Consider the following 57671-nt stretch of genomic DNA (forward strand, 5'->3'; position numbering starts at 1 on the left):
CGCAAGTTGCTTTCCTTCCCGCGCATCCGCTCGACGGTGATGGATTTTGCCGCCAGCACCCTGCTGCGCGATGCCGGCTTCGAGCAGTTCGATTGCATCGCCGGCGGCGAGACGGCCGGTATTCCCTTCGCCGCCCTGCTCGCCGACCGCCTCGGCCTGCCGATGATCTATGTCCGCAAGCAGCCGAAGGGCCATGGCCGCAATGCCCAGATCGAAGGCAATATGCCGGAAGGCTCGCGCGTGCTCGTCATCGAAGACCTGACGACGGCAGGCGGCAGCATGTTCAAGTTCATCGATGCGGTCCGCGCCGCCGGCGGCATCGTCGATCACGGCATCGCGCTGTTCTTCTACGATATCTTCGGCCAACAGCGCTTTACCGACGGCAAGGTCCGGCTGCATCATATCGCCACCTGGCGTAACGTGCTTGCGGTCGCCAAGGCGCAGAAACTGTTCGACGACAAGACGCTTGCAGAGGTCGAGGCCTTCCTCGATGCGCCGCTCGCCTGGTCGGGACGCAATGGCGGCGTCAGTGAGCTTTCGCTCTAATCAGTTGACAAAAGCTCACTTAATCGGTTGAAGAACATATCACTGCTGTTGGGAGGAATTCGATGATTTTGTGCTGCGGCGAAGCCTTGATCGACATGCTGCCAAGGGACACGACCTTAGGCGAAAAGGGCTTTGCGCCCTATGCCGGCGGCGCGATCTTCAACACTGCCATCGCGCTCGGCCGCCTCGGCATTCCCACCGCCTTCTTCACCGGCATTGCCGATGACATGATGGGCGAAATCCTGCTTGCGACGCTGAAGGCCGCCAATGTCGATTACAGCCCCTGCGCCATCACCCCGCGCCCCTCGACGATCGCCTTCGTCAAACTCGTCAACGGCCAGGCGACCTATGCCTTCTACGACGAAGGCACGGCCGGCCGCATGATCACCGAGGCCGACCTGCCTGCCCTCGGCGACGATTGCGAAGCGCTGCATTTCGGTGCGATCAGCCTGATCCCGAGCCCCTGCGGCGAAACCTATGAGGCGCTGCTCGACCGTGAAGCCGAAAAGCGCGTGATCTCGCTCGATCCCAACATCCGCCCCGGCTTCATTAAGGACAAGCCGGCGCATATGGCCCGCATCAAGCGCATGGCGGCCAAAGCCGACATCGTCAAATTCTCCGACGAAGACCTCGACTGGTTCGGCCTTGATGGCGACCACGACGCGCTCGCCGCCCACTGGCTTGCCCACGGCGCCAAGCTCGTCGTCATCACCAAGGGCGCCGAAGGCGCTTCCGGCTATACCAAAGAGCGCAAGGTGACGGTGCCGAGCGAGCGCGTCGCAGTCGTCGACACGGTCGGCGCCGGCGACACTTTCGATGCCGGCGTGCTGGCCTCGCTGAAGCGGGATGGCCTGCTGACCAAGGCGCAGGTCGCCTCGCTCGACGAACAGGCGGTGTGCAACGCCCTGACGCTCGGCGCCAAAGCCGCCGCCGTCACCGTCTCCCGCGCCGGCGCCAATCCGCCTTGGGCGCATGAGATTGGGCTGTAGGAAGGCGGCACCTCGGAGACGGTCTTGTGATTCCCCAGACACGGCGCCTTTTACAATTTTTCGCGCCGTATTGCGGCGACACGGAAACCATCCAACGATTGTTGGAAATGGTTGACGACAGAGGGTCGTGGTCGCGGGCTCACAATCTCTTCCAGCACATACGCCACAAGACTTTGCGAGCAGAGAAAACGTCCGACCATACTGCAAAGGCTCAGTATCTCTTCGAAGAAGTATGTGCGAAGTCTCTTTACAACCTGTCGAGAGGCCCTGCCCCGTTTGATGTGGACGCACCATTTTGGATAGTTCCAAACGCCCTGTCTCTCGCAAGGCAACTAAATCTCGATCCGGTCGAGGTCGTGGATATCCTGGCGAAAGCTTAAGCCAGCGTCGGCCCTCATCCGGCTGCCGCCACCTTCTCCCCGCTTGCGGGGCGAAGGGACATGCCGCGACGTCTCGGTTCCCTCTTCTCCCCAGCGGGGAGAAGGTGCCCGAGGGCGGATGAGGGGGCCGGCGAAGCCGGTCTTTTCCAAGATACGTCAGCGGATAGATCGCGTGAGGATTGTGCCGTGCGGCCCCCTCATCCGCCTGCCGGCACCTTCTCCCCGAGGGGAGAAGGGGGACCCACGCTACGGCCGAAGATCGGGAACAGCCACCAGATCCCGCAGGAAGTTCTCGCACCACAGCGAGACGTCGTGCGAGAGCAGATGTTCCATCATCATGCTCCAACGGTCGCGGCGCTCCTCAAGCGGCATGGCGAGCCCCCGGGCAATCGCATTGGCGGTGCCTTCGACATCATAAGGATTAACCAGCAGCGCCCCCTTCAGCTCGCGTGCGGCGCCGGCAAAGCGTGACAGCACCAAGACCCCAGGGCGATCCGGATCCTGGGCGGCGACATATTCCTTGGCGACCAAGTTCATGCCGTCGCGCAGCGGCGTGACCAGCCCGATCGTCGCCAGCCGGAAAAGCCCGGCGAGCACGTTGCGGCTGATCGATCGGTTGACGTAGCGGATCGGCACCCAGTCGACCGTTCCGATGGCACCGTTGACGCGGCCGGCCTGTTCGGCGACCAACTTCTGCATCTGCTCGTATTCGGGCACTTCCGATCGCGATTTCGGCGTGACCTGCAGAAAGGTCACCTTGTTCTGGTATGCCGGATTGACGGTGATGAAGCGCTCGAAGGCTTCCAGCCGCTGAATGATGCCCTTCGAATAATCGAGACGATCGACGCCGATGATCATGTCGCGACCTTCGATGCTGCGCCGGGTCTTCTGGACCATCACGTTGTTTGCGGCTCTTTCGGCGAATTCGGCAAAGGCTGCGGTCTCGATGCCGATCGGATAGGCGCCGGCCTTGAATATCCGCCCATGCGAATCGAACAACCCGTTGCCGAGGTCGTCGCCGATGCCCTCCCGTCTGAGATAGCCGGCGAAATTCTGCAGATCATAGTCCGTCTGGAAGCCGACGAGATCGTAATGCGAGAGCCCACGCATGATCTCCTCGTGCACCGGCATGGTGACGAGAATGTCGGCAGGCGGCCAGGGAATGTGCAGAAAGAAGCCGATCCGGTTCTTCAGCCCCATCTGGCGCAGTTCGGCGGCCAGCGGAATGAGGTGATAATCGTGAACCCAGATAATATCATCCGGCTCGATCAACGGCGCCAGCCGGTGCGCAAAGAAGCGGTTGACGCGGAAGTAGCCGGCCATTTCCTTGCGGCCATATTCGGCGAGATCCAGGCGGTAGTGGCAGATCGGCCAGAGAACGCGGTTTGCAAAGCCGCGATAATATTCCTCGACGTCGGTGTCGGTGAGGTCGGTCAGGGCATAGGTGATATTGCCCTTCTGCTGCAGCGACAGCGCGCCCGGTTCCCTGTCGCCGCTTGATTCTCCCGACCATCCCATCCAGATGCCGCCACGCTCCTGCAGGGCTGCCTGCAGCGCGACGGCGAGGCCGCCGGCAGCGGCGCCACCATCTTTGCTCGGCACAGGAACGCGATTGGAAACAACGATAAGACGGCTCATAAGCTTCTTTCAGTTGAGGTGGGACATGAAACGCGAGGTGATGGGCGTCCTGGAGAACTTCCTGAATGTGACGGGGCGATGCTGGGCAAGCACTGATATCGAACGAGCCATCCGGACGAGGGGCCGCCGTATCTGCCGGCGGAAACAATGGAACGGAGCGCCGTCCCGGGCTTGATAGGCCATGTCGTCGGAAGTACCAATTGCACAGAATTTGCTTGAATCTAGGACGATTCCGGCGGAATGGAAGAATTCTTTCTACAATTTTCCATTAGAAGAACGTTTCATCCGGTTGCGCACGACGAGCCCGTCGCGCGGCAGGCCCGCCCCCGACCGCGTCGATGTCAGTTTTGCAATGATGATATTGGCGCCAATGGCGGCGTCGGCAGCTCAATGGGCGCGCCAATCGCAGTCTGTCGGCGGCCCTCTCAGGCCGCCGGAGGACGGGCAGAGACACTTGCCCGGCCGCACGGGTTAAGGTGATGCGCTGCCCTCGAGCGCCTATTTCGCGAGTTTCGCCAGCGCCGCGACCAGCCCTTGCGTCGAGGAATCATGGCCAGCAGCACTCTGCTTGCCTTCAACAACAGGAAGCAGGCCGGTTGCCAGTTCTTTGCCGAGTTCGACGCCCCATTGGTCGAAGGAGTTGATGCGGAACAGTACGCCTTCGACGAAGACGCGGTGTTCGTAAAGCGCGATCAGGCGGCCAAGCGCGTAAGGCGTGAGCTTGTCGTAGACGAAGGTGATCGACGGGCGGTTGCCCTGGAAGACGCGATGCGGGGCGATGAAATCGGCCTTCTTGTCGTCCATGCCCTTGTCGGTCAGCTGCTTCTTGGCTTCCGAGAAGGTGCGGCCCTTCATCAGCGCTTCCGACTGGGCGAGAACGTTGGAGATCAGCAGCTGGTGCTGATGGCGCAGCTCCGGCTCGAAGGCATTGGCGGCGATCATGAACTCCGCCGGGATGATGCTCGTGCCCTGGTGGATCAGTTGGTAGAAGGCGTGCTGGCCGTTGGTGCCGGGCTCGCCCCAGACGACGGGGCCGGAGTTGCCCTCGACCGGCGTGCCGTCGATGGTGACGCCCTTGCCGTTCGATTCCATATCGAGCTGCTGCAGATAGGCCGGGAAGCGCGACAGGCGCTGGTCGTAGGGCAGGATGGCACGGGTGGGGTAACCCAGCACATTGCGGTGGTAGAAGCCGATCAGGCCGAGCAGGACAGGCAGGTTCTCGGTAATCGGCGCCTTACGGAAGTGATTGTCGACGGCATGGGCGCCGTCGAGGAATTTGCCGAAATTGTCCGGGCCGACAGCGATCATCAGCGGCAAGCCGATCGCCGACCAGATCGAGTAGCGGCCGCCGACCCAATCCCAGAAGCCGAAGACGCGGGCGCTGTCGATGCCGAAGGCGGCAACCTTGTCGAGCGCCGTCGAGACGGCGGCGAAATGATGCTGGACGGCCGCTTCGCCGAGCGCCTTGGCGATGAATTTGCGCGCCGTCTGCGCATTGGTCATCGTCTCGACGGTCGTGAAGGTCTTCGAGGCGACGATGAACAGCGTCGTCTCCGGCTGCACCAGCTTTAGGATATCGGCGATATGGGCGCCGTCGATATTGGAGACGAAATGGGCGCGCGGGCCGTCATGGAAGGGCGCAAGCGCCAGCGTCGCCATCACAGGGCCGAGATCTGAGCCGCCGATGCCGATATTGACGACATCGGTGATCGCCTTGCCGGTGGCGCCCTTCAGCGTGCCGGAGCGGATGTCGTCGGCAAACCTGCCCATGGCGGCAAGCACGGCGTTGACGTCGGGCATGACGTCCTTCCCGTCGACCAGCACCGGCGTGTTGGAACGGTTACGCAGCGCCGTGTGCAGGACGGCGCGGTCCTCGGTGAAATTGATCGCCTTGCCGGAGAACATTTCCTCGCGCTTCTTTTCGACGCCGCCTTCTTCGGCGAGCTTGACCAAGAGCTTGAGGATGTCGTCATTCACCGCCGTCTTGGAAAAATCCATCAGCAGGTCATCGAGCGACACGGAAAAGCGCGAAAAGCGCTGCGGATCGGCTGCGAAGGCGGCACGGATGTCGGTTGCCTTGGTGGCATCAGCGGTGCTTTTCAGCTGTTCGACGATGGCGTTCATGGAAGGCTCCTTTGGAGGCGGAAAGGTTGCGGAAACTATTCGCTTTATCGGGGGCAAATCAAGTTCAGCCATGGTTCGAAATATGAAAAAAGCCACCCGCGGCAAGCGGATGGCCCTCATTTTCATAAAGCTGTCAAATTCAGCCGCGCAGGTCCTTGCGCAGGATCTTACCAACAGGCGATTTCGGCAGCTCGGTGCGGAACTCGATGAAACGCGGGCGCTTGTAATTGGTGAGGTTGGCGATGCAATGGGCCTTCACCTCGGCCTCCGTCAGGTTCGGATCCTTCCTGACCACGAAGAGCTTGACCGCTTCGCCCGAATGCCCGTCCGGCACGCCGATGGCAGCCGCCTCGAGGATGCCGGCATGCATGGCGGCGACCTCCTCGATCTCGTTCGGGTAGACGTTGAAACCGGAGACCAGGATCATGTCCTTCTTGCGGTCGACGATCTTGGTATAACCGCGTGCGTCCATGAAACCCATGTCGCCCGAGCGGAAATAGCCGTCATCGGTCATCACCCGCGCCGTTTCCTCCGGCTTCTGCCAGTAGCCGGCCATCACCTGCGGCCCGCGGATGCAGATCTCGCCGACATCGCCCAATGGCAGCGACTTGCCTTGCTCGTCGCGGATATCGAGGTCGGTGGAGGGCATCGGCAGGCCGATCGAGCCGGTGAATTCGGCCGAATCGAAGCGGTTGGCGGTGGCAACGGGCGAGGTTTCAGAAAGGCCGTAGCCCTCCGTCACCGCCGTGCCGGTCATCTTTAGCCAGCGTTCGGCGACCGGGCGCTGCACGGCCATGCCGCCGCCGAGCGACATGATCAGCGAGGAGAAATCGAGCTTGGCGAAATCGGCATTGTTCATCAGCGCATTGAACAGCGTGTTGAGGCCGGGGAAGATATGCACATCGGACTTGCCGAATTCCTTGACGAGGCCGGGAATGTCGCGCGGATTGGCGATCAGGATGTTGCGGGCGCCGAGCGACATGCCCATCAGCGAATTCACCGTCAGCGCGAAGATATGGTAGAGCGGCAGGGCGCAGAGGAAATTCAAGACCTCCGGCTGTTTCTTGCGCTCGAAGGCCGTTCGCAGCCAGAGCGACAGCTGCAGTTTGTTGGCAAGCAGGTTTGCATGCGTCAGCACCGCGCCCTTGGCAACGCCCGTCGTGCCGCCGGTATATTGCAGGAAAGCGATGTCGCTGCCGGCAAGCGTCACCGGCTGCAGCGTCTTTTTCGCCCCTTCGCGCAGCACCTGGGCGAAGCTCTTGTGCTGAGGGATCGACCAGGAGGGAACGAGTTTCTTCACCCGGCGCACGGCGAAATTGACGATCAGCCCCTTGGCCCCCAGCATTTCGCCGAGCGAGGTGACGACGACGTGGCGGAGATCGGTCTTGTTCAGAACCTGCTCCACCGTGCGGGCGAAATTCTCCAGCACGAAGATCGCCTTGGCGCCGGAATCGCGCAGCTGATGTTCGAGTTCGCGCGGCGTATAGAGCGGGTTGACGTTGACGACGACGAGGCCGGCCCGGAGGATGGCGTAGGTGGCGACCGGGTTCTGCAGGACGTTCGGCATCATCACCGCGACGCGGTCGCCCTTCTCGAGACCGGTGCTCTGCAGCCAGGCGGCGACCTTCCGTGTCTGGCTCTCCAGCTCGCGGTAGCTCATCGCTTTGCCCATGCTGGAAAAGGCGGTGCGGTCGGTATAACGGGCGCAGGATTTTTCGAGCAGTTCCGCCAGTGAGGCATGTTCCAGCGGCGGAAGCTCGGCCGGAACCATCTCCGGATAGGCGGCAAGCCAGGGCTTCTCAGGCTTGGCTCCGTTCGGATGGACGGAAATGCTGTTCATCTTGTCCTCTCTCCCTTGCGGCCGCCGCGCCGGCATCGGGCCGGGAATCGACTGAAGGATCCTCCATCTTCCAGTCCGGCAGCTTATGCCATTGCCTGAACGGTTCAAGCCGAATGAAGCTACAATAACCTTGACGTAAACGTCAATATTCACTGCTCGCGCAATCGTGCCGGAGGTTGGGAACTTTGAGTCCGCCATGGCGTTGATCTTGCATCCCCAATCCGAGGAACACCCAAAGGAGATCGACAATGTTGAATCAGGATACCGATGCCAATCGCCGCGACCCGAATGCGAAGGAGACGCATTCGATGATCGCCAGCGACCGCGTCGAAGGCACCCGCGTATATGGGGCCGACGGCAAACATATCGGCTCGATCGAACGCCTGATCATCGGCAAGCGCGACGGTCGTGTCGCCTATGCCGTGCTGAGCTTCGGCGGCTTCCTCGGCATCGGTCACGACCACTATCCGCTGCCTTGGGAAAAGCTGAACTACGACACCCAGCTGGACGGCTACCGCATCGACCTGACCAAGGAACAGATCGAAGGCGCCCCGAGCTATTCGGACGATGACGACACCTGGTACAACGACAATGGCCGCCGGGTTTATGATTACTACGGCGTGCCGCCCTACTGGATGTAACGTCGTCCGATAGGTGGAACTGGAAGGGCCCCGTGCGATGCGGGGCCTTTTTGGTATGTGGTAGACGCACCTTACAAAGGTTGCGAGGAATTGGGAGATCACGGCATGTCCTCTTCTCCCCTCGGGGAGAAGGTGCCGGCAGGCGGATGAGCGACTATCTGGGTTGTCAAGTTGCACATTCGAATTCTCTTCGCGCATCTCGTGCTTTTGCATTGAGAATGACCAGGAGCTTTCGGGCGAGAGCAATACGGACGACCATCTTCGGCTTGCCTGCGCTCTGCAACCTTTGCCTGAAGGCAGCCAGATGCGGATCGTGTCTGGCCGCGACGGCGGCGACCAGGAACAGGATGCCGCGCGGTCCGGAGCGTCCGCCGCGCACCGGCCGGGGACCGCTGCGTTTGCCGCTGTCGTTGGCAATCGGCGCCAGGCCGGCCAGCTTGACGATCGCCTTGTTGGAGATCCGGCCGATTTCGGGCAATTCGCCCATCAGCCGGGCAACGGTGCGGTCGGCCACACCCTTGACCGAGCGAAAGGCCCGATTGAGGCAGGCCCAGAGCGGATCGTCATCGATCATTGAGGCAATCTCGCCTTCCAGCCTGCTGCCCTGGCGCATCAAAAGCGCAATCACCTCGTCGAGGCTTTCCACGATCGCCCCATCGCCGGCCGCACTGCGGCGCTGCTTTTGAACGATCAGGTCTCGCGTGACTTGGGACAGCCGCGTCATCAGCGCCGACAGGCGCAACTGCGCGGCTTTCGGCGGCGACAGGGCAGACAGCCGCTTGGTCTCGGCGTAATGGGCGATCATCGCCGCGTCGATGCGGTCGGTCTTTTCCAGAAAGCCCATGGCCTCGGCAAAGCGGCGCACATGGCGCGGATTGGCAAGCGCGCAGGCGATCCCAAACTCCCACAACAGCAGGAAGGCCTGCCGCTCGTAACCGCCCGACGCCTCCATGACGACGAGTTCGACATTCTCGGCCCGGCAGAGCCCAGCAAGCGCGCCGATGCCGGCCGCATCGTTGCCGAAACGCTTAAACGTCCCGGATGGGCGGATATGCGCATCCAGCCAGTCTTTCGAAACATCCACTCCACATATAACTCTGTTCACGGTAACCTGCCTTGTGCGTGCGGTTGAAGCCAAGCGACTATTCGGTCGTACGTGACGATGACGAAGATCCCAGGCTCATCCACGGTTGTAACCGGAGGGGGGACGGGCGACTTCGTCACGCCTCTGGCCGGGTGGCCACCCGGCCAGAGGCTCAATCGCTTCCATCGCACGAAATTACTAACGTGCAGATACAAGGGGGCCACACGGCGAACCCTCACCTAAAACCTATTCTGGCACGTTAATGCCAACGTCGCTTATCTTCGATAGGCCGGCGTCTTCGGCCCCCTCATCCGCCCTACGGGCACCTTCTCCCCGAGGGGAGAAGAGGGAGTCGAGACGTTGCGGCCGCCTTTATTGCTGCCCTGCAACAAGATCATTGGCGGACCGCAGCACCGTCCCGATCATGATGTCCGAAGCGACGATCGTCTTGCCCGTCCTTACCGCAAACACATGGCTCTCTCCTGGCAGCAGCGTCACCAGCATCGTATCAACGACGGCATCCGGATCCAAACGATCCGCCATCAGGCAGAGATCCTTGATGAAATTCTGAGCCGTCACCGTGACTGCAAAGCAGCCGCCGATCGTGGTGACGTCGACGCTCAGCCGCGGCGCTTGCAGGGCGAGGTCGATATCCTCGACGAAATAGTGAAACGCCCGCCTGTCCAGCATCTCGACGACAATAACTTCATCACTAGGTAAGTCCGGAGTGACGATATCGCTCGGCAGCGGAAACTCCTTCGCCTCGAAGCGGTCGCAGAGCAGGCGCCAGAATTCGAATTCGGCAAGGACGCTGCCATCGAGCTTCAAACGTCTGCCGCTGATTTTCGCCCGCCAGAACAGCGTCCGTTCGTTGACCGCCACTGCCGCCAGTCCACCGTCGCGCGGCTGGATGGTCAGCAGGCGGGGATCATAGGCGGCCTTCAGCGCATACCAGAGCGGCTTGCGGCGCCCGGCCGAGTCGAGGGCCGACCAGGAGGTCACCGGCCAGCAATCGTTGAACTGCCAGACCACCGCACCCTTGCAGACAGATCGGTGCGAGCGCATGTGCTCGATGCCGAAGCGGATGGCGCGGGCCTGGTTGAGCTGGGTGGCGAAGTGCCAGTCGTCTATCGTCTTCGGCTCCGGCAGGTGGCCGGCCAACCCTCGGATCAGCTTGTCATTGCCCTGCGTCGCCTTCTGGTGATGGAAGACGCCGTTCGATTGCGGCGTCAGCGGCTGATCGTGGACGCTTTCTTCGATCGTCGCCCAATTGGCCGGCGCCTGCCAGCCGAACTCGGAGCAGAAGCGCGGGATATAGTTGCGGTAGACCTCGTAGCCGACATCGTTCCACACGTCCCAGATATGTTTGCAGCCATGCGCATCGGCATTCGGCGCGATCTCCATCGAGCCGGAATAGGGGCTGCCGGGATAATAGGGCCGGTCGGGATCGAGTTCGCCGCAGAGCCTCGGCAGAAGATCGAGATAATAGCCGAGCCCCCAGCTTTCGTCAGCCTTGATGATCGGTCGCCAGCCCCATTCGTCGAAGCCCCAGATATTCTCGTTATTGCCGTTCCAGAGGACCAGCGAAGCATGCGGCATCAGCCGCACGACATTGTCGCGCACCTCGGCCTCGACTTCGCTTCGAAGCGGTTCCTCCTCCGGATAGGCCGCACAGGCAAAGAGGAAATCCTGCCAGACCAGCATGCCCATGCGGTCGCAGGCTTCGTAGAATTCTTCGGTCTCGAAGATGCCGCCGCCCCAGACGCGCAGCATATGGATATTGGCGGTCTTCGCTTTTTCGATCCGGGCGGCATAACGCTCGGCCGTCACCCGCTGCGGAAAGCAGTCATCGGGAATCCAGTTGGCGCCCGCGATGAACAGCGGCACGTCGTTGATGACGAAGGTGAAGGCCGAACCATGCGCATCGGCTGCGGTATCGAGCCTGAGCGAACGGAAGCCGAGTTTGCGCTCCAAGCTGTCGAGTCGATCGCCGCTGGTCTCGTCGATCAGTTCGAGCGTCAGGGGGTAGAGCGGCTGCGCGCCGAGATGATGCGGCCACCAGAGCTGCGGCGAGGGCAGGGTGATCTCGAAGGCGACCATGTCTCCGCCAGGCGCGATCGCTGCAGTCGTGGTCACACCGCCGATCTCGGCGACCAGCCGGCACGGGCCGGGATTGCCGTGGCGTGCCAGCCTCGCATGCACCTTCACCAGCCCGTCGCCGCCGGCAAGCGTCGCCGACACCCGTGTCTCGGCAAGCCGCGCCCGATCCCAGCTTTGCAGCGCGACCGGCTTCCAGAGGCCCGCCGTCACCAGCGTCGGCCCCCAGTCCCAGCCGAAATTGCAGGCCATCTTGCGCATCAGATTGCCCGGTCCCGGATAGTTGTTGGGCCGATAGCCGTAGTGCTTCTCCATTTCGGCGCCATAGGCATAGGCGGAGCGGAAGGTGACGGAGAGTTCGTTCTCGCCCGGCTTCAGCAGGCCATAGACATCGAAACGGTAGATGCGGTGCATGTTGAATGTGCGGCCGATCTCCTGACCATTGAGAACGATGGTGGCGATCGTATCGAGCCCGTCGAAGACGAGTTCCTGCGCCCTGTCTTCGTCAGGCGTCGCCTCGAAGCGGCAGCGATAGGTCCAGTCGCTTTTGCCGATCCAGTCGCTGGTGATCTCGTTGACGTCGACATAGGGATCGGCAATCAGCCGGCTGGCGAGAAGGTCGGTATGCACGCATCCCGGCACCGTTGCGGGTATCGTGTCTGGCAGTCCGGGCCTTCCTGTATCGTTACAGGTCAGCGTCCAGCCGGAGTTGAGCACGGTCTTTTCGATCATCGGATATCCTAGAGAAACCGGCCGTGGCGCTGCAGCACTTCGACCTTGTAGCCGTCGGGATCGCTGATGAAAAAGAACAGGCCGAACAGCTTGCCGTCGCGGTTGAGTTCGACCAATTCGCCCGGTTTGAACCCGAGTTTCAAGAGCCGCGCGCGCTCGACCGCGACTTCCTCGACGGAGACGGCGAGGTGGCCATAGGCATTGCCGAGATCGTAGGCTTCGGTGCGGCCCTTGTTGACGGTCAGCTCCAGCTCGAAGCCGGTCTCGGCATTGCTCAGATAGATCAGCGTGAAAGTGTCGAAATCGACGCGGTCGGCAACCGAGAGGCCGAAGGCCTTGCTGTAGAATTCGACCGAGCGCGCCTCGTCGAGAACGCGGATCATGGAGTGGATCATCTTCGCCAAGGCGGCCTCCCGTTGCACTACAGCGCCGCGCGTCTTTATAGACGTGCAAAGGACGCTGTAGCACTTTGAATTGCTGCGTAATTCCTTAAATCGGAATCGATTTAGGGAATTATGCAGTAGTCACTGCAGCCTTGGTAGCGGTCCTCTTACGCCAGGCGCAAGCCGATTCTTCGGGTGATCGCTGCTTCCAGAAGGCCCATAGCGTCATAGATCAGCACTGCCATCAGGCCCACGATCAGCCCGCCCTGCAAAATGAAGGCGGTATTGTCGGATATCAGCCCGGCGATGATCACCTCGCCGAGGCCCTTGGCCGCAACCGTCGAGCCGATCGTCGCCGTGCCGATATTGATGACGGTCGCGACCTTCAGCCCTTCGAGGATCAGCGGCAGGGCAAGCGGCAGCTCGACGCGGAAGAGCCGCTGCGTCGCATTCATGCCCATGCCGTCGGCGGCATCGAGCACCTGCGGCGAAACCTGCTTCAAGCCGGCGACGGTGTTTTCGAAGATCGGCAGCAAGCCGTAGAGGAAGAGCGCAATCAGCGTCGGCATGGCGCCGAAACCGGTTGCGGGGACGGCGAGTGCCAGCACCGCGACCGGCGGGAAGGTCTGGCCGGCATTGGCGATGGCGCGCGACAGCGGCAGGAAGTCGGCGCCGCTTTCCCGCGTCACGAAGATGCCGCCGGCAACGGCGAGCACGGCGCTGCAGGCAATCGACCCGACCACCAGCTGCAGATGGCCGGCGGCGAGCGACGCGAGGCTGTTCTGCGTATAGACGGCAGGCGCATTGTTGCTGGTGAGCGGCGTCAGCAGGAAGGAAAGCCACTCGGTCCTGAACAGCAGGATGAGCAGCAGGGCGAGTGCGGCCAGCCGGAAGAGATTGGCGACAACGAGTTTCATGCCTTGCGGCCCAGTTCGAGCAGGCGGCTCATCGAGATCGATCCGACCGGCGCCTTTTCGCCGTCCTGCACTGCCGCCTCGTCGACCCCCTGCCAGATCATTTCGGCAAGCGCATCGCGCAGGCTGAGCGACTGCGGCAGGGCATAGGAAAGACCGCCCTTGACCGGCTGCATGCTTTCCTTCAGCGGCAGCAGCGACATCAGCTTCAGCGCCCGGTCGGAGGTGCCGGTCAATTGCTGCACGAAAGGATCGGCGGGTTCGGTCAGGATCTTTTCCGGCGGCGAGCATTGCAGCAATCGGCCCTCGCTCATGACGGCGATCTGGTTGCCGAGATGGAAGGCCTCGTCCATGTCGTGGGTGACGAGGATGATGGTCGTGCCGAACTGCTTCTGGATTGCCAAGAGGTCGTCCTGCGCCTTGCCGCGAATAACAGGGTCGAGCGCGCCGAACGGCTCGTCCATCAGCAGCAGTTCCGGCTCGGCGGCGAGCGCCCGGGCGACGCCGACGCGCTGCTGCTGGCCGCCGGAAAGCTGATGCGGATATTTCTCGGCAAAGGTCGCCGGATCGAGATTGAACAGCCCGAGCAGTTCCTCGACCCGTCTGGAAATGCGCATGGAATCCCAGTCGAGAAGCTGCGGGACGGTGGCGATATTCTGCGCCACCGTCCGGTGCGGGAAGAGGCCGTGCCCCTGGATGGCATAACCGATCTTGCGGCGAAGCTCGGTCACCTCGACGTCGACGACATTCTGCCCGTTGACGAAGATCTGACCTTCGGTGATCGGCACCAGCCGGTTGATCATCCGCATCAGCGTCGATTTGCCGGAGCCCGACGTGCCGACGATGACGGTGATCTCGCCCTTCTCGACATTCATCGAGACCTTGTCGACGACGGTGGCAGCACCATAGCGCTTGGTGACGTTCCTGATCTCGATCATGCTCATGCGGCGGGTCCCCGGATGCTGTCGATGACCGCATCGAGGATGACGGCCGATGAGAAGGCGAAGAAGACGGTCGGCACGGCGCCGAGCAGCACGAGATCCATGGCGGTCTGGCCGAGCCCCTGGAAGATGAAGATGCCGAAGCCGCCGCCGCCGATCAAAGCGGCGATCGTCACCATGCCGATTGCCTGCACCAGCACGATGCGGATGCCGGTGAGGATGACCGGAAAGGCGAGCGGCATGTCGATACGGACAAGGATCTGCCGGCGTGTCAGCCCCATGCCGGCCGCGGCATCGCGCACCGAGGGGTCGACGCCCTGCAGGCCGACGACGGTGTTGGCGACGATCGGTAGCAGCGAATAGAGCACCAGCGCAATCAGCGCCGGCGCCGTGCCGATGCCGCGAATGCCGATAGCGGCGGCCAGCGCCACATGGGTGGCGAGATAACCGAGCGGCAGCATCAACAGGCCGAAGAGGGCAAGACTGGGGATCGTCTGGATGAGGCTGAGGCCCTGCAGCACGACGGCCCGCAGCCGTGGCACCCAGAAGCAGAGGATGCCGAGCGGCAGGCCGAGAATGATGGCGATGGCAAGCGAACCGAAGGCGAGCAGCAGATGCGAAATCGCCTCCGTCTCGAATTGCGGCGTCCGCGTCGAGAATTCCTTCATGATCGACAGGCTGTCGAGCAGGCCGGAAGAGAGGAAGGCGAAGAGCAGCGCCGTATAGGCAACAAGCGCTGCGACCCGCATCCACGGGGCTAGCCGGATCTTGACGAGAGCATCCGAGATGATGAGCCCGATCACCGCAAACAGCACCCAGAAACTGCCGCCGGGCGTCATGCGCGCCACCGTGCTGCCCGGCGGTGTGGCCGCGGCCGAGACGAGGCCGATCGCAGCGATCAGCGCCGCCAGGCAGAGTGTGGCGATGACAAGCCGTGCCAGAGCCTGGCGCAGGAACAGCGCGGCCAAAGCGGTGAGGATGAGAAGCACGGTGAGGGTGATGACGGAAGGCTGGGGAAGAAGCTGCGTCAGCAGCATAGGCTTGCCGGCGGCGATGCGGTTCGCCTTGACATAGATGAAGGGCATCAGCGCCGTCGCTGCGATGCCGCCGACCACCAGAACCACGCCGAGCCGGTCCAGCCTGCGGACCGCTGAGGTTTCTTCCATCAAATCAACCCTGTCTGGCCTACCGGCAAAGGGAGGCTCCGCCCGCAAGGGGCGGAGCGGCAATGATTACTTCAGGAAGCCTTTTTCCTTGAGATAGGCTTCGGCGACGGATTTTGCCGGCTCGCCGTCGACCTGGATTTTGGCGTTGAGTTTGCGCAATTCGTCGGCGCTCAGGCTCTTGAAGATCGGCGAGAGGATTTCCTCGATCTTCGGATTGGCCTTCAGCACCTCCTCGCGGATGATCGGCGTCGGCGCATAGACCTGCTGCACGTTCTTGTCGTCTTCGAGAACGGTAAGCTCGGCCGCTTGGATCGCGCCGTCGGTGCCGTAGACCATGGCAGTGTTGACACCGTTGGTCTGGTCGGCCGCCGCCTTGATCGTCGCCGCCGTATCGCCGCCGGAGAGAACGACCATCTGGTCGGGCTTCAGCTGGAAGCCGTAGGTCGTCTGGAAGGCGGGAAGCGCGCCGGCCGAATTGACGAATTCGGCCGATGCCGCAAGCTTGGCTTCACCGCCGCCGGCCACCCATTTGCCGAAGTCCGTCAGGCTCTTCAGCTTGTTCGGCTCGGCGACGTCGTTGCGCACGGCGAGCGCCCAGGTGTTGTTGGCAGGCGACGGCGTCAGCCAGACGATCTTGTTGGCGTCGTAATCGAGCTTCTTCGCCAGCTCATAACCCTGGTCGATGTTCTTCCAGGCCGCGTCGTCGGCCTTGTTGAAGAAGAAGCCGGCATTGCCGGTATATTCGGGATAGATGTCGATTTCGCCAGCGGTGATCGCCTTGCGCACAACAGGCGTGGCGCCGAGCGCAATGCGGTCCTGTGTCTTGATGCCGTTGGCTTCGAGCGCGAGCGCAATAACATTGCCGAGCAGCGTGCCCTCAGTGTCGATCTTCGACGAGACGACGACATCCGCGGCATGGGCCGCACCCGCCGCGAAGGCGGAGAGCGAGACGGTGAGTGCGAGTTTCTTCAGCATGGAAAGTCCCCTTCGTTGACACCGTTGAATATGGCGCAAACCTCGGCGGGAGGCCTGCGCGCAGAAAATCCGCCGGCACCGGCGACCACTTGGGCCGCCATGCCGGAATTGCGTGCGTCATGGAAATAGCGTGCACGCTCGAAAAATCGATGCAAGCCCCCTCCAGTATTTGCCGTCGCGGCACGATTATGGCGGCGAATACGTGTCCAGGCGCGGAAACGCATTCCCTTTTCCAGGGCCGGCGCGATTTGTTTTTGTCCCCTTGCGTGTTTCCACGATATTCCCCGGCTCTTTCGCGGATTCCCGCCGGCCGGATTTTTCTATGACGAAACGATAGCCCGGCTCTCTGGAGGCAGGGATATCTTTTTTCGTGAACACATCATATCGTCCGGTTTTTCCAGCGCTTTCCGGAGGGAGAGATTTGCATCTCGGCGCCCTGTTCATCAGCTACCATGTCCTGACGTCAGGCTCGGTCCGCGAGACCGCGCGGCGCTTCGAACTGTCGCCGTCCACCGTGTCATCAGCCCTCCGCCATCTCGAGACCGAACTGGCGATGAAGCTGACCGAGCGCGCCTCCGGCGAGTTGGTGACGCTGATTGCAAGCGGCAAGGTGCGGGAAGGCCTGACGCCGATCACCGCTGCGATCGGCGAACTCGGTCAATTCACCGGTCAGGACGCCGCGGCTGTCGACGCCTATGAGGCCTGGGCAGCCCGCATCCCCGTCAAGATCGTCACGATCGAGCGTTTTCTCGAAGTCGCCGATCAGGGCAGCATCAACCGTGCCGCCCGCCGCCTTCGCCTGGGTCAGCCGCAGCTTTCGCTTCAGCTTGCCAATCTGGAGAAATTTCTGGGTCACCGCCTCTTCGATCGGCAGGCGCAGGGCTCGGTGCTGACGGAAGAGGGCAGGCGCGCCTACCAGATTTTCACGACGATCAGCCAAGCCTGGAACGATCTGAAATCGCAGGCCGACGAGCGTTACCGGCGCACCGCCCGCTCGCTGCGCATCGGCTCGATCATCCCCACAGGATCGGAAAGCTGGGTGGCACGCTGCCTGGGCTCACTGGTCTCCGAATGGAATGTGCGGCGCAGCAACAATGCGATCTCGCTGGTCTCGATGACCGCCGACGATCTGCGCGAGGCGCTGAAGAGTGGCCGTATCGATGTGGCGATCCTGGATTCGGTTTTCGGGCTGGAGAGCTTTCGCCATCGGAAATTGCTGCAGACCGATATGGTGGTGATCGCGCCGCTTGATAGTACCGGAACCACAGTCGCCGATCTCGTCGCCGGCCACGCCATCTGCATGCCGAGCCCGCGCACCGGCCTCGGCCATGCGGCGATGGCCTTCAGCGACGAGCGCGCTCCCAACCGCCGCCTGCGCAGCCGGGATATCACCGCGGCGGATTCGCTGCCCGTGATCGTCGACCTCGTCGCCAATCACGGCTACGTCTCCTTCCTCGGCCGGGTCAGCGCCATGCCGATCGCCGACAAGGTGCGCATCGTCGATCTCGACGAACACCTGCCGATGTCCTATCACGTCGCCTTCAACCATCGCAAAGCCGCCGCCGATGCCTGCGCCGTCATCATCGAAGCGGCGGCGAGACTTACATCGGAAGCCGTCGCGCAGACCATGGCGCGCGCCGAAGCCAGGGAGAGCGCCGCGTGACCATCCTGCTGGAAGTGTGTGTGGATAGCGCCGAGGGCCTTGCCGCCGCGGTCGCCGGCGGCGCCGGCCGGATCGAGCTCTGCTCGGCGCTGGAGCTTGGCGGCCTGACGCCGCTGCCGAGCCTGATGCGGATCGCCGCCCGGGCGCCCATCCCGGTCTACGCAATGATCCGCCCGCATGCCGGCCCCTTCATCTTCGGGGCGGCGGACGAGGAAGCGATGCTGCTCGATATCGATGCCGTGCGCGCCGCAGGCCTCGCCGGCGTCGTCATCGGTGCCAACCGGCCCGACGGCACGCTCGACATGCCGCTGATCCACCGGCTGAAAGCGCATGCATCAGGCCTCGGCTCGACGCTGCACCGCGCCTTCGACCTGGTGCCGGATGCCGATCAGGCGCTGGAACAGGCGGTCGAACTCGGCGTTGAGCGCATCCTCACCTCCGGCTGCGCGCTGAAGGCCGCCGACGGAATCGAAACCCTGCAACGCCTCTCGGCCAAGGCTGCCGGCCGCATCTCGATCATGCCCGGCAGCGGCATCCGCCCGGCCAATGTCACCGCCATCTTACAGACGACCGGCGCTCGCGAGATCCATGGTTCCTGCAGCTCACCTGTGGAAAGCGCCGACCCCCGCGCGGTCGCCTTTGGTTTCGAGGCGAAGAGTGCGAATAAGACGGATGTTGCGGTGGTCAGGGAGATGTGTAGGGCGATTGCGGCGGTGGGTTAGCAGTTTCGCAATTCCGGACGGAAAGCGTTTTGTGCTTTTGAAACACGCAGTGCTTGCCGCATGGGTCCTCGGGTCAAGCCCGAGGATGACGGAGGGTGGGGGAGCCGATGTGGCAAGGACCGCAAGGGTGTGTGGTTCTATTGGAATTGCCGTCTTTGTCTAAGCGATCCGCACACAAAACCACCCGCGCATTTTGCTGGGATTCTTCCGAATCTCCCGCCTCTTGCCGCGTGGGTTTCCCCACTCTCCGTCATACTCGGGCTTGACCCGAGTATCCATGCCGAGCACTCCACGCGCATGTTCGGCGCCGTACCTCAACCAACCCGGATCACCGCCTTGATCAACCCGCTCTTCTCATGCGCCCAGCGGGCGAGGTCGCGCGGTGCGTCGGCGAGCGTCGTGCGGTGGGTGATGAGCTTGTCCACCGGCACCAGCCCCTTGGCGATCGAAGCCGCCACATGTTCGAAATCGACGCGGGTGGCGTTGCGGCTGCCGATCAGCATCATTTCGCGCTTGTGGAATTCCGGGTCGGAGAAGCGGATGTCGTCCTTGACGACGCTGACCAGCACCAGCGCGCCGCCATGGGCGACGAAGGAGAAGGCCTTTTCCATCGACGGGCCGTAGCCGGTCGCATCGAACACCACGTCGAAACCGTCGCCATTGGTCTTTTCCTTGACGGCTTCGGCCGTCGCCTCGTTGGCGACGATGCCTGATGTGAAGCCGAAGCGCTCGGCCGCCATCTGCAGCCGCTCTGCGCTGGTATCGAGCAGCGTCACGTCATGGCCGGCGATCCGCGAAAAGATCGCCGCCCCGAGCCCGATCGGCCCGGCGCCGATGACGAGCGAGCGTGCGCCGGCGCCGGTCAGCGAGCGGCGGACCGCATGGGCGCCGATCGCCAGAAATTCAGTTGTCGCCGCCGCTTCGAGGCTGAGGCCTTGGGCGGGATAAAGGTTCTCGGCCGGAACCGAAATTTCCTCGCAGAAGGCGCCGTCCGTATGGACGCCGAGCACCTTGATATTGGTGCAGCAATTCGGCTTGCCCTTGATGCAGGCGACGCATTGGCCGCAGGAAAGATAGGGATTGACGATGACGGGGGTGCCGGCCGTGAGTGCTACGCCGTCGCCCGCCTCGATCACCGTCGCCGAGATCTCATGCCCCATCACCCGGGGATATTCGAGGAAAGGGTGCTTGCCCTCGAAGATATGATAATCCGTGCCGCAGATGCCGACATGGCTGACGGCCAACCGCACCCAGCCGGGCGCCGGTGCGGCGGGCGAAGGGCGTTCGGCGATCTCGAGCACGCCGGGCTCCCGGCAAACGACTGCTTTCATGACGGATCTCGATTCTTCGTTCTTTACTCTGTGTCGCGAGATTTGCCCCTCACCCTAACCCTCTCCCCGCTTGCGGGGCGAGGGGACGTGCCCAGCGAGACGTTGGCGAGGGACCGAGAGGTTGCGGCCTGGTCCCTTCTCCCCGCGAGCGGGGGTCCGAAGGACGGTGCCGGCAGGCGGATGAGGGGCGGGCAGGCGGCGATCTTCTGCTCGCCGCTCAATTGCTCTTGCGGCGGCGCAGCTGATCGAAGAACACGATCACGATGATCAGCAGACCGGTGATAATGCGCTGCCAGAAGGAGTTGACGTTCAGAAGATTGGCGCCGTTGTTGATCGTGGCGAGAATGAAGGCGCCGATCAGCGGGCCGTGCACGGAACCCACCGCGCCGAACAGGCTGGTGCCGCCGATGACTGAGGAGGCGATCGCCTGCAGTTCCCAGCCGTCGGCCTGCGTCGCATTGCCGATCGCGATGCGCGAGGCGAGCAATACGCCGACGAAGGCGGCAAAGCCGGCGGACAGGATATAGGCGAGATAGATCATGCCCTTGACGTTGACGCCGGAAAGGCGCGCGGCTTCCGCATTCGAACCGACGGCGAAGAGATAGCGGCCCCAGCGGCTGAGATGCAGGAAGACGAAGGAGGGCACCGCCACCAGAATGACCATCCAGAACAGGCTGGGAATGCTGAGGAAATCGGCGCGGGCGAAATTGCTGAAACCTTCGTCGGTGATGCTGATCGTCGAGCCGTTGGTGATCAGGAGGCCGATGCCGCGCAGCGACGTCAGCGTTGCCAGCGTGATGATGAAGGGCGGCAGGCCCATATGCACGATGCCGAAGCCGTGGAAGGCGCCGATGGCGACACCGATGGCGAGCGTCAGCACGATCGCGCCCCAGAGCGGCACGCCGGCCTGCAACAGCCAGGCGATGATGACGGTGCAGAAGCCGACGATCGCGCCGACCGAGAGGTCGATGCCGGCGGTGATGATGACGAAGGTCTGGCCGAGCGCCAGGATCGCCGTCATTGCGCCCTGTCGCAGCAGGTTCGAGATGTTGAGCGGCGTCCAGAAGCTCGGAGTGACGAGGCCGAGCACGATCCAGAGGAAGACCAGCAGCCCGATCAGCGTCAGGCCGAACAGGATGTTCATTTTCCGGCGCGGCGGCGGTGCTGCGATTTCGGTGGGGGTGGCAGTCATGAATTTTCTCCCTCTCAAAGCATTTCCGTTTTTCTCCGAACCACGGAAATGCTCTATCTCTTTGTTCTTACGCAATTTCCGGACGCAAAACCGCTACGCACTTTTGCTGGAATTGCTTGTGCTCAGACGCCGATCGCTTCGCTGAGCACTTCCTCATGCGTCGCCGCGTGGAAATCATGGCTCGCGACGATCCTGCCGCCGCGGAAGACGTGCAGCCGGTCGGCCAGTTCGTAGACCTCCGGCAGGTAGGAGGAGATCAGGATGATGCCGGCGCCCTCCTTCAACAGCTTGGCGAACAGCCGGTAGATTTCCGCCTTGGTGCCGACGTCGACGCCGACTGTGGGTTCGTCGAAGATGAACAGCCGCGCGCCGTGGCTCAGCCATTTGCCGATGACGATCTTCTGCTGGTTGCCGCCCGACATGCTGGAGGCCGGAACGCGCCGGCTCGGCGTCTTGATGCTGAGATCGCGGATCTGCCGGTCGGCATTCGCCGATTCCCGCGTGTGGTTGATGACGGGGCCATGGCTCAGCCGCCCGAAGACCGGCAGATTGATGTTGAGACCGATCGGCAGGTTGAGGCAGAGCCCCTGGTCGCGCCGGCTTTCCGGCGCCAGCGCAATGCCGAGCTCCATCGCGGTGCGTTCGTTGCGGATATCGACGGGCTTGCCCATCCAGTGGATTTCGCCCGCACTTGTCGGCTGGCGCCCATAGAGCCCCAGCGCGAATTCGCTGCGCCCGGCGCCGATCAGGCCGTAGAGCCCGACGATCTGTCCTGCTTTGACGCTGAGCGACACATCCTCGAAGCCGGGGCCCGAAAGGCCTCTGACCTCGACGATCGTCTCGCCGATCGCGATCTCTTCCTTGTGGTAGATCTGTTCGATCGAGCGGTTGATCATCAGCGCGATCAGCTCGGCATCGTTGGTCTCGCCGATCAGCCGCGTGCCGACATGGGTGCCGTCGCGCAGCACCGAAACCCGATCGGCCAGCTCGAAGACTTCTTCCATGCGGTGGCTGATATAGACGATGGTGACGCCTTCGCCCTGCAGGCGGCGGATCAGCTTGAAGAGCTGCGCGGATTCCTGGCGCGTCAGATAGGCGGTGGGTTCGTCGAAGATCAGGAACTGGGTGCCGCGCATGGCCGCACGCGCCGTCGCCACCAGCTGTTGCTGGCCGATCGTCAGCGAGCTGAGCAGCGCGCCGGCCGGCAGGCCGAAGCCGAGATCGTCGAGCACGGCCTGCGCCATCTTCTCCATCTGCTTCTTGCGCATCAGGCCGTAGCGGTTGACCTCGTCGCCCAGAAAGAGGTTGGCGGCGACCGTCAGATGCCGGCAGAGCACGACTTCCTGATGCACGGCATTGATGCCGCGGGCAATCGCCTCGTTCGGCGTCGACAGCCCGACCGGATGGCCGCACCACAGCACTTCGCCGGCGGTGCGGGTGATGACGCCGGTCAGCAATTTGATCAGGGTGGATTTGCCGGCGCCGTTTTCACCGACGATGGCGTGGATTTCGCCTGCAAGGAAGGTCAGCGTCGCCGGCTTCAGCGCCTGCACATGACCGTAATTCTTCTGCAGCCCCTTGAGTTCGAGGATAGGCGATCCGGCAGGAATTCGATTGGCTTCTTTCAGCGTCGCGCTGTCATCGTGGCGATGACTGACCTCTTCCAGTCCGATCATGGACCTCTCCTCCTTCTTGTCACGTCTGCTCTCCATCCCTTGGTAATCATACCATGGATGGAAAAGGCCGCGCCGGTTTTTGAAGCCGGCGCGGCTTGGGTCTTGTCGTTTTACTTGATCTTCGGGTTCAGCAGCGCGTCGATCTTCGGATCGGCCATATTCGCCTTGGTGACGAGGTTTGCGCCGGTATCGACATTGGCTTCGACCTTCTCGCCCTTGGAGACGGCAAGCGCGGTCTTGATGCCGTCATAACCCATGCGATAGGGGTCCTGAACGACGAGGCCGGCAATGGCGCCGTCCTTGAGGAAGCCGACCGTCTTGTCGTCACTGTCGAAGCCGATGACCTTGATCTTGTCGCCGAGCTTGTTTTCGGCGATCGCCTGGCCGACGCCCTGCGCCAGGATCAGGTTCGAGGCGAAGACGCCGACGAGCTTCGGGTTGGCGGTGATCAGGTCGGTCATCATGTTGAGGCCGGTCGTTGCCTGGCCGTCGCCGTACTTGTCGGCAATGACCTTCAGACCCGGATGTTTGGTCTTGACCTGATCCAGGAAGCCTTCACGACGCTGTTCCAGCGAGCCGACGCCGGGAAGGTTGGTGAGGATGACGATTTCGCCCTCTTCCTTGCCGGTCATGCCCTTGATGGCGGCAGCCAGGCCGTCGGCGGCGATGCGGCCGCCCTGGACGTTGTCGGTCGTCAGGAACGAGCTGAACGCCTTGGAGTCGGCGGCCGAGTCGATGCCGATGATCGGAACAGACTTGGCGGCTTCATCGATCGGCTTGCCGAGCGCCTTGAATTCGGTCGGCGAGATGACGACGGCGGCCGGCTTGCCGGCAACGGCGTTTTCCAGAATGCTGATCTGGCCGTTGATGTCGGATTCCGCCTGAGCGCCGAGTTCCGGCACGTTGACGCCGAGATCCTTGCCGGCCTTGCGGGCGCCGGCCAGAACGATCTGCCAGTAGAAGGACGTGGTGTCCTTGACGATGATCGGGATCGTCACGTCGGCGGCAAAGGATGTGACCGGCATCGCCGTGGCGATGACGGCAGCACCCGCGAGCGCGGTAAAGGCGCGGCGCGACAGAAGGGATTTCACGATGGTCATAAGGGTTCTCCTCTCAGGATGCGTTCTCCTCCAATAAACCGGACCGCTGAACGCTGGCGGAGGGTTTTTATCGATAAAAAACATTTGCAGGGAGAAGCTAGCCGAGGCGCAATCAAATTGCAAGAGCGCCGATCCGGCTTTTTTGCTTTGGTAAACTCCCTGCAAGCAACTGATTTTATTTCAATACAACGATAACCTAAAATAGGTATCAGCTCAGATCGACCTCATGCGGATGCACGACGCCCTTTTTCAGAATCAGGTTGCCATACAATCGAAACTCGGTGGTCGCGACGATATAGGCGGCCTTGCGGGCCATTGCATAAAAGGCAAAACGCTCCACCGGCACGATACGGAAATCGCCGGCGCGCCGGGAAACGATTTCTTGGAACTCGGCGCAGACTTCCGGCACTGCGCTGGGGTCGCCGACCACCTCCATCCGCCATGCCGTCTCAGGCACGAAAGTGTCGAGCGGCATGTGGGTCAGGATGGCCTCGGCCATGGCGGTGGCGCTGACGCCGTCGGCGCGAATGACCGGCGGCCCCATCGAGCCCGAAGGGAAATTGGCGTCCGATATGACGATGTCGTCGCCATGCCCCATGGTCTTCAGCGCATGGAGCAGATCGGGGCCGAGCAGCGGATGAATTCCCTTGAGCATAGTGTCTCCTCAGACTCGGACGGCTTCGGCGCCAAGCGGCGGCGCGACCAGCGTATAGGGTTCGAATTCGCCGTAGATCGCGTCGGCCAGCCGCGGCTCGACGATTTCAATGTTGCGCGTCAGGCTCGAAGGCTTGGCGGTGCCGATCAGCACCGATGCGACGATCGGCTCGCGCAGCGGAAACTGCAAGGCGGGGGCGGCGAGCGGCACCCCGTGGCTTTTGGCGATCGCCTCCATGGCGCCGACCTTGGCCAGCACGTCGTCGGTTGCCGGCATATAGTCGAAATGCGAGCCCGGCACCGGGCCGGTGGCGAGAATGCCGGAATTGAAGACGCCGCCGACGACAAGCGACGTGCCCTTCTGCCGGCAGAGCGGCAAAAGTTCGGCAACGGCCGAGCGGTCGAGCAGCGTATAACGGCCGGCGAGCAGGATGCAGTCGAGGTCGGCGTGGCGCATGACGTCGAGGCAGACCGGCACTTCGTTGACGCCGAGGCCGAAGGCGGAAATCGCGCCTGACGAGCGAAGCTCCTCCAGCGCCTTCACGCCGGAATCGAGAAACTGCTTCAGGTAGACCGCATTTTTTGCCGCGCCATGTGTATAGCCGCCGAGATCGTGCACGTAGAGAATGTCGATGCGGTTGAGGCCGAGGCGGGCATAGCTGAACTCGACCGAGCGCATGATGCCGTCATAGGAATAGTCGTAATCGGCATCGAAGGACAGCGGATCGATATAGCCGTAATTGGGCACGGTGCCGGTCGGCACCGGCCGCAGCAGCCGGCCGACCTTGGTGGAAAGCACGTAGGCGCCATCCGCCTGGTCACGCAGGAAATCGCCGACGCGGCGTTCTGCAAGACCCAGCCCATACCAGGGCGCCACGTCGAAATAGCGGATGCCGCTGTCCCAGGCCGCCTGCAGCGTGTCGATCGCCACCTCGCGCGGGCAGGCGCGGTAAAGACCGCCGAGCGCTGCCGCGCCGAAACTGATTTCGGTCACCTCGAGCCTGGTCTTGCCGATCCGTCTCGTCTTCATCATTCATCCTCGCGAAGAATTAGAAATTCGCTATCTCAAGCCATCCCGGGAAAGCCGTGAAGGGGTTTCCGGGAAGCGCGTAAAACAAGGATTAGAGCGTTGCGCCCAGGTGCCACGGCACGAATTCATTGTCGCCGTAGCCGAAGAGTTCGCTCTTGGTCTTCTTGCCCGAGGCCGTGTCGACGATCAGTTCGAAGATCTCGCGGCCCTTGCCGCTGATCGTCGCGTCACCGGTGGCGATCGTGCCGCAATCGATGTCCATATCCTCTTCCATCGAGGCATAGAGCGCCGAGTTGCTGGAAAGCTTCAAGGATGGCGCCGGCCGGCAGCCGAAGCAGCTGCCGCGGCCCGTGGTAAAGGCGATCATGTTGGCGCCACCGGCCACCTGGCCGGTCGCCGAAACCGGGTCGTAACCGGGCGTGTCCATGAAAACGAGGCCGGGGGCGGTGACGCGCTCGGCATAACCATAGACCGCCGTCAGCGGCGAGCGGCCGCCCTTGGCAACCGCGCCGAGCGACTTTTCCAGGATGGTGGTCAGCCCGCCGCGCTTGTTGCCGGGCGACGGGTTGTTGTCGAGCGAGGCACCGTGCAGGGCGACATAGTTCTCCCACCAGGCGATTTTCTCGTCGAGCTTCCTGGCCACCTCGTCGCTGACGGCGCGGCTGCGCAGCAGATGTTCCGCACCGTAGATTTCCGAAGTCTCCGACAGGATCGCCGTGCCCCCGGCCGCTGCCAGGAGATCGGCGGCGACACCCAGCGCCGGATTGGCGGTGATACCGGAAAAGCCGTCCGAGCCGCCGCATTGCAGGCCGATGATGATCTCGCCGACCGAGATCGGCACGCGCTTCTCTTTGCCGACATCGGCGGCAATCTCGCGCAGCATGCCCATGGCGCGCTCGACCGCGCGGCGCGAACCGCCGGCATCCTGGATGTTGAAATGCCGCTTGGCGGCGCCGGCACCACTCTGGCCGTACAGCGTCAGCTGGTTGACCTCGCAGCCCAAGCCGATCATCAGCACGCCGCCGAAATTCACATGCCTGGTATAGCCGGCGAGCGTGCGATGCAGCACGTTCATGCCGTCGCCGGTCGAGCTCATGCCGCAGCCCTGGTCGTGCACGATCGGCACGAAACCGTCGATGCCTTCGTAATGCGGCAGAATCGTCCGGTTCGCCTCGTCGGCGATCGCCCGGCAGACCGTGGTGGAACAGTTCACGCTGGCAATGATGCCGATATAGTTGCGCGTCGCCGCCCGCCCGTCGGCGCGGCGATAGCCCATGAAGCTGCGCGCCTTGTCTTCATCAGTCGCCGTTTCCGGCGCCGAGTTGGCGGTCGCCGCCAGCCGGTCGTTTTCGAAATGCAGATTGTGGCTGTGCACATGGTCGCCGGCCTTGACCTCGGCCGTGGTGCGGCCGATCGCCTGGCCGTATTTGACGACGGGGGATCCAAGCGGAATATCTGATATCGCCACCTTGTGGCCGGGGTCGATCTTCTCACGGGCGGCAATGCCGGCAACCGTGGAGCCCGGCGCGATTGAGCCCGTTGCGACCGCGACATTGTCACCGGCCGACAGGATGATCCAAGGCAGTTTGTCCAAGTCTCTTCTCCCTGAAGCATGATGGCGAAAAACCTTAAGCGGTTTTCGGGCGACATCCTGCTCTAACTGTTGAACTCAGAAACGCTCGCTGCATCGGCGAATGCGCATTGATTTTGTTTTTTATCTACAATAAACATTTTCAAGTCAACGGGAATATTCATCCTGTGGACGAGGGAGGCAATGAGCCGCAGACGGCTGGAAATACGCTAATGGTCGTTTGAACAAGCCCCGGTCCGGCGCCGTCCTGCTTCTTGAGCGGCGATGGCGGGTTCTGACACGCGGGCGAAAGCGGGGGTCTGATGGCAAGGCAGAACACGGTCTTCAAGGAAGCCTATAACAGGTATGCCGCGGCGCTCCGCACGGATACCGCGCTGCCTTCGGAGCCGGAGATCGCCGCCCAGCTCGGCGTCAGCCGCTCGACGGCGCGCGCCATCCTGACGCGGCTCAGCGAAGAAGGCATCATCCGCTGGAACAAACGCCAGAAGACCGTGCTGCGCCAGCCGACCGACCGCGACCTCTTTCCCTCCGAAGAAACCGATTCCCTGCATGACATCATCGAGCGCAGTTTCATGCAGCGCATCCTCGCCGACGATGCCGCCCCCGGCATGCAGATCAACGAGCTGGAGCTTGCCCGCGAGATCGGCACCGGCACGACGAGCGTGCGCGAATTCCTGATCCGCTTCTCCCGCTTCGGCCTGATCGAGAAACGGCCGAACAGCCACTGGACGCTCAAAGGCTTTACCCGCGAATTCGCCCTCGAACTGGCCGATGTGCGCGAGATGTTCGAGCTGCACTCGGCCGCCGAATTCGGCCGGCTTCCCAAAGGCCATCAGGCCTGGACCGATCTTGCCGCCATCCGCGACGACCATCACGCCATGCTTGCCGACATCAACCAGCGCTTCCGGGATTTCTCCGTCCTCGACGAACGCTTTCACCTGCTGATCCACCGCGCCTCGAAAAACCGCTTCATCGCCGATTTCTACGATGCGATCGCCATCGTCTTCCACTATCACTACCAGTGGAACAAGACCGCCGCCCGCGAGCGCAACGAGCGCGCCATCCACGAACATCTGGATTATATCGCCGCCCTTGAATCCGGCGACCAGCCCGCGATCGAGAAAGCCTGCCGCGCGCATCTGCACTCCGCCCGCCAGACCCTGCTGCAATCCCTGCCGCAGATGACGAGCGAGAGCGGCTGAGCGTAAGTGGAGGGTGACGAAAGGTCGCGCCGTGTGGCCCCCTCATCCGACCCTGCGGGCCACCTTCTCCCCGCTGGGGAGAAGAGGGGAGATGCCGCTTCGCCTGGGGCTCCATTGAATGGAGTGCTCGGAAGAAGCGGGTCCGGTTGGGCAGTGTCGGCGCATCGTGCTCCCCTCTTCTCCCCATCGGGGAGAAGGTGCCCGTAGGGCGGATGAGGGGGCCGCACGGCACAACGCAAACCGCCATCATGAAACCTTCTGCCCCATAAGCCGTTATTGTGCTTATGAGCGGCGCAAAACGTAATCCGAAATCGGTCGACGGCCCCGAACCTCAGGGTTCCCAGACGTCGCCCGAGGAGAAAGCATCGACTGTCGAGGCTGTGCCGCCGCCGGAGGTCAATGAACCCAGCCCGGAGCTCACGCCGGAGGAGGCCGAGCAGGCGCGCAAGAAATATCTGCTCAAGCGGTTCTGGATCAGCGCGCGCCGTTACTGGGGCCGCAGTGGCGAGAAGCTCGCCTGGCCGTGCACGCTCGGGCTGCTGGCCCTGATCGGCATCAATGTCGGTTTCCAATATGGGATCAATCGCTGGAACCGGGCAATTTTCGACGCCATAGAGCGACACGATGCCGGCACCGTCTATTTCCTGAGTGCCGTCTTCGTGCCGCTGGTGCTCGGCACCGTCGCTGTCGTCACCACGCAGGTCGCCCTTCGCATGATGATCCAGCGCCGCTGGCGGTCCTGGCTGACGACCGCGGTCATCGGCCGCTGGCTGGCAAACGGCCGCTACTATCAGCTGAACCTCATCGGCGGCGACCACAAGAACCCCGAAGCGCGTATTTCCGAGGATTTGCGGATTGCCACCGAAGCCCCGGTCGATTTCATCGCCGGTGTCATTTCCGCATTCCTGGCTGCCTCGACCTTCATCGTCGTGCTCTGGACGATCGGCGGGGCGTTGACGCTGCCGATCGCCGGTTTCACCGTTACCATTCCCGGCTTTCTCGTCGTCACCGCGGTTCTCTATGCCGCGATCACCTCCAGTTCCATGGCGGTCATCGGCCGCCGTTTTGTCCAGGTCTCAGAGGCTAAAAATCAAACCGAAGCCGAATTTCGCTATACGCTGACGCATGTGCGGGAAAACGGCGAGAGCATCGCATTGCTCGGCGGTGAAGAGGAGGAGCGCAACGACCTCCACAAGACCTTCACCAATGTGCTTGGGCAATGGGCGCTGCTTGCCCGCCAGCACATGCGCACGACGCTGGTGTCGCATGGATCGATGCTGATTGCGCCTGTCGTGCCGGTGCTGCTGTGCGCCCCGAAATTTCTCGAAGGCAGCATGAGCCTCGGACAGGTCATGCAGGCGGCCTCCGCTTTCGCCATCGTTCAGGGCGCGTTCGGATGGCTGGTCGACAACTATCCCCGTCTTGCCGATTGGAACGCCTGCGCCAGGCGCGTCGCGTCGCTGATGATGTCGCTCGATGGGCTGGAGCGGGCCGAACAGAGCGACGCTCTCGGGCGCATCAAGCATGGTGACACGCAAGGCGAGGCGATGCTCAGCCTGAACGATCTTTCCGTGTCGCTCGACGATGGCACTGCCGTGGTCAAGGAGACCCGGGTCGCGATCGAACCCGGCGAGCGGGTGCTGGTGGCAGGTGAATCCGGTTCGGGCAAGAGCACGCTGGTGCGGGCGATTGCCGGTCTTTGGCCGTGGGGCGAGGGCAGTGTCGATTTCCACCCCGACAGGCGATTGTTCATGTTGCCGCAGCGGCCCTACATCCCCTCCGGGACGCTGCGCCGTGCCGTCGCCTATCCCGGCGCCGCCGATCGCTGGACGGCGGAGAGGATCAAGGCGGCCCTCGACAAGGTGGGACTGGATTACCTGAAAGACAGGATCGAGGAAGACGCACCGTGGGACCAGACCTTGTCGGGCGGCGAAAAACAGCGGCTCGCCTTCGCGCGTCTCTTGCTGCACACGCCCGATATCATCGTGCTGGATGAGGCGACCTCGGCGCTCGATGAAAAGAGCCAGGACCGGATGATGCAGATGGTAATCCACGAATTGCCTGAAGTGACCATCATCAGCGTCGCCCATCGCGCCGAGCTGGAAGCCTTCCATAGCCGCAAGATCACGCTGGAGCGCCGCCGCGGCGGCGCAAAGCTTGTCAGCGATATCGATCTCGTCCCGCGCAAGAGAAAAGGCAACCTGCTGTCACGCGTGTTGGAGAACCGCCGCTCCCTGCCGAAGGGCGGCACAGCCTCGAACAAGGCGACCCAGCCCCGGAAAGAAAATTGAAGCCCGTTCGCGGGCAACATTCCTCAGCTCGCCTTCGGTTCTTTTGGAGGTGCTGGAAGCGCTGATTTAAACGCCTGCCGACCTTGAGCTCCAGCCTCTACATTTCGAGCGCCCATTTCGCTGCCGTATCCCCGCTCAATGCGAAGCGGCCTCGCTTGCGACAGGGGCCTCTTCGCGCTTCCAGCCATGGCCGACCGGGATCAGCCAGGTGGTGAAGAAGGTCAGCACTGCGACGACGACCACGCCCCAGAAGCTCCAGTGCAGTGCGGCATCGAAGACGGCGCGGATCGCCGGATCGGCGGCGAGCGCCGAGAGACCGGTCGGCTGGTTCAGCGCCTGATGCAAGCCCGCTGCCGTTTCGCCGCTTGCATAGTGGTTGATGCCGGCGTTCAGGATCGCGCCGAGCACGGTGGCGCCGAGCGTATTGCCGAGGCTGCGGGCAAAGATGATCGAGGCGGTGGCGCTGCCGCGCATCGACCATTCGACGCTGTCCTGCACCAGCACGATGCTGGTGAGGCTGATCAACCCCATGCCGAAGCCCATGAAAAAGGAGCCGACGCCGGCAATGGCCGGCGAGCTTTCCGGCGTCAGGAACAGCAGGAAGCAGGCGCCGAACGGAAACATCAGACTGCCGACCCGCAGTGTGCGGCGAATACCGAAGGCCCTGTAGAAGCGGCTGGAGAGCATCACCGCCAAAGGCCAGCCGACGACCAGCATGGTGAGCGTGAAGCCGGCAACGATCGGTGAGCGGCCGAGCACGCCCTGCACATAGATCGGCAGGATGGTGGAAAGCCCGATCAGCGCCATGCCGGCGAGCAGCGTTGCCGCATTGCTGGTGGCAATCAGCCTTCGGCTCCAGAGCGGGATCGAAATGATCGGCTCCGGCGCCCGCTTTTCCTGGGCGAGAAAGAGGATGCCTGCGACCACGAAGACGGCGAAAAGCGAGATCAGGATCCCCGCGCCGGCATCGGTCTCCGTCAGCATGACGAGCAGCGCCACGATCGAGATCGAAAACAGCACCGCGCCGAGGTAATCGATCTTTGCCTGCTTGTGCGCCACATCCTCCTTCAGGAAGATCATGAAGGCGATGATGGAGATGACGCCGATCGGCAGGTTGATCCAGAAGATCCAGGCCCAGGAGATATTGTCGACGATGATGCCGCCGGCGAGCGGCCCGACCACGGCCGATGTCGCCCAGACGGTCGCCATCGCGCCCTGCACGCGGCCGCGCTCGTCGAGCTTGAAGAGATCGCCGATGATCGTCATCGTCACCGGTTGGATGGCGCCGGCGCCCAGCCCCTGCAGCAGCCGGAACAGCACCAGCGACATCATCGACCAGGCAAAACCGCAGAGCAAAGAGCCGGCGAGGAAGATCAGGATGCCGCCGATCAGCACCGGCTTGCGCCCGAAAATATCCGAAAGCTTGCCGTAGATCACAGTCGTCGTCGACTGTGCCAGCAGAAAGGCCGAAAACACCCAGCTGTAATAGGAAAAGCCGCCGAGCTGGCCGACGATGCGGGGCATCGCGGTGGCCACGATCGTCGCCTCGATCGCCACCATGAAAGTGGCGAGCATGATGGTGGCGACGACAAGCACGCGGTTCGAGCGATGCGCTGCATTCGACATGACGATCCTCTTCGGGTGCTCCGCAGATGCCGGAATACGGCAGGCTGGGTAGGGCGATCGCCGCTTGCGGAGGGATGCGGTAGTATTACGTTCTAGAAACCGGCCGGTAAAGCAGTTCTCGTGGCACCCGTTGTTTTCTCCATCCTTGTTGCCTTGAAAGGATAACCAGCCCGGTCGTGGGATTGTTCATTGCAGCTCACCACGTGAGCATGGAGGAGTAGCCCGGCGCAGTGCCCCAAGAGAGCCTCATCCTGAGATGCCCCGCAGGGGCCTCGAAGGGCGAGGCGGGCACGCTCGACAGTAGCCGGATGCATGGAGCAACATTGCGGCGCGATTGTGCATCCGAGAGCGTCGGTTTTTATGCGTAGATCCGGGATGATCCTATGTATCCAGAGCGGGCGCTCTTATCCCCTTTGCTAATATGCGTGGAGTGTGCGTCATACTTCCATAGATCGCGCGCATAGCTGAGAGATGAATTGCGGGAGAGCTGCGATCCGCTCGACTGAAGGCCGGGGATAGGGGACTTGCCCGCGCCACAACCCACGTGCGACATCATGGGCAGATCGTCAAGGCAGGGACAGAACGTGAACCCCGTAATATGGACTTCGAAGGACATCATCGCCGCCATCATTGCCACAGGTATAGTCGCTGCCGCCTTGCGTGAAATCATTGAGCTAGCCAAAGTAAGGTGGCGTAAGCGAAGCGAGGCCCAGTATCTTTGCGTCAGCGCGGCGGTTGCACTTGATGCCTTTGCACTGGAATACCGGGAACTTACAGAGATGATGCAAGCGCACTATCACCAACGTGGTGCGGTGGGCTCCATAAGTGTACCCTCACCGCCAAAGCTCCCGCCAGATTGCAATTGGCGGCTTATAGATATCACGCTGATGAACGAGCTTTTGTCATTTGAAAACATGGTTCGCAAGGCTCAAATCGACGCAGACCTTGCGGCACACTTCGAAGGAAACACTTGGTCCCACACGTCTGAAGTCTTAGCGCTGATGGAAAAGGCAAAGGCTCTCGCAAGCCAGCTTAGGACCAACCTAGGGCTTTCGTAACGGGCAGCAGCATCGGTAGCACAGTCATAGCTTTTGGGCGTTCAAGCCAAGCCGCGCGCCGGGCAGGAGCGGACGCGTCGAATATGTAAAACCCAAATTAGTCTGCTACTTTCCGTCCTTGCTGAAGGACGCATACGCCGTAGCTGCTGCGTCAGCCAAGCTAGTTTCCGGCGCGTTTTCGCATATTTTGCGGACGGCGCCACGTATCCCTTCAGCGTCGGTACTTTGCCCTACCATGTGAGAGGATGCCGCGTAATTGAGACCGGTCCAAAAGCCCCAAAGCCAATTGGTGCCTTCGTTCAAAGTGCTTGATGTTGACAGCCAGTATGCGCAGCTCCGCAAACCTATGCCTATTTGAAATGTATTCTCGGCACGAGCAGGCGTCCCGATCGCCGCTAAGAGGATGCCAAGTGCTGCCCATGTTTTCTGCAAGCGTTCTTCTCCCTCTAATGCATTTGTAACCCTGCCATCTTGTGAGGGCAGAAGACGATAGCTTTGCGACATATTTAAATGGCCCCTTGCATCAGCCTTCGCGCGGGCTTGGAGTCCGAAGCAGTGGAATGGTGCGGCGACTGGCGGCGTCTCCATCGAACTGTCGACCCTCTTGATATATGCAGCGCATACCACCACCTTTGTATGCAGCGCATACTGCGCAGATCGGAGATATTAGGTTTATTCGGTCAGGATGGAAGGAAGTGCAATGATTGGCAAGTTCGAGGAGCTGGTTCTACTGGCTTTGATTAAAGCCGGGCCGGCGTCACAAGCGGCAAAGGTCTATGAAGTGTTTCAGAAGACTCAAAGCAAAATGCCAAAGTTCGCGGCAATGTATACCGCGCTCGATAGGATGGTAACTAAGCGGCTTGTCTCAGAACAACTCGATGAGAGCGGTTCGAAACCGAGGCGCTTGTTCACCATAACGGGTGCCGGCCGGTTGGCTCTAGACGAAGCGGTCAATGCCACACGGAATATGCAGGCACTTGGCGGTGACCTTGGGGGCGTTCATGTCTGAGGATAAACATCGTTTTGATCTGGAGATAGATATCGTCCCGCTCTTGAGGAGCATTAACTCCAGCGTAGATTCCATCGGAGTTTTCACCAAGATTGCCCCGAACCGCAGAGATGCAGTGGAAATTCAACTCGGCGAAAACTTCATGATGGAGTTGCGCAAAAACTTAGATCAACTGACGCCAATGAAGATGGATAATCTGATTATCCTAGATGCCGAAACGCATGCGGCCTTCGATGTGGGGAGTGATATCGATGACGAATTAGATACAGTCAACGTGCGGCCCGTCGAACCCCCGTCAGGCTACGCGGTGATGCTGATGATGCCATCCGCGAAAGGAAGCGACTTCGTCGGGCAAATGAACGAGATATATCCAATCTGGGTCAAACAATATGGGGAAAAGCGCGCGCGGCGCATCTGGATTAGCCAGGCCGTCCAAGCTGTCGCGGGGCATTGGATAAATCGCTGTCTCGAACTGTTCGCGAAGGTATCGCCCGCTATTCTTCGTAAGCCGTCGAACGATTAGTCGCAGAAGGCGGAGCACCAAATTATCACGGCGTTTGTCGCGTAGGCCCGGTGTTCGGCGGCTCATTTCCGGTCGCCATGGTTACAAGGTCGAGCTTCTTGAGAGCCGCGAGCTTATCCGATGGGGTCGGGTGAAAATAGCCAGCTGCTGCAGATTTATGGGTGTGCCCATGGAAGCTATCAAATCAACCGATCTGAAATTCCTTGCCGTCCCGGAGCTGTCTTCTGCCAGTGTCTCCAAGAGCGAGAGGGAGCTTTACGCGGGTCCGTGATGCCGATCTTGCGAACCCACTCAGCTACGCGGTTAGCCGTCCCTTTGCTCTTGTGTCGGCTGGCATTATCGCCTCATTTTCGGCAGGGCGCCAGGTAGGTTTCGGATTGTTGAGATTGCTTATTTTACGATGGGAATTCCCGCTGTTTCCCGCGCTCCTTGCGCTGGCGTCCCACTTCGTCTTCGTATTCCAAGAGTTCTATAAACCCGGCCCGAAAAGCTGGGAGACCTCAATGCTTGGCATTCCTATTTTGGCTTATTTTTTCGCGAACGTTTTCTCGATCCTCGTAGATCCGACGTTCGCTTCGATTCTACTGGCTTCGATGCTGCTGGCCTTACTAGCGACGGCTCTTCCGTGCACATGTGTAGCGATCTATTTCCTTCACTCGCGCCAGATCGATCGCAAACCTGACCCTGAGATTTCAACCGCCAAGGCGTTAGGGATTGCGTTTTTAAGCCTGGCTCTGGTTGGGTTAGCTGCCTATGGCATTGCTCAACTTCCCGGATGTACGAACGCGAAGTGCCGAAGTGGAGTCGCGTTGTTTGGTCATTTCAGATTTGCCGCGTTTTACCTGACCTGCCTTATCGGGGGGTGGATCACCCTGTTTTCCCTTCTGACTCTCTATGAAGTTTTGAGGCGGTTTCTCAAGTCAGCTATCAAACGATGACGGGTTGTGTCTGCTGCGTCACAAACGCCGTTACGCTGTCGGGAAAGGCGAGTCCGTGCGATATTACGCAGCCTCCCCGTCATTCGTCATCCATCAAGTGAAACTCCCGCGCCGCCTGAGGGCAGAGAAGGCTGAACTGCTCGATCAGCGGCGGCATCCCCGAAGCGCACGAGACGTCTGAATTCTCAGGTAGTGGGAAAGTGACACTCTGCGGTGTTCCGGCGGAAGGTTCGAAGGATAGCGTGCCTTCGCTGCAATTGGCGGTGGAACGGAAAGTGTCCTCCCCATTCTCTTTCGTGTACATCGCCACGCACTGCTTGACGGTCAGTTTGCCGCCATGGGCTCTTGTCTCCCATCCCGGGTCGCGCTTGCAATATTCCTGGAAATCGGCCCGAGTGAGCTTGCCTTCCATAACTGCTGTGCTTGAATCGATGCCGGTCTTGCTGACGAGCGTTCCGTTCCATCCGGCACATGAGGCGAGAGGGAAGTCTTTTGCCTGCGCAGCGGACAAGCTCAATGTGAAAAGCGCGATGCTGAAAAGCGATGTCCGCATAGATCCTCCCAATTGCTAAACCTGCTCGCGTTCGATCGACATCGGTCACGCATATGCCGATGAAGGACAGCCCGGCCGCCTTGGGTGAAGAAGCCCTCAAGCCGTTGAAGCTTTCCCTGACGACTCGCCAACGCCAGTCTAAAGGTGGATGCAGAATTTTAAGAGAGGAAAAATGGTGCCGCTTGCAGGACTCGAACCTGCGACCCCATCATTACGAATGATGTGCTCTACCACCTGAGCTAAAGCGGCATCTCAGGGCCGAAGCATGCGGCCCGCGATTTGCATGGCGCTGATACAGCCATTGTCCGAAGATTTCAAGCGCCCTCTCATGCCTTTGGCAAAAAAGAGGGAAGGGGCGGGAAGGCGCGCCTCAGAGCGCCAGCCGGGCGCGCGCTGCCTTGTATTCGGCCTCCAGCCGGTCGACGAGTTTTTCCACCGGCTCGACGGCCTTGACGGCGCTGATGCCCTGGCCGCTGCCCCAGATGTCCTTCCAGGCCTTGGCGCCGCCGGTTGCCTGCTCGAAATCCATCTTCGAAGGGTCGGCCAGAGGCAGGTTGTCGGGGTCCATGCCGGCGGCCACGATCGAGGGCTTGAGATAGTTGCCGTGTATGCCGGTGAAATAGTTGGAATAGACGATGTCGCCGGCAGCCCCTTCGACGATCGCCTGCTTGTAGGCTTCGCTGGCGCGCGCCTCTTGCGTGGCGATGAAGGGCGAGCCGATATAGGCCATGTCGGCGCCCATCGCCTCTGCGGCGAGGATGGCGCCGCCGGTGGAAATCGCCCCGGCGAGCAGCAGCGGCCCGTCGAACCATTCGCGGATTTCCTGGATCAGCGCGAAGGGCGAGAGCGTGCCGGCGTGGCCGCCGGCGCCGGCCGCTACCGCAATCAGCCCGTCCGCACCCTTGCGGATGGCCGAATGGGCGTGGCGGTTGTTGATGATGTCGTGCAGCACGATGCCGCCATAGGAATGCACGGCGGCATTGACCTCCGGCACGGCGCCGAGCGAGGAGATCACAACCGGCACCTTGTATTTGACGCAGAGCGACAGGTCATGCTCCAGCCGCTTGTTCGACATGTGGACGATCTGGTTGACGGCAAAGGGGGCGGCCGGCCGATCGGGATGGGCGGCGTCATGACGGGCGAGTTCTTCGGTAATCTCCGCCAGCCATTCGTCGAGCTGGCTTTCCGGCCGGGCGTTCAGCGCCGGAAAGGCGCCGATCACACCCGCCTTGCATTGCGCCAGCGTCAGCTTGGGGTGCGAGATGATGAACAGCGGCGAGCCGATGACCGGCAGTCTCAATTTATCCTTGAGGATCGGGGGCAGGGCCATGGTCCATCGCTTCCATTGACGTTTACGAAAACGTCAATCTCATAACAGAGAAGAAAAGACGATAAAAGAGCGGCTGCCATGCCTTCGCCGATTTCACCGCGAATATATCAGTCCGAGACAGCTCATCATATAAGGTCCGCAAGCGCTGAAACCTGCCGATTATCCCCGCCGATCAACCGCGGCCCGCCCGCGCAAGGCTTGCGGTTTGCCGCACTTGCCGCTACCGAATTTTGATGGAGAACGGCGGGGATTGCAGTCCGATGCCGAGTTCAAGGTGAAGGACTTGACGTGAGCGGATTAGAAACGGCCATCAGAACAGCGCTCGACAATTCCGAGCGCGACAATCCGGAGGTTCGAGCGAGGATCTATCAGTCGGCCCGCCAGGCGCTGGAAGCCGGCCTTCGCAAGCAGGATATCACCGATACCGAGGTCGTCGCCCATCACCGCCATCGCCTGGAAACCACCATCCACGCCATCGAAAGCGAGGAGCGCGACCGCCTTCACCCGCGCCAGAGGCCACCTGAAGTGCCCGTGCCGCCGGTCGTTGAAATGCCGGCGCCGCCGGTTCATCGCAGTGATGTGGCCGATATCGACAATCTCATCGACGGCCCCGCGGCAGATGCACGGAGCCGCGCTCCCGAGGTGGCCCACAGCCGCCGCGACGATTTCAGCCTCGACGACGTGCACGCCGGCAGTACCGACCATCTGGCTGCGGCCCCGGTCGGCGACGAGCGGCTTGCCCGCGGCCAGCGCGCCACCGACATGGATTTCCGCCCGGAGCGGGCGGCAGGCCGCCGCAAGCCGCGCAAATTCTTTTCGAGGCTTCTCGTCTGGTGCGTGCTGCTCGCCTTCATCGGCATCGGCGCCTGGTGGGCGCATACGTCAGGCCTGCTGCTGACGGCGGCCGAACGTGACACCAGCGTCGCCAACCCGCCGGCCAGCACCCAGCCGGAGGATTTCACCGGCAATGACGACAGCGCCGCAAAGGCGACCCCTCACACCGACGAACCGGTGACCATCGATCCGCAGAACAGTTTTTCGGCCGATTGGATCCCGCTGTTCAAGCCCGACGACGCCGACAAGATCCAGAGCGGCCCGCGGGCGCGCACCGAAAAAATCGCCGAGAATGACGGTCCCGCCATCCGCCTGATTTCTGAGAGCGGTGCAGCCGATGGCAATATCGCCATCAGCGTGCCGCCTTCGGTGCTGCAGCAGCTTGCCGGCAAATCCTCGACGATCGCGCTGACGCTGCAGTCGACCAGCGACGAGCCGACGCAGGTCACCGTCGAATGCAATTTCCAGTCGCTCGGCAATTGCGCCCGCCATCGCTTCAACGTCACCCGGGAGAAATCGGATGCGCTGCTGCAGGTGAAGTTCGACCGCTCGCTGGCGCCGAATGCGCCTGGCACGCTTGTCATCAACAGCGATCTCGACGGCAAGGCGCGCGGCATCAACCTCTTCGCCATCCGCATCCTGCCGGGGCAATGATGTGGAATTGCCACCTTTTATTTTACGCGATCCTCACGCAAAACCGCTGGCTCATTTGGTGAAATTCTTCCGGGCGTCTCGCCTCTTGCTCATCTCGCCCCCCACTCTCCGTCATACTCGGGCTTGACCCGAGTATCCATGCCGCAAGCGCTTCGCTTGAATTTGTTGGGCGGCGGTCGCCTCAGTTCAACAGAAATGAAGTGCTCACCCGCATGGATCCTCGGGTCAAGCCCGAGGACGACGGAGGGTGGGGAGCCTGTGTGGCAGTAGCGCGAGCGCGCGGTGATTTTGTGCCAGCCTCGGCGAAGCCAATGGCCCGGCTTTCCGCTCGCCGGCTGTTTCAGAAAACCTATTTCAAGAATCCATGCCCGGAGCCGATGATCTGCTCATCGACAGTGCCGAGCACCTTCTTGTCCTTGCCGTCATAATCCATCCGGTTCAGCATGTGGCGGATCAGTTCGAGCCGCCCCCGCCGCTTGTCGTTGGCGCGGATCACCGTCCAGGGCGCAAAATCCGTATGGGTCTCCTTGAGCATCCGATCGCGCTTGTCGCTGTAATCGTCCCATTTCGTCAGCGCCGCTATATCCATCGACGATAGTTTCCAGACTTTCAGCGGGTCGTGCCGGCGGTCGTGGAAGCGTTTCAGCTGCATCTCGCGGCCGATATCGAGATAGAATTTGAAGAAGAAGATGCCCTCATGGGCGATGATTTTTTCAAGCTGCGGCGCCTGTTTGAGAAAATCCTCGTATTGCTGCGGCGTGCAGAAGCCCATGACCGGTTCGACGCCGGCGCGGTTGTACCAGGAGCGGTCGAACAGCACGAATTCGCCCGCGGTCGGAAACTGCGCGACATAACGCTGGAAATACCATTGCCCCTGTTCGCGCTCGGTCGGTTTCGTCAACGCCACGACGCGGGCAAGGCGAGGGTTCATATTCGCCGCGGAGGCCGAGATCGCCCCGCCCTTGCCGGCTGCATCGCGGCCTTCGAACAGCGCCATCACCCGCTTGCCTGATGCCTGCAGCCAGAACTGCACCTTGACGAGTTCCACCTGCAGCCTTTCCAGCTGCTCGACATAGTCCTCTTCCTTGAGTTTCTTCTTGTAGGGAAATTCGCCGGATTCAAGCGCGTGTTCCTCCACCCAATCCGGCAGAACGGGATCGTCGACATCGAAGATGCGTTTCTCTCCGCGAATATCCAGCGCCACGGCCCTGCTTTCGACGTCCTCGCCCATGTGCTTCTCCTCAGCCCGATCGGTTCTTTCTCTCAGGCGAACACAGTTACCGTTGAAAATCAAATCTTTCGCGGTCGGCCGATAATTTTTCGTGGGTTTCGGCTGCGGCCCTTCGCATCACGGCGGCCTCCGGAAAATTTCTGTCATGAATTGCCGCTATCAGGCAGAGTTCAATATAAATATAAACGAATCGACGCCGCGAGGGCACTTGCAAGACGAAACATCGTGGACAACCAGCCTGTTGGCGCGCATCCGGCGCGAGCGGCCGGTGCTGCTTGCGGCAATCCTCAGCGCCCTTGTCGCCCTTGCCGCTAGCATGAACAAATGGGTTGTGTTTGGTCTCCTGCTGGCCATGGTCCTGACCGCGCTGTTCAAGGAGGCGCCTGTTATCAAGGCCGAAGCCGTCGAGCCGGCGAAGATCGAGCCGGAGGCGCCACCGAGCCGGCTGCCTGAAATTTCCGCCACGCTTTCCGGCCTCGACATCCCGGTCATGGTGCTGTCGGACGACGCCTCGGTGCTCTTCCAGAACCGCGCCGCTGAAAAGGCCTTTGGCGAGATGGCGCTCGGCGCCCATATATCGGCCCGCCTGCGCTCGCCTGGTGTGCTCGACATGGTGCGCGAAACCATCGCCACCAACGCCCCGAACCAGATCGAGCATGCCGAGCGGCTGCCCTCCGAGCGCGTCTATATCGTGCGCAGCGCGCCCATCGAATTCGCGGCCGAAGAGGGCGTGCGCGAGCGTTACTTCATCCTCTCCTTCCGCGATATTTCAGAGGTCCGCCGCATCGATCGCATGCGGTCGGATTTCGTCGCCAATGCCAGCCACGAGCTGCGCACGCCGCTTGCCTCGCTACGCGGCTTCATCGAGACCATCCAGGGGCCGGCGAAGAACGATCTGAAGGCGCAGGCGCGTTTCCTCGCCATCATGTTCGATCAGACGACGCGCATGAGCCGGCTGGTCGACGATCTTTTGTCGCTGTCGCGCCTCGAGCTGAAATCGCACATCGCCCCGGACGAGAAGATCGATCTGGTGCCGCTGCTCGGCCATGTCAGGGATTCGCTGGTGCCGCTGGCAAGGGATGTCGGCGTCGCCATCAACCTGCATCTTCCCGATGGCAAGGTCGAGGTGCTGGGAGACCGCGACGAGCTTGTCCAGGTCTTCGAGAACCTGATGGAAAATGCCTGCAAATACGGCCAGGAGGGGGAGGTCGTCGATGTCTGGCTGAAGAACGGCGCCGGTGAGCCCGTCGAGGTCAGCATCATCGACAAGGGGCCGGGCATTCCGGCCGAGCATGTGCCGCGCCTGACCGAGCGCTTCTACCGCGTCAGCATCGAGGACAGCCGCTCGAAAAAAGGCACCGGCCTCGGCCTCGCCATCGTCAAACACATCCTCACCCGCCACCGCGCCCGCCTGATCGTCAAATCCGAAGTCGGCAAGGGCACGGATTTTACCGTCCGCTTCTGACGTGTCCCATGCGAGGTCTGCGGGGAGCGGAGAGGTTGCCGCATGTCCCTTCTCCCCAGCGGGGGTCCGAAGGACGGGCGAGACCGGTGGCTCGCCCAGGCTGGTGGCCCGCAGGGTCGGATGAGGGGCCACGCGGACATCCTTTAAGTAATTCCCCTTTCAGCAAGCGGATGGTCTAAACCCGCATGAGGACATTGGAAAGACCTACGTCGCTGGCCCCCTCATCCGCCCTACGGGCACCTTCTCCCCGAGGGGAGAAGAGGGAGTCGAGAGGTTGCGGCACGTGCCCCTTCACTCGTTTGCGGGCGTCCGGCAACCGATGGGCCGCTTATGAAAAATTTTGCAATGCCAGGTCGAGTATGCGGTCCAAACTTTGCCGCCCGCCGACGTGATTGGCTGAATGCCGTATAATTTATAATTTAAAAACAACAACATAAACTGTCACAAATGTTTCACCGATTTGACATAAAAGGACGGTGCTTACAGCGCTAAGAGAGTCCCGCCGATGAAAAAAGGCACTGCGAGGGCCTCTCTAAAGGCCGCACTCACACAAGCCCAATGCCGGGAGATTTCTAATGAACACCTTCAAGCTCACCGTTGCCGCGCTCGCTGCAACCGCTGCTTTCGCTGGCGCTGCTGCCGCCCGCGACCAGATTCAGGTTGCTGGTTCGTCCACCGTCCTGCCTTACGCAAAGATCGTTGCCGAATCCTTCGGCGAAACCTTCACCAACTTCAAGACGCCGGTCGTTGAATCCGGCGGCACGGGCGCTGGCCTGAAGGAATTCTGCAAGGGCGTCGGCGAAGACACCATCGACATCGCCAACGCTTCGCGCCCGATCAACAAGAACGAAGCCGAAGCCTGCAAGGCTGCCGGCGTGACCGACATTCAGGAAGTCAAGATCGGTTATGACGGCATCGTCTTCGCAACCGACGCTTCCAACCCTGACGTTGCCTACGTTCCCGCAGACATCTACAAGGCCCTCGCAGCCCAGGTCGTCGTCGACGGCAAGCTCGTCGCCAACCCTTACAAGAAGTGGTCTGAAGTCAACCCGAAGCTTCCGGCTGTTGATATCGCTGCTTACATCCCGGGCGAAAAGCACGGCACCCGCGAAGTCTTCGAACAGAACGTTCTGGCCGCCGGCTGCAAGGCTTCGGGCGCTGTCGACGTTATCGCCAAGGAAATCTCCGACAAGGCCGCCCAGGGCAAGGCTTGCGTCGCAGTCCGCAAGGACGGCGCTGCAGTCGACATCGATGGCGACTATCCGGAAACCCTCGCACGCATCGCCGCCAACAAGACCGGCGTCGGCGTATTCGGCCTTTCCTTCTATGAAAACAATGCCGACAAGCTCAAGGTTGCCAGCGTGAACGGTATCGTTCCGTCGACCGAAACCATTGCCAACGGCACCTACCCGGTTTCCCGTCCGCTGTTCTTCTACGTCAAGAAGGCACATCTCGGCGCCGTTCCGGGCCTGAAGGAATATGTCAACTTCTTCGTATCCGACCAGATGATCGGCCCCGACGGCCCGCTGGCTGAATACGGCCTGGTTGCCGCTCCGGATGCCGAGCGCGACGCGATCCGCAAGGACGTCGAAGCCGGTAAGTCCATGTAATAATTTTGCCGGCGCGGTGTCTCAAAACCCGCGCCGGCATTGCCTTATTCCTTCGCGCGCCGGCGTTTCCGGTGCTGCAGGGTTGAATTCATTCCGCATGATTGGGCTTTTTGGGGCTGCGGGCCTGGGGACGTAACGAATGAGCACATCCATCATACTTTTGTGCCTTGTGGTGATCGGCGCCGCCGCCTATCTTGTCGCGCGCAGCCGGGCCGCAGCACTTGCCGGAGGCAGATCCTCCGCATTGCATTCACGGCCGGCCTATTACGGCGCCTATGCGGCGATCTGGGCGGTTCTTCCCGCCCTCATCGTCCTCTGCGTCTGGCTCTCGGTCAGCCCCGGCATCATCCAATCCGCGGTTCGCGGCGGTTTTCCTGCCGAGGTCAAGACACAAGCCGCCGTCGAGCAGGATCTCGGCTATTCCATGGTGGCGACCGTCGCCCGCGGCCTGACGATGCTGACGGCGGATGAAACCGCCGCCCTCGCCGGCGATCCGGCCGCTCTCCAGGCCAAGCTCAGCGAAAAGGGCGTACCGCTTGCCGGCCAGCCCCAGCCTTACATGCTCGACGCCGCCAAGACGCTCAACGCCATGAGCGCGACGAGCCGCCTCGCCATGACCGCGGTCGTCTTCATTCTGGCCGTTGCCGGCGCCTTCTATGCGCTGCGCGCCATCGCGCCCCGCTTCCGCGCCCGCAACCGGGTCGAGCGCGTCATGCTCTGGGGCCTGCTGCTCGCCTCGTCGATCGCCATCCTGACGACGATCGGCATCGTGCTGTCCATGCTGTCGGAAGCCGCACGCTTCTTTGCCGCCGTTCCCGCCGCCGATTTCTTCTTCGGCACCGTCTGGGATCCGCGTTTTGCCGGCGCCGGCAGCTCGTCCTTCGGCCAGTTCGGCCTAATCCCGCTCCTGCTCGGCACGCTCTATATCGGCCTGGTCGCCATGCTGGTCGCCGTCCCCGTCGGCCTCTTTGCCGCCATCTACATGGCCGAATACGCCTCGCCGAAGCTGCGCGGCGTCGCCAAGCCGCTGCTCGAAGTGCTGGCCGGCATCCCGACGATCGTCTACGGCTTCTTCGCGCTCGTCACCGTCGGCCCGTTCCTGCGCGATTTCTCGGCTCAGATCAGCGGCCTGCTCTCCGGCAGCTACACCAACTTCATTCAGGCACAGAGCGTTCTGACCGCCGGTATCGTCATGGGCATCATGCTGATCCCTTACGTTTCCTCGCTGTCGGACGACATCATCACCGCCGTGCCGCGGGCCCTGCGTGACGGTTCGCTCGGTCTCGGCGCCACCCGCTCCGAAACCATCAAGAAGGTGGTTCTGCCGGCCGCTCTTCCCGGCATCGTCGGCGCATTGCTGATGACGGCCTCGCGCGCCATCGGCGAAACCATGATCGTCGTGCTGGCCGCCGGTGTCGCCGCCCGCATCCAGATCAACCCCTTCGAGCCGATGACGACGGTGACCGTCAAGATCGTCAACCAGCTGACAGGCGACCTCGAGTTCACCTCGCCGCAGACGCTGGTTGCCTTCGCCCTCGGCATCACGCTGTTCTGCATCACGCTTTGCCTCAACATCTATGCGCTCTACATCGTGCGCAAATACCGGGAGCAGTACGAATGACGGATATTGTTTCTCCCACAACAGGCGTCACCGTCTCCAAGGCGCCGGCGCGCCGCGATATCGGCATCAAGCGCCGCTACGCCGCCGAGCGCCGGTTCCAGGCCTATGGCATCGCCGCCATCGCCTTCGGCCTGATCTTCCTGTTCATCCTGCTGTGGACGGTGATCGGCAAGGGCTACACCGCCTTCCAGCAGACGGCGATCACCCTGCCGATCGAATTCACCGAGAAGACGATCGACCCGAACAACAAGCGCGCGACCGATCCTTCGGTGCTGGTCGCCGCCAATTACCCGGTTCTGCTGCGCGATGCGATCGTCAAGCAGCTGAACATCAATGCGTCGAGCAAGCCTGACGTGCGCGATGCAACGGCCATGCTCTCCAAGGGTGCGCCGATCCAGCTGCGCGACATGGTCGTCGCCGACCCGTCGATCATCGGCAAGACCGTCAATGTCACGGTGCTCGCCGACGCCAATATCGACAGCGCCAACAAGGGCCAGATCGATCTCTCCGTCGATGAGAAGAACCGCAAGGTCAACGACAAGCAGGTTGGCTGGATGAACCAGCTGAAGGCGAGCGGGGCTCTCCACAAGCAGTTCAACACCGGCCTCTTCGTCAACGGTAATTCCAGCCGTCCGGAGGCCGCAGGCCTCGGCGTCGCCCTCATCGGCTCGCTCTACCTGATGCTGATCGTGCTGGCGCTCTCCCTGCCGATCGGTGTCGCCGCCTCGATCTATCTCGAGGAGTTTGCCCCGAAGAACCGGCTGACGGATCTGATCGAGGTCAACATCAACAACCTCGCCGCGGTTCCGTCGATCGTCTACGGTCTGCTCGGCCTTTCCGTCTTCATCAATTTCGTCGGCCTGCCGCGTTCGGCCTCGCTGGTCGGCGGCCTGGTGCTGACGCTGATGACCCTGCCGACGATCATCATCGCGACGCGCGCGGCTCTGCGCGCCGTGCCGCCGTCGATCCGCGCCGCAGCCCTTGGTCTCGGCGCCTCGAAGATGCAGATGGTGTTCCACCATGTTCTGCCGCTCGCCATGCCCGGCATCTTGACCGGCACGATCATCGGCCTTGCGCACGCGCTCGGCGAAACCGCGCCGCTGCTCCTCATCGGCATGGTCGCCTTCGTCGCCAACGCGCCGACGACGCCGCTCGATCCCTCGACGGCCCTGCCGGTGCAGGTCTATATGTGGGCCAACGAGGCGGAACGCGCCTTCGTCGAACGGACTTCGGGTGCCATCATCGTCCTGCTCCTGTTCCTGATCGTCATGAACATGGGCGCCATCCTCTTGCGTCGTCGCTTCGAGCGCCGCTGGTAAACGGAGTTAAACATCATGAACATGTTGACCGAAGCTGCAGTTGAAAAGGCGCTGGATCAGAAGATGAGCAACGTCCCGTATAAGATGATCGGCCAGGATGTCTCGGTTTACTACGGCGAGAAGCGCGCGCTTTTCGATGTGAACCTGAACATCCGCGAAAACACCGTAACCGCGCTGATCGGCCCGTCGGGCTGCGGCAAGTCGACCTTCCTGCGGAGCCTGAACCGCATGAACGACACGATCGACGGCTGCCGCGTCGCCGGCAAGATCACCCTCGACGGCGACGATATCTATGATCCCGATATCGACGTCGTCGAACTGCGCGCCCGCGTCGGCATGGTCTTCCAGAAGCCGAACCCGTTCCCGAAGACGATCTACGAAAACGTCTCCTACGGCCCGCGCATCCATGGCCTTGCCAAGTCGAAGGCCGATCTCGACCAGATCGTCGAGACCAGCCTGCAGCGCGCCGGCCTCTGGAACGAGGTCAAGGACCGCGTGCACGAATCCGGCACCGGCCTGTCGGGCGGCCAGCAGCAGCGTCTCTGCATTGCGCGCGCCGTCGCCGTCAGCCCCGAAGTCATCCTGATGGACGAGCCCTGCTCGGCGCTTGACCCGATCGCCACCGCCAAGGTCGAGGAGCTGATCCACGAGCTGCGCGAGAATTACACGATCGTCATCGTCACCCACTCCATGCAGCAGGCCGCGCGCGTCTCGCAGCGCACCGCCATGTTCCACCTCGGCAATCTCGTCGAGGAGAACGACACCGACAAGATGTTCACCAATCCCGACGACCCGCGCACCCAGGACTACATCATGGGCCGCTTCGGCTGATTTTGGCGACAGCAAGCCTTCCCTTTATTCGAGGATAAAGCCCCATGGCATCGACACATATTTATTCTGCCTATGATGATGATCTGAAGTTCCTGTCCCGGCGGATTTCCGAAATGGGCGGCCTGGCCGAGCAGATGGTCGCCGAATCCGTCCGGGCGCTGGTCAACGGCGATACGGCGCTCGCCCAGAAGGTCATCTCCGACGACGTGATCCTCGATCACGCCGAGCGTGAAATCGGCGACAAGGCGATCGTCACCATCGCTCGCCGTCAGCCGATGGCCGCCGACCTGCGCGAAATCATGGGTTCGATCCGCATCGCCGCCGATCTCGAACGCGTCGGCGACCTCGGCAAGAACACCGCCAAGCGCGTCATCGCCGTGCAGAGCACCGGCGTTCCCCGCAAGCTCGCCCGCGGCCTCGAGCATCTGTCCGAGCTGGCGCTCGTCCAGCTCAAGGAAGTGCTCGACGTCTACACGACGCGCGCCGCCGACAAGGCGAGTGCGATCCGCGAGCGCGACAACGAGATCGACGCGATGTACACCTCGCTGTTCCGCGAGCTCTTGACCTACATGATGGAAGATCCGCGCAACATCACCAGTTGCACGCATCTTCTCTTCTGCGCCAAGAACATCGAGCGCATCGGCGATCACGCCACCAACATTGCCGAGACCATCTATTACATGGCGACCGGCGCGCAGCCGGAAGGCGATCGTCCGAAGGACGACAGCGCCAACACCGTCGGCGCGGTCACGGAATAACCGCCTAAACCAGACGATTGCGTGCGCGCCCATGTGGGGCGCGCAAAGAGGTCGCAGCCAATTTTTGTGAATTTGCGCAGGATGCATTGCTTAAATCACCCCCGGTTTAAGGATCATGCGCGAGGAGACCGACACGCATGATCCCGAGAGTTGCAGTTGTTGAAGACGAAGAGGCCCTGAGCGTGCTTCTTCGCTACAATCTCGAAGCCGAAGGCTTCGAGGTCGATACCATCCTTCGTGGCGACGAAGCCGAAATGCGGCTTCAGGAGCGCACGCCCGATCTTCTCATCCTCGATTGGATGCTGCCCGGCGTCTCCGGCATCGAGCTCTGCCGGCGCCTGCGCATGCGGCCGGAAACCGAGCGCCTGCCGATCATCATGCTGACGGCGCGCGGCGAAGAGAGCGAACGTGTCCGCGGACTGTCGACGGGGGCCGACGATTACGTCGTCAAGCCCTTCTCGACCCCGGAACTCGTTGCCCGCGTCAAGGCGATGCTGCGCCGCGCCCGCCCCGAGGTGCTGTCGACGGTGCTGAAATGCGGCGATATCGAACTCGACCGCGAAACCCACCGCGTCCATCGCAAGAGCCGCGAAGTCCGCCTCGGCCCGACCGAATTCCGCCTGCTGGAATTCCTGATGTCGTCGCCGGGCCGGGTCTTCTCCCGCTCACAGCTTCTCGACGGCGTCTGGGGTCACGACATCTATGTCGACGAACGCACCGTCGACGTCCATGTCGGCCGCCTGCGCAAGGCGCTGAATTTCTCCAACATGCAGGATGTCATCCGCACCGTCCGCGGCGCCGGTTATTCGATGGAAGCCTGAGGGGTTTCAGCGGAAGTTCGGGGGCGGTTTGGGTCGCTTTACAGAGCTGGCTCCTGCAGCTCATAGGAGCTGTTTCTGCAGGCCTCGCTGTTCCTGCCGCCCTGCTTCCCCCACCCTCCGTCGTCCTCGGGCTTGACCCGAGGACCCATGGCCGCGAGCGCTGCGTTGGCTTTCACACTGACAAAGGGGGCCGTAGCCGAACAAATTCAAGCGCAGTGCTAGCGGCATGGATACTCGGGTCAAGCCCGAGTATGACGGAGAGTGGGGGGCGAGATGGGCAAGAAGCGAGACGTCCGGAAGAATTTCAGCAAATGAGCCAGCGGTTTTGCGTGGTGATCGCGTAAAGTAAAAGGCGGCAATAAAATCAGCGCGTAGTTCGCTATTTGTGGCGGAGTCTCCCCACCCTCCGTCGTCCTCGGGCTTGACCCGAGGACCCATGCGGCAAGCACTGTGTTCGTAAAAAGCGACCACAAGATAGAGCTCATCTCACTTGGAGTTCCAGCCAAAACCCCGAAGCGTTCGCGTCACCCACGCACAAAAAAACGGGCCGCGCGGCCCGTTTTTGCATGTCGACAATGTCTTACCTGCTCAGCCGACCCGCGCTGCTGCCCGGCGGCGTTCGTTGACCGGCTGGTAGGCGAGCTTCTGGTGATAGCTGCAATAGGGCGAATTGTCGGGGGATTCGCAGCCGCAGAAGTGGAAGTCATCCTTCAGCGGATCGCCGACCGGCCACTTGCAGGTGCGTTCGGTCAGTTCCGTCAGGCCGAGGCGGCGCGAGATCGGCACGACCACGTTGCCCTTCGGCACATATTCCATTTCCTCGACCGTTTCGATCTCGATCTCTTCCTTCAGCATCGTCGCGCCCTGCTGGCGGGTAACGGTGCGGGTGGTGGTGGTGGTGATGCGAGAGGCGTAGTTCGGTGCGCGCGGCGCCGATGTGGTGCGCTTCGGCGTTCGCGCGGCGGTGTTCGTGCCGCCGGCCTTGGCGCGGCCCGGAAGGCTCAGCCGGTGCACCTTGCCGATAACAGCGTTTCTGCTGACACCGCCAAGTTGTGCCGCGATCTGGCTCGCGCTCAGTCCTTCGGCCCAAAGTTTCTTGAGTTTCTCGACCCGCTCGTCTGTCCAGTTCATGCCCTGTCTCCACCTTTCGCGTTGGTGATGGCAGAATCCCTCACCGTTGTCCCGGAAGGCTCCGAAACAAGAAACGCCCGATCAATTTTGGTGACTAGTTCCGCCGCATGCAGTCTAGTAATTGAACTTTAACCTAGTGTGAGCCTGACTCCCTGACAAGAGTCGCGGGAATCCGGATGAATCGAATTCCGAGTTTTCCCCAACTTGCTGCCCCGGCGTGTCATTTCTGCAATAATGCCTGTTGAAGACTGAAAATGCTGCTGTACACCCTTGCTGCATGCGCTAAGGGCGCAGTTTTGTTGACATTGCAGCGCGAAAAGGAAATAGTGCCAGTCGCCGCCGCAAGGCGGCATTTTTGATTTTTCGGGCCTGGTTTTCTTAGCCGGAGTCCGGTGATTGACAACGCTGATCGGGAGACCGCGCCATGGCTGAAGCCGCGCCGCTTTATGACACCTATTCTCGTGCCCCGCTGCGGTTCGAGCGAGGCGAGGGCGTGTGGCTGATTACCGAGAGCGGCGAACGATATCTCGATTTCGGCGCCGGCGTCGCCGTCACCTCGGTCGGCCACGGCAATCCGCATGTCGTGGGCGCATTGAAGGAGCAGGCCGACAAGGTCTGGCACCTCTCCAACATCTATGAGATCCCCGGCCAGGAGCGCCTGGCAAAGAGGCTGACGGACGCCACCTTCGCCGACAAGGTGTTCTTCACCAATTCGGGCGCCGAGGCGCTCGAATGCGCGATCAAGACGGCGCGCCGCTATCAGTTTTCCAAGGGCCATCCCGAGCGCTTCCATATCATCACCTTCGAAGGCGCCTTCCATGGCCGGACACTGGCGACGATCGCTGCCGGCGGCCAGGAGAAATATCTCGAAGGTTTCGGCCCCAAGGCGCCGGGTTTCGATCAGGTGGCTTTCGGCGATATCGAAGCGGTGCGCGCCGCCATCACGGATGCGACGGCGGCCATCCTCGTCGAGCCGGTGCAGGGCGAGGGCGGCGTGCGCCCCGCCACCCCCGGGTTCATGAAGGCGCTGCGCCAGATCTGCGACGAACACGGCCTGCTGCTGATCCTCGACGAAGTCCAGACCGGCGTCGGCCGCACCGGCAAGCTGTTCGCCCATGAATGGTCGGGCATCACCCCCGACATCATGGCTGTCGCCAAGGGCATCGGCGGCGGCTTCCCGCTCGGCGCCTGCCTTGCCACGGCGGAAGCCGCCTCCGGCATGAAGGCCGGCACGCATGGTTCGACCTATGGCGGCAATCCGCTGGCCATGGCCGTCGGCAGCGCCGTGCTCGACGTCATTCTGGCCGACGGCTTCCTCCAGCAGGTGCGCGACGTCGCGTTGGTCTTCCGCCAGGGGCTGGCGTCACTGAAGGATCGTTATCCCGATGTGATCGAAGATATCAGGGGCGAGGGGCTGCTGCTCGGCGTCAAGGCCGCCATTCCCTCGGCCGAACTGCTGCAGGCGATCCGCGCCGCCCATCTGCTCGGCGTGCCCGCCGGCGACAACGTCATCCGCCTTCTTCCGCCGCTCGTCGTCACCGCCGAGGAAGCTCGCGAGGGCCTCGCCCGCCTCGAGCGCGCTGCCGAAAGCATCCGCGCCGCCAAGATCAAGAAGACGGCTTGAAGGGATTGCGCCTTCGGGCGCACGACAGGTTAACAACATGGCTCCTAAACATTTCCTCGATCTTTCGGCGGTCACCTCAGCCGACCTCAGAACCATCATGAACGATGCGCTCGCCCGCAAGCAGGCCTTCAAGGCCGGCACCGGCGACAAGCCGCTCGCCGGCAAGATGCTGGCGATGATCTTCGAAAAGCCGTCGACGCGCACCCGCGTCTCCTTCGATGTCGGCATGCGCCAGCTCGGCGGCGAAACGCTGTTCCTGTCCGGCACCGAGATGCAGCTCGGCCGCGCCGAGACGATCGGCGACACCGCCAAGGTGCTGTCGCGTTATGTCGATGCGATCATGATCCGCACCACCGAGCATTCGCGCCTGCTGGAGCTTGCCGAGCATGCGACGGTGCCGGTGATCAATGCGCTGACGGATGACACCCACCCCTGCCAGATCATGGCCGATATCATGACCTTCGAAGAGCATCGCGGGTCGATCAAGGGCAAGACCATCGCCTGGACCGGCGACGGCAACAATGTGCTGCATTCGCTGGTCGAAGGCGCCGCCCGCTTCGGTTACCGCATGAACATGGCCGTCCCCCTTGGTTCGGAGCCCAAGGATCACTATCTGAACTGGGCCCGCAATGAGGGCGCCGAAATCATGCTCTGCCATGATGCCGACCGTGCGGTCGAAGGCGTCGATTGCGTGGTGACCGATACCTGGGTCTCCATGAATCAGGAACATCGGGCCCGGGGTCACAATGTCTTCCAGCCTTACCAGGTCAACGCGGCCTTGATGGCGAAGGCCGGCAATGATGCATTGTTCATGCATTGCCTGCCTGCTCATCGCGGTGAGGAAGTGACGGACGAGGTGATCGACGGTCCGCAATCCGTGGTCTTCGATGAAGCGGAAAACCGTCTTCATGCGCAGAAGTCGATTCTAGCTTGGTGCCTGGGCGCGATCTGAACCATAATCGGACGCCGCGTGTGAAAAACGCGCGGCCGCGCGAGCGAAGGGCACCCTGTCCTTTCGCTTGAAAACTAGGAGTGAATCCATGGCAGAAGCTGCAGCCGCCCTCGGCCAGTTCGATTTCGCCGGCGATGACCATGTCGTCCCCTTTCAGGTGGAGGGTCTGGATGTGCGCGGCCGCGCCGTCCAGCTCGGCCCGATGCTCGACGCCATCCTCGAGCGCCATCATTATCCCGCCCCCGTCGCCCGGCTGCTTGCCGAAGTCGTGGTGCTGACGGTGCTGCTCGGCACCTCGCTGAAATTCGACGGCAAATTCACCGTGCAGACCAAGGGCGATGGCCCGGTCGATCTTCTCGTCGCCGATTTCTCGACGCCGGAAAATGTCCGTGCCTATGCCCGTTTCGACCAGGCGCTGCTCAACAAGGCGGTTGCCGCTGGGGAAACAGAGCCGGAGCAATTGCTCGGCCGGGGCGTGCTCGCCTTCACCATCGACCAGGGCAAGTTCGGCCAGCCCTACCAGGGCATCGTCGAACTCGACGGCACCTCGCTCGAGGAGATTGCCGGCGTCTATTTCCGCCAGTCGGAGCAGATCCCGACGCGCGTGCGGCTGGCTGCGGCCGAGCTCCTCGATCGCGACGAGGCCGGCAAGCCGCGCCATCGCTGGCGGGCAGGCGGCCTTGTCGCCCAGTTCCTGCCGGAAGCGCCGGAGCGCATGCGCCAGCCCGATCTCCATGGCGGCGACGGCGATACCGGCAGCCGCCTGCATGGTGAGGACGATGCCTGGCTCGAAGCCCGTTCGCTGGTCGAGACCATCGATGCCGATGAACTGACGGACCCGCTTGTCGGGACCGAACGGCTGCTGTTTCGCCTGTTCCACGAGCGCGGCGTGCGCGTCTACGAACCCCGCGCCGTCTTCGACCGCTGCAGCTGCTCGCGGGAAAAGATCGGCGGCGTGCTGAAGGGCTTTTCGGCTGAGGAGATCGAGGCCAGCCAGGAAAACGGCGAAATCGCCGTGACCTGCGAATTCTGCTCGACCACCTACCGCTTCGAAACGGTGGAGCTTCAGCCGGCCGAGTAGGCTCGGTTGAGCACGCACAGAACAAATACAAAAGATTAGCGATGATGCAGCACGGTGACTCGACTTTTGGTAGTCACTGTGCACCATTTATCCAACTGGTTCGGGGATGGGACTTCATGCGCATTTTTTATTTCGTAGTCGCATTCATGGCTGCGATGCCACAAATTGGCTTGGCTGATGATAAGGCAATCCAATGGAAAGAGGTCGGGGGCTGGACCGTGGCTGTCGACCCGACTTTAGACAATGGCTGTTTTGTTCTGACGTCCTTTGATGACGACACCATTTTTCGTCTTGGCTTCAATTTCCGAAAAAAGGACAAACCTCTGTACATTCTGCTCGGAAATCCGAACTGGAAATCCTTGGAGAAAGGTAAGCATTATCCCATCGAACTCTCGTTAGACCAGACTCAATGGACGGCTGATGCGAGAGGTCTGGATCTCGACGGCCTCAAATCATTGTGGATCGATACCGACGATACCGACTTGATTGAGGAGTTCTCTGGTAAACTGAGTTTCCGCGCCCGCTTTAACGGAAAAGAGATTGTTGCCCTCGGTCTGAAAGATTCCGAGAGGGCAGCGGATGAGTTGCTCGCCTGCCAAAAGGCGGTAAACGATGCGGTCATGAAACAGCCGGCGTCGCCACAATCAAAAGATCCGTTCGAAGCAAAGCCAGGCACCCAGGCCTCGGATCCTTTCGACCTTTAGTCGATTGATGACTGGACAAGCCCGGGGATCCACGACCGCGGGCACGGCGTCCATGTTGGTACTGACTGGAGGGCTGCAGCCGGCCGCGTCCGAGCGCAGTGCTTGCCGCATGGGTCCTCGGGTCAAGCCCGAGGACGACGGAGGGTGGGGAGAAACGAGCGGCAAGAGGCGGGACGTCTCGGAATTCCAGCAAAATGCGCAAACGATTTTGCGTTAATGCATGTCGCTCGGAAGTATACAGCGGTTCCGGGATAACGACATGCATCAAAACAAAGAGCCAAAGCGCGTCGCATGAATCAAGTTTGACGCGACGCGCTTTAGAAGCAGGTAAAGCAAACCCCACGTCCAACAAAACGCTGCACACTTTTAATGAATTTGCTCCCGTCCGCTCGCCTCTTGCCGGTCGTTATCCCCACCCTCCGTCGTCCTCGGGCTTGACCCGAGGACCCATGCGGCAAGCACGGCGTTCGTGTTCGAACTGACAAGCGCCCCCTCAGTTCAACACGCGCAGCAGCCCCGGCGAATCCAGCGAGAAGGCGGGGATGTCGACATCGAACAGCTCGCCTTCGTCCGTTTCCATCTGATAATGGCCGAACATCAGCCCGGATGGGGTGTCGAGCGGGCAGCCGGAGGAATATTCGTAGGTGTCGCCGGGGCTGAGCCGCGGTTGTTCGCCGACGACGCCGGGGCCGGTCACCTCGTCGACCACGCCGTTCTGGTCGGTGATGTTCCAGTAGCGGTTGACCAGGCGAACAGCGACACCGGAATTGTTGCTGATGACAATCCGGTAACCCCAGACATAGCGATCGTCTTCCGGATCGGATTGCTCCTCCAGGTAAAACGGCTCGACAACGACTTCGATCTCTCTTGTGAAAGCGCGATACATGCCTGGCACCTTAGTCAAGATACGTTACCCATATCTTATAAGAGGCGCTGTCCGTCAAGAAACGGAACGTTGATCGGCGATGAAACAGCTATGATCGAAAGGTTTTCGATCGTTAAGCCTAATTCTCAGTGTTAATTTACTTCGCAATGCCGCCACGGGCGAACCTTGTTCCACTCACGCAGCGGCCGGATTCGGATGAAGTCCGGCCGCTAAATCAGTCGATCAGGCCGAAACCTTGGCAAGCGCTTTCGCGAAATCCTCGATCAGGTCGTCGGTATCCTCGATGCCGGCCGAAAGCCGCACCGTGCCCGCGGAAATGCCGAGTTCGGCGCGCGCCTCTTCCGACAGGTTCTTGTGCGTCGTCGTGGCCGGATGGGTGATCAGGCTCTTGCTGTCGCCGAGATTGTTGGAAATCTTGATGATCTCGAGCGCGTTCTGCAGCGCGAAGGCCGCCTCCTTGCCACCCTTCAGCTCGAAGCAGACCAGCGTCGAGCCGCCGGTCATCTGCTTGGCGATGATATCGGCCTGCGGATGGTCCTTGCGGCCGGGATAGATCACCTTGGCGACCTTGCCTTGCTCGGCCAGGAAATCGGCGATCTTCGCCGCATTCTGCGTCTGCTGCTTGACGCGCAGCGGCAGCGTTTCGATGCCCTTCAAGAGCGTCCAGGCATTGAACGGCGACATGGCCGGGCCGGTATGGCGGAAGTAATCGTGCAGGTTCTCATCGATCCATGCCTTGTCTGATAGCACCACGCCGCCGAGGCAGCGGCCCTGGCCGTCAATGTGCTTGGTGGCGGAATAGACGACGATATGGGCGCCGAGTTCCAGCGGCTTCTGGAACAGAGGGGTGGCAAACACATTGTCGACCACGACCTTGGCGCCGACCTGGTTGGCGAGCTTGGCGACGCCTGATATATCGACCACTTCGAGCGTCGGGTTGGTCGGGCTTTCCAGGAAGAACACCTTGGTATTCGGCCGGATCGCCTCTTCCCAGTTTGCGAGATCCCGGCCGTCGACCAGCGTGCATTCGATGCCGTATTTCGGCGCCAGTGTCTCCACCACCCAGCGGCAGGAGCCGAAGAGGGCGCGCGCGGCGACGATGTGGTCGCCTGATTTGACCTGGCAGAGGATCGCAGCACTGACGGCCGCCATGCCGGAAGCCGTGGCGCGGGCGTCTTCGGCGCCTTCGAGCATGCACATGCGCTTTTCGAACATGTCGTTGGTCGGGCTGCCGTAGCGGGCATAGATATAGCCGTCCGTCTCGCCCTTGAAGCGCGCTTCGGCCGCCTCGGACGTGTCATAGACGAAGCCCTGCGTGAGATAGATCGCCTCGGATGTTTCGCCATATTGCGAACGCAGCGTGCCGCCGTGGACGAGTTGGGTTGCCGGGCGCCAGGTCTTGCTCATGCTATCACCTTCACATAACAAAAAAACCGGTCGCAAAAGCAGACCGGTTTCAACCCGGTCTTTTTAGCCACTTGTTTAACGTGGCTGCAAGCCGACCGGCCAAATCACCACGGGATAATTCTGCAATACTGCTGTTGGCGGCTTGCGTCAATTCCCCGAGTTTGGTTTTGTCGGCGGCAAATGATGGATGAGGCATGATGGCTCGCGAAACGGGAATTCTGGCGGACCGCGCGATATCGGCGCTGTTTGAAACGGGGCGTCTGATCTCCGAACGCGAGTTGGACCGCGACCAGATCCAGCCGGCAAGCCTCGACCTGCGCTTGGGCGCCAAGGCTTTTCGGGTGCGCGCCAGCTTCATGCCCGGCCCCTCGCATCTGGTGTCGGATAAGCTCGACCGGCTCAGCCTGCATGTGATCGACCTTTCCGAAGGCGCGGTGCTCGAGACCGGCTGCGTCTACATCGTGCCGCTGATGGAGAGCTTGGCGCTGCCGGCCGACATGTCGGCCTCGGCCAATCCGAAGAGCTCGACCGGCCGCCTCGATATCTTCACCCGCGTCATCACCGATTACGCCCAGGAATTCGACAAGATCCCGGCGGGCTATGCCGGCCCCCTCTATCTCGAAATCAGCCCGCGCACCTTCCCGATCGTCGTGCGCCGTGGCTCGCGCCTGTCGCAGATCCGCTTCCGCGTCGGCCAGTCCCTGCTCGGCGAGCCGGAACTGTTGAAGCTGCATGAGAGCGAGACGCTGGTTGCCAGCAAGCTGCCCAACGTCTCGGGCGGCGGCATCGCGCTGTCGATCGAT

The 57671-nt window shown here is 61.8% G+C and carries 49 protein-coding genes, 1 tRNA gene and 1 riboswitch (2 of these 51 only partly in view); of the genes, 24 read left to right on the top strand and 26 right to left on the bottom strand.

The window, feature by feature from the left end:
- Positions 1-546, top strand: partial view of an orotate phosphoribosyltransferase gene (locus tag RHEC894_RS02545; RefSeq protein ID WP_085735965.1) — the 3' portion only. 144 nt of this gene lie to the left of the window's left edge; only the last 546 of its 690 coding nucleotides appear in the window; its start codon lies beyond the left edge, outside the window; its stop codon occupies positions 544-546.
- Positions 547-608: 62 nt separating this feature from the next.
- Positions 609-1535 (top strand): carbohydrate kinase, encoded by a 927-nt coding sequence (locus tag RHEC894_RS02550; protein WP_085735967.1) that lies wholly within the window; start codon positions 609-611, stop codon positions 1533-1535.
- Between the two features lie 626 nt (positions 1536-2161).
- Here the strand turns inward: RHEC894_RS02550 and otsA are convergent.
- From otsA to RHEC894_RS02570, 3 genes are all read right to left on the bottom strand, one after another.
- On the bottom strand, positions 2162-3553 hold the full coding sequence (gene otsA, locus RHEC894_RS02560) for an alpha,alpha-trehalose-phosphate synthase (UDP-forming) (RefSeq protein ID WP_085735971.1): 1392 nt from the start codon (positions 3551-3553) through the stop codon (positions 2162-2164).
- Between the two features lie 498 nt (positions 3554-4051).
- Positions 4052-5677 (bottom strand): glucose-6-phosphate isomerase, encoded by a 1626-nt coding sequence (gene pgi / locus RHEC894_RS02565; protein WP_085735973.1) that lies wholly within the window; start codon positions 5675-5677, stop codon positions 4052-4054.
- A gap of 139 nt (positions 5678-5816) precedes the next feature.
- On the bottom strand, positions 5817-7517 hold the full coding sequence (locus RHEC894_RS02570; RefSeq protein WP_085735975.1) for a long-chain fatty acid--CoA ligase: 1701 nt from the start codon (positions 7515-7517) through the stop codon (positions 5817-5819).
- Positions 7518-7765: 248 nt separating this feature from the next.
- Here RHEC894_RS02570 and RHEC894_RS02575 point away from each other — a divergent pair, with 248 nt between their 5' ends.
- Complete coding sequence (locus RHEC894_RS02575; protein ID WP_085735977.1) at positions 7766-8158, top strand: PRC-barrel domain-containing protein; 393 nt, start codon at positions 7766-7768, stop codon at positions 8156-8158.
- A gap of 166 nt (positions 8159-8324) precedes the next feature.
- Here RHEC894_RS02575 and RHEC894_RS02580 read toward each other — a convergent pair whose 3' ends face one another.
- From RHEC894_RS02580 to RHEC894_RS32830, 8 genes are all read right to left on the bottom strand, one after another.
- The gene (locus tag RHEC894_RS02580) at positions 8325-9263 is read right to left on the bottom strand and encodes an IS110 family transposase (RefSeq protein WP_085735979.1); all 939 of its coding nucleotides are present in this window, start codon (positions 9261-9263) and stop codon (positions 8325-8327) included.
- 351 nt (positions 9264-9614) lie between these two features.
- Positions 9615-12071 carry a glycoside hydrolase family 2 protein gene (locus tag RHEC894_RS02585; RefSeq protein WP_085735981.1) on the bottom strand — a complete coding sequence of 819 codons (2457 nt, stop codon included), beginning with the start codon at positions 12069-12071 and terminating at the stop codon, positions 9615-9617.
- An 8-nt stretch (positions 12072-12079) separates the two neighbouring features.
- Complete coding sequence (locus tag RHEC894_RS02590) at positions 12080-12475, bottom strand: VOC family protein (RefSeq protein WP_085735982.1); 396 nt, start codon at positions 12473-12475, stop codon at positions 12080-12082.
- Between the two features lie 146 nt (positions 12476-12621).
- Positions 12622-13371, bottom strand: coding sequence for an ABC transporter permease (locus tag RHEC894_RS02595; RefSeq protein WP_085735984.1), 750 nt, complete (start codon positions 13369-13371; stop codon positions 12622-12624).
- Entirely contained in the window at positions 13368-14312 is a 945-nt protein-coding gene (locus RHEC894_RS02600; protein ID WP_085735985.1) for an ABC transporter ATP-binding protein, read from the bottom strand. The genes RHEC894_RS02595 and RHEC894_RS02600 overlap by 4 nt, the downstream gene beginning before the upstream one ends.
- A complete protein-coding gene (locus RHEC894_RS02605) occupies positions 14309-15475 on the bottom strand; it encodes an ABC transporter permease (RefSeq protein ID WP_085735987.1) in 1167 nt (388 codons plus the stop codon). Before RHEC894_RS02605 ends, RHEC894_RS02600 begins: the two co-directional genes overlap by 4 nt.
- A gap of 66 nt (positions 15476-15541) precedes the next feature.
- Positions 15542-16450 carry an ABC transporter substrate-binding protein gene (locus RHEC894_RS02610; protein ID WP_010069143.1) on the bottom strand — a complete coding sequence of 303 codons (909 nt, stop codon included), beginning with the start codon at positions 16448-16450 and terminating at the stop codon, positions 15542-15544.
- Complete coding sequence (locus tag RHEC894_RS32830) at positions 16444-16674, bottom strand: hypothetical protein (protein ID WP_010069142.1); 231 nt, start codon at positions 16672-16674, stop codon at positions 16444-16446. Before RHEC894_RS32830 ends, RHEC894_RS02610 begins: the two co-directional genes overlap by 7 nt.
- 197 nt (positions 16675-16871) lie before the next feature.
- Here RHEC894_RS32830 and RHEC894_RS02620 point away from each other — a divergent pair, with 197 nt between their 5' ends.
- Together RHEC894_RS02620 and RHEC894_RS02625 are read left to right on the top strand one after the other, a co-directional pair.
- A complete protein-coding gene (locus tag RHEC894_RS02620; RefSeq protein ID WP_010069141.1) occupies positions 16872-18113 on the top strand; it encodes a LysR family transcriptional regulator in 1242 nt (413 codons plus the stop codon).
- Positions 18110-18835 (top strand): copper homeostasis protein CutC, encoded by a 726-nt coding sequence (locus RHEC894_RS02625; protein WP_085735991.1) that lies wholly within the window; start codon positions 18110-18112, stop codon positions 18833-18835. Before RHEC894_RS02620 ends, RHEC894_RS02625 begins: the two co-directional genes overlap by 4 nt.
- Positions 18836-19149: 314 nt before the next feature.
- On the opposite strand, the gene RHEC894_RS02630 is transcribed toward RHEC894_RS02625, so the two are convergent.
- From RHEC894_RS02630 to RHEC894_RS02660, 7 genes are all read right to left on the bottom strand, one after another.
- The gene (locus RHEC894_RS02630) at positions 19150-20166 is read right to left on the bottom strand and encodes a zinc-binding alcohol dehydrogenase family protein (RefSeq protein ID WP_085735993.1); all 1017 of its coding nucleotides are present in this window, start codon (positions 20164-20166) and stop codon (positions 19150-19152) included.
- Positions 20167-20383: 217 nt separating this feature from the next.
- Entirely contained in the window at positions 20384-21358 is a 975-nt protein-coding gene (locus tag RHEC894_RS02635) for an ABC transporter permease (protein WP_085735995.1), read from the bottom strand.
- Positions 21359-21480: 122 nt separating this feature from the next.
- Complete coding sequence (locus RHEC894_RS02640; RefSeq protein WP_085735996.1) at positions 21481-23034, bottom strand: sugar ABC transporter ATP-binding protein; 1554 nt, start codon at positions 23032-23034, stop codon at positions 21481-21483.
- A gap of 110 nt (positions 23035-23144) precedes the next feature.
- A complete protein-coding gene (locus RHEC894_RS02645; protein WP_085735998.1) occupies positions 23145-24134 on the bottom strand; it encodes an ABC transporter substrate-binding protein in 990 nt (329 codons plus the stop codon).
- Between the two features lie 208 nt (positions 24135-24342).
- On the bottom strand, positions 24343-24789 hold the full coding sequence (locus RHEC894_RS02650; RefSeq protein ID WP_085735999.1) for an RbsD/FucU domain-containing protein: 447 nt from the start codon (positions 24787-24789) through the stop codon (positions 24343-24345).
- A gap of 9 nt (positions 24790-24798) precedes the next feature.
- Positions 24799-25818 carry an aldo/keto reductase gene (locus RHEC894_RS02655; RefSeq protein WP_085738828.1) on the bottom strand — a complete coding sequence of 340 codons (1020 nt, stop codon included), beginning with the start codon at positions 25816-25818 and terminating at the stop codon, positions 24799-24801.
- Positions 25819-25909: 91 nt separating this feature from the next.
- Positions 25910-27412: an altronate dehydratase family protein gene (locus RHEC894_RS02660; protein WP_085736001.1), complete on the bottom strand. Its 1503-nt coding sequence runs from the start codon at positions 27410-27412 to the stop codon at positions 25910-25912.
- Between the two features lie 299 nt (positions 27413-27711).
- Between RHEC894_RS02660 and RHEC894_RS02665 the strand changes: the two genes are divergently transcribed.
- The gene (locus RHEC894_RS02665) at positions 27712-28611 is read left to right on the top strand and encodes a GntR family transcriptional regulator (RefSeq protein ID WP_085736002.1); all 900 of its coding nucleotides are present in this window, start codon (positions 27712-27714) and stop codon (positions 28609-28611) included.
- 284 nt (positions 28612-28895) lie between these two features.
- On the top strand, positions 28896-30902 hold the full coding sequence (locus RHEC894_RS02670) for an ABC transporter ATP-binding protein/permease (protein WP_085736004.1): 2007 nt from the start codon (positions 28896-28898) through the stop codon (positions 30900-30902).
- A gap of 135 nt (positions 30903-31037) precedes the next feature.
- On the opposite strand, the gene RHEC894_RS02675 is transcribed toward RHEC894_RS02670, so the two are convergent.
- Entirely contained in the window at positions 31038-32528 is a 1491-nt protein-coding gene (locus RHEC894_RS02675; protein WP_085736005.1) for an MDR family MFS transporter, read from the bottom strand.
- 584 nt (positions 32529-33112) lie between these two features.
- Here RHEC894_RS02675 and RHEC894_RS02680 point away from each other — a divergent pair.
- From RHEC894_RS02680 to RHEC894_RS02695, 4 genes are all read left to right on the top strand, one after another.
- Positions 33113-33586, top strand: a complete 474-nt coding sequence (locus RHEC894_RS02680; protein ID WP_125460936.1) for a hypothetical protein — start codon at positions 33113-33115, stop codon at positions 33584-33586.
- 700 nt (positions 33587-34286) lie between these two features.
- Positions 34287-34595 carry a helix-turn-helix transcriptional regulator gene (locus RHEC894_RS02685; RefSeq protein WP_164517660.1) on the top strand — a complete coding sequence of 103 codons (309 nt, stop codon included), beginning with the start codon at positions 34287-34289 and terminating at the stop codon, positions 34593-34595.
- On the top strand, positions 34588-35118 hold the full coding sequence (locus RHEC894_RS02690) for a hypothetical protein (RefSeq protein ID WP_085736007.1): 531 nt from the start codon (positions 34588-34590) through the stop codon (positions 35116-35118). The genes RHEC894_RS02685 and RHEC894_RS02690 overlap by 8 nt, the downstream gene beginning before the upstream one ends.
- Before the next feature lie 503 nt (positions 35119-35621).
- Positions 35622-36056 (top strand): hypothetical protein, encoded by a 435-nt coding sequence (locus RHEC894_RS02695; protein WP_125460937.1) that lies wholly within the window; start codon positions 35622-35624, stop codon positions 36054-36056.
- Positions 36057-36135: 79 nt separating this feature from the next.
- Here the strand turns inward: RHEC894_RS02695 and RHEC894_RS02700 are convergent, their stop codons facing one another.
- From RHEC894_RS02700 to RHEC894_RS02710, 3 genes are all read right to left on the bottom strand, one after another.
- Entirely contained in the window at positions 36136-36609 is a 474-nt protein-coding gene (locus tag RHEC894_RS02700) for a hypothetical protein (RefSeq protein ID WP_010068169.1), read from the bottom strand.
- 173 nt (positions 36610-36782) lie between these two features.
- Positions 36783-36858 (bottom strand) — tRNA-Thr (locus tag RHEC894_RS02705).
- A 121-nt stretch (positions 36859-36979) separates the two neighbouring features.
- Positions 36980-37939 (bottom strand): nitronate monooxygenase family protein, encoded by a 960-nt coding sequence (locus RHEC894_RS02710; protein ID WP_085736010.1) that lies wholly within the window; start codon positions 37937-37939, stop codon positions 36980-36982.
- A gap of 288 nt (positions 37940-38227) precedes the next feature.
- Here RHEC894_RS02710 and RHEC894_RS02715 point away from each other — a divergent pair, with 288 nt between their 5' ends.
- On the top strand, positions 38228-39427 hold the full coding sequence (locus RHEC894_RS02715) for a regulator (RefSeq protein WP_085736011.1): 1200 nt from the start codon (positions 38228-38230) through the stop codon (positions 39425-39427).
- Positions 39428-39776: 349 nt separating this feature from the next.
- Here the strand turns inward: RHEC894_RS02715 and ppk2 are convergent, their stop codons facing one another.
- A complete protein-coding gene (gene ppk2, locus RHEC894_RS02720; RefSeq protein ID WP_010068273.1) occupies positions 39777-40658 on the bottom strand; it encodes a polyphosphate kinase 2 in 882 nt (293 codons plus the stop codon).
- 241 nt (positions 40659-40899) lie between these two features.
- On the opposite strand from ppk2, the gene phoR reads away from it, so the two are divergent.
- The 7 genes from phoR to phoB all read left to right on the top strand — a co-directional run bounded on the left by phoR (position 40900) and on the right by phoB (position 49083).
- The gene (gene phoR, locus RHEC894_RS02725) at positions 40900-42123 is read left to right on the top strand and encodes a phosphate regulon sensor histidine kinase PhoR (protein WP_085738829.1); all 1224 of its coding nucleotides are present in this window, start codon (positions 40900-40902) and stop codon (positions 42121-42123) included.
- Positions 42124-42698: 575 nt separating this feature from the next.
- Positions 42699-43733 (top strand): substrate-binding domain-containing protein, encoded by a 1035-nt coding sequence (locus RHEC894_RS02730; protein WP_085736013.1) that lies wholly within the window; start codon positions 42699-42701, stop codon positions 43731-43733.
- A 139-nt stretch (positions 43734-43872) separates the two neighbouring features.
- Positions 43873-45354 carry a phosphate ABC transporter permease subunit PstC gene (gene pstC / locus RHEC894_RS02735; protein ID WP_085736015.1) on the top strand — a complete coding sequence of 494 codons (1482 nt, stop codon included), beginning with the start codon at positions 43873-43875 and terminating at the stop codon, positions 45352-45354.
- Positions 45351-46673, top strand: a complete 1323-nt coding sequence (pstA, locus tag RHEC894_RS02740) for a phosphate ABC transporter permease PstA (RefSeq protein ID WP_085736016.1) — start codon at positions 45351-45353, stop codon at positions 46671-46673. The genes pstC and pstA overlap by 4 nt, the downstream gene beginning before the upstream one ends.
- 15 nt (positions 46674-46688) lie before the next feature.
- Positions 46689-47504, top strand: a complete 816-nt coding sequence (pstB, locus tag RHEC894_RS02745; protein ID WP_049732262.1) for a phosphate ABC transporter ATP-binding protein PstB — start codon at positions 46689-46691, stop codon at positions 47502-47504.
- Between the two features lie 44 nt (positions 47505-47548).
- Entirely contained in the window at positions 47549-48262 is a 714-nt protein-coding gene (gene phoU / locus RHEC894_RS02750; protein WP_003570614.1) for a phosphate signaling complex protein PhoU, read from the top strand.
- A 137-nt stretch (positions 48263-48399) separates the two neighbouring features.
- Positions 48400-49083, top strand: coding sequence for a phosphate regulon transcriptional regulator PhoB (gene phoB, locus RHEC894_RS02755; RefSeq protein ID WP_010068798.1), 684 nt, complete (start codon positions 48400-48402; stop codon positions 49081-49083).
- 588 nt (positions 49084-49671) lie between these two features.
- On the opposite strand, the gene RHEC894_RS02760 is transcribed toward phoB, so the two are convergent.
- The gene (locus RHEC894_RS02760; RefSeq protein WP_085736018.1) at positions 49672-50214 is read right to left on the bottom strand and encodes a GcrA family cell cycle regulator; all 543 of its coding nucleotides are present in this window, start codon (positions 50212-50214) and stop codon (positions 49672-49674) included.
- Positions 50215-50638: 424 nt separating this feature from the next.
- On the opposite strand from RHEC894_RS02760, the gene RHEC894_RS02765 reads away from it, so the two are divergent.
- From RHEC894_RS02765 to RHEC894_RS02780, 4 genes are all read left to right on the top strand, one after another.
- Positions 50639-51838 carry an aspartate aminotransferase family protein gene (locus RHEC894_RS02765; RefSeq protein ID WP_085736020.1) on the top strand — a complete coding sequence of 400 codons (1200 nt, stop codon included), beginning with the start codon at positions 50639-50641 and terminating at the stop codon, positions 51836-51838.
- A gap of 37 nt (positions 51839-51875) precedes the next feature.
- On the top strand, positions 51876-52790 hold the full coding sequence (argF, locus tag RHEC894_RS02770) for an ornithine carbamoyltransferase (protein ID WP_085736022.1): 915 nt from the start codon (positions 51876-51878) through the stop codon (positions 52788-52790).
- A gap of 88 nt (positions 52791-52878) precedes the next feature.
- Positions 52879-53871, top strand: coding sequence for an Hsp33 family molecular chaperone (locus RHEC894_RS02775; protein ID WP_085736023.1), 993 nt, complete (start codon positions 52879-52881; stop codon positions 53869-53871).
- A 116-nt stretch (positions 53872-53987) separates the two neighbouring features.
- A complete protein-coding gene (locus RHEC894_RS02780) occupies positions 53988-54575 on the top strand; it encodes a hypothetical protein (protein ID WP_164517661.1) in 588 nt (195 codons plus the stop codon).
- Between the two features lie 493 nt (positions 54576-55068).
- Here the strand turns inward: RHEC894_RS02780 and apaG are convergent, their stop codons facing one another.
- The gene (gene apaG / locus RHEC894_RS02785) at positions 55069-55461 is read right to left on the bottom strand and encodes a Co2+/Mg2+ efflux protein ApaG (protein ID WP_010068797.1); all 393 of its coding nucleotides are present in this window, start codon (positions 55459-55461) and stop codon (positions 55069-55071) included.
- Positions 55462-55683: 222 nt separating this feature from the next.
- Positions 55684-56868, bottom strand: a complete 1185-nt coding sequence (locus tag RHEC894_RS02790; protein WP_085736025.1) for an O-succinylhomoserine sulfhydrylase — start codon at positions 56866-56868, stop codon at positions 55684-55686.
- A 42-nt stretch (positions 56869-56910) separates the two neighbouring features.
- Positions 56911-56989: riboswitch (SAM riboswitch) on the bottom strand.
- Positions 56990-57062: 73 nt separating this feature from the next.
- Here RHEC894_RS02790 and RHEC894_RS02795 point away from each other — a divergent pair.
- Positions 57063-57671, top strand: the 5' portion of a protein-coding gene (locus RHEC894_RS02795; RefSeq protein ID WP_085736026.1) for a 2'-deoxycytidine 5'-triphosphate deaminase. 486 nt of this gene lie beyond the right edge of the window; the window shows 609 of its 1095 coding nt (coding positions 1-609); its start codon is at positions 57063-57065; the stop codon falls past the right edge of the window.

It is taken from the genome of Rhizobium sp. CIAT894, from assembly GCF_000172795.2.
In the GTDB taxonomy this organism is placed as follows: Bacteria; Pseudomonadota; Alphaproteobacteria; order Rhizobiales; family Rhizobiaceae; genus Rhizobium.

Coding starts and splice junctions, on each gene's coding strand:
- RHEC894_RS02550 (WP_085735967.1), top strand. CDS start 609: ATGATTTTGTGCTGCGGCGAAGCCTTGATCGACATGCTGCCAAGGGAC.
- otsA (WP_085735971.1), bottom strand. CDS start 3,553: ATGAGCCGTCTTATCGTTGTTTCCAATCGCGTTCCTGTGCCGAGCAAA.
- pgi (WP_085735973.1), bottom strand. CDS start 5,677: ATGAACGCCATCGTCGAACAGCTGAAAAGCACCGCTGATGCCACCAAG.
- RHEC894_RS02570 (WP_085735975.1), bottom strand. CDS start 7,517: ATGAACAGCATTTCCGTCCATCCGAACGGAGCCAAGCCTGAGAAGCCC.
- RHEC894_RS02575 (WP_085735977.1), top strand. CDS start 7,766: ATGTTGAATCAGGATACCGATGCCAATCGCCGCGACCCGAATGCGAAG.
- RHEC894_RS02585 (WP_085735981.1), bottom strand. CDS start 12,071: ATGATCGAAAAGACCGTGCTCAACTCCGGCTGGACGCTGACCTGTAAC.
- RHEC894_RS02595 (WP_085735984.1), bottom strand. CDS start 13,371: ATGAAACTCGTTGTCGCCAATCTCTTCCGGCTGGCCGCACTCGCCCTG.
- RHEC894_RS02600 (WP_085735985.1), bottom strand. CDS start 14,312: ATGAGCATGATCGAGATCAGGAACGTCACCAAGCGCTATGGTGCTGCC.
- RHEC894_RS02605 (WP_085735987.1), bottom strand. CDS start 15,475: ATGGAAGAAACCTCAGCGGTCCGCAGGCTGGACCGGCTCGGCGTGGTT.
- RHEC894_RS02610 (WP_010069143.1), bottom strand. CDS start 16,450: ATGCTGAAGAAACTCGCACTCACCGTCTCGCTCTCCGCCTTCGCGGCG.
- RHEC894_RS32830 (WP_010069142.1), bottom strand. CDS start 16,674: ATGCGTTTCCGCGCCTGGACACGTATTCGCCGCCATAATCGTGCCGCG.
- RHEC894_RS02630 (WP_085735993.1), bottom strand. CDS start 20,166: ATGAAAGCAGTCGTTTGCCGGGAGCCCGGCGTGCTCGAGATCGCCGAA.
- RHEC894_RS02635 (WP_085735995.1), bottom strand. CDS start 21,358: ATGACTGCCACCCCCACCGAAATCGCAGCACCGCCGCCGCGCCGGAAA.
- RHEC894_RS02640 (WP_085735996.1), bottom strand. CDS start 23,034: ATGATCGGACTGGAAGAGGTCAGTCATCGCCACGATGACAGCGCGACG.
- RHEC894_RS02645 (WP_085735998.1), bottom strand. CDS start 24,134: ATGACCATCGTGAAATCCCTTCTGTCGCGCCGCGCCTTTACCGCGCTC.
- RHEC894_RS02650 (WP_085735999.1), bottom strand. CDS start 24,789: ATGCTCAAGGGAATTCATCCGCTGCTCGGCCCCGATCTGCTCCATGCG.
- RHEC894_RS02655 (WP_085738828.1), bottom strand. CDS start 25,818: ATGAAGACGAGACGGATCGGCAAGACCAGGCTCGAGGTGACCGAAATC.
- RHEC894_RS02665 (WP_085736002.1), top strand. CDS start 27,712: ATGGCAAGGCAGAACACGGTCTTCAAGGAAGCCTATAACAGGTATGCC.
- RHEC894_RS02670 (WP_085736004.1), top strand. CDS start 28,896: ATGAGCGGCGCAAAACGTAATCCGAAATCGGTCGACGGCCCCGAACCT.
- RHEC894_RS02675 (WP_085736005.1), bottom strand. CDS start 32,528: ATGTCGAATGCAGCGCATCGCTCGAACCGCGTGCTTGTCGTCGCCACC.
- RHEC894_RS02685 (WP_164517660.1), top strand. CDS start 34,287: ATGATTGGCAAGTTCGAGGAGCTGGTTCTACTGGCTTTGATTAAAGCC.
- RHEC894_RS02690 (WP_085736007.1), top strand. CDS start 34,588: ATGTCTGAGGATAAACATCGTTTTGATCTGGAGATAGATATCGTCCCG.
- RHEC894_RS02695 (WP_125460937.1), top strand. CDS start 35,622: ATGCTTGGCATTCCTATTTTGGCTTATTTTTTCGCGAACGTTTTCTCG.
- RHEC894_RS02700 (WP_010068169.1), bottom strand. CDS start 36,609: ATGCGGACATCGCTTTTCAGCATCGCGCTTTTCACATTGAGCTTGTCC.
- RHEC894_RS02710 (WP_085736010.1), bottom strand. CDS start 37,939: ATGGCCCTGCCCCCGATCCTCAAGGATAAATTGAGACTGCCGGTCATC.
- ppk2 (WP_010068273.1), bottom strand. CDS start 40,658: ATGGGCGAGGACGTCGAAAGCAGGGCCGTGGCGCTGGATATTCGCGGA.
- RHEC894_RS02730 (WP_085736013.1), top strand. CDS start 42,699: ATGAACACCTTCAAGCTCACCGTTGCCGCGCTCGCTGCAACCGCTGCT.
- pstC (WP_085736015.1), top strand. CDS start 43,873: ATGAGCACATCCATCATACTTTTGTGCCTTGTGGTGATCGGCGCCGCC.
- pstA (WP_085736016.1), top strand. CDS start 45,351: ATGACGGATATTGTTTCTCCCACAACAGGCGTCACCGTCTCCAAGGCG.
- pstB (WP_049732262.1), top strand. CDS start 46,689: ATGAACATGTTGACCGAAGCTGCAGTTGAAAAGGCGCTGGATCAGAAG.
- phoU (WP_003570614.1), top strand. CDS start 47,549: ATGGCATCGACACATATTTATTCTGCCTATGATGATGATCTGAAGTTC.
- phoB (WP_010068798.1), top strand. CDS start 48,400: ATGATCCCGAGAGTTGCAGTTGTTGAAGACGAAGAGGCCCTGAGCGTG.
- RHEC894_RS02760 (WP_085736018.1), bottom strand. CDS start 50,214: ATGAACTGGACAGACGAGCGGGTCGAGAAACTCAAGAAACTTTGGGCC.
- RHEC894_RS02765 (WP_085736020.1), top strand. CDS start 50,639: ATGGCTGAAGCCGCGCCGCTTTATGACACCTATTCTCGTGCCCCGCTG.
- argF (WP_085736022.1), top strand. CDS start 51,876: ATGGCTCCTAAACATTTCCTCGATCTTTCGGCGGTCACCTCAGCCGAC.
- RHEC894_RS02775 (WP_085736023.1), top strand. CDS start 52,879: ATGGCAGAAGCTGCAGCCGCCCTCGGCCAGTTCGATTTCGCCGGCGAT.
- RHEC894_RS02780 (WP_164517661.1), top strand. CDS start 53,988: ATGCGCATTTTTTATTTCGTAGTCGCATTCATGGCTGCGATGCCACAA.
- apaG (WP_010068797.1), bottom strand. CDS start 55,461: ATGTATCGCGCTTTCACAAGAGAGATCGAAGTCGTTGTCGAGCCGTTT.
- RHEC894_RS02790 (WP_085736025.1), bottom strand. CDS start 56,868: ATGAGCAAGACCTGGCGCCCGGCAACCCAACTCGTCCACGGCGGCACG.